Origin of the sequence: Paenibacillus sp. yr247 (assembly GCF_900103825.1) — a bacterium.
Classification (GTDB): Bacteria; Bacillota; Bacilli; order Paenibacillales; family NBRC-103111; genus Paenibacillus_E.
On sequence record NZ_FNIF01000015.1, the window covers coordinates 27014 to 84684 of the forward strand.

Here is a 57671-nt window from a genome sequence, read left to right on the forward strand (position 1 = left end):
TGGCAATAAGTATTTCACCTTTGAGATCTTGCTCCGAAGATTCATTTACTTTTTGCTGAACCGTTTGGATCACATTCTGCAGCCCTTTTACTTCTACAGAAACACCCTCAAATTGTTTGTGTAGTAATTCTATTGTCGCAGCAACTTCATTTCTGATGTCCTGTTCGAACAGCTCAGCTACCTTTTTGATGAGAATCTGGATTACGCTGCGCAGTTCCGTTAATTCTTCAGAAATGGCGTCATATCGTTTGACTAGTGATCCTGCTGTGGCATTCATTTCACTTCGGATTTCTTGTTCCAACACTTCGGTTACCTTTTCCGTGTGAAGATGAATCACATTACCTAGTTCCTTTATATCCTCAGAAACGCCTTCATAACGTTGGTTCAGTAACTCCGTTGTGGCAGTAAGTATTTCACCTTTGAGATCTTGCTCTGAAACTTCAATTACCTTTTGCTGAACAGTTTGGATCACATTCTGCAGCTTTGTTACTTCTACAAAAACACCCTCTATTTGGCTGTTCAGTAATTCTATTGGGGCAGCAACTTCACTTCTGATGTCTTGTTCGAACTCCTCAGCTTCCTTTTGGGTGAGTATCTGAATCACGTTACGCAGTTCCGCTACTTCTTCAGAAATGGCGTCATATCGTTTGATCAGTGATATTGCAGTGGCATTCATTTCACTTCGGATTTCTTTTTCCAACTCTCTGGTTACTTTTTGCGTGTGGAGTTGAATCACATTGCATAGTTCCTTTACATCCTCCGAAATGCCTTCATAACGTTGGTTCAGTAACTCCGTTGTGGCAGTAAGTATTTCACTTTTGAGATCTTGCTCCGAAACCTCAGCTTCCTTTCGGGTGAGAAACTGGATCACGTTACGCAGTTCCGTTACTTCTTCCAAAACACCGTTATAACGGTTGTTCAGTGTTTCAACAATGGCTGTAATCCTTTCACCTTTAATTGCTTGTTCCGAAATTTCGAAAACCTTTTGCGTAAGAGTATGGATTATTTTAGAAAGTTCCGTGACTTCATTAGTTAACTGAACGAACTGAGAGTTGGAGTGATCCACACTAGGTGATACCAGCCTAGCACCTACTGTTGACGATATACCAACCATTTGATTCAGGTCGTTTATATGCTCCTTTACCTCCCTTGGAGCTCTATTCTCTTCTATTTTTTGCTTGAGGAGCTGTACCATGTTGCGTAATTCCATTGTTTCTTTACTTAACTGCAAGTTGGAGCTGTTTACAGCTGAAGGTAAGGGTGATTTGTTTACGGCAAGAGGTAAATTCGAGTCAGGAACAATAGTAGGTGTAGGAGGTAAAGGCTTTTCTTCCTTATTTAGTGCGATAATTGCCTTCTCGCGCATTTCCTGTAAGTGTTCTTTTATTAACTTAAGTGGTTTATTGGCATCTTTCATATTGGAAATGATCTGAAAAATTTCGATGGCTTCTTCGGTGTACCTGAGGTATCCACCAACAGCTATGGTCGGAAGAAATTCGCGAAAATGATTTGACCATTCAACCACAGTTGTTCGCGATTTTCCAATTTTACCGGCGATCTCGACGATCTTATATGACCTTTTCATTGTTATCTATCGTCATCCTTTCTTCTTATTTCCATTAGGCTTAGGCATTAGCTACATCATATTATTCAGGACATTAAACAATTGACAATGAATGAGGGGAAATAGTTATCACACAAAAAAGAGGAACCCACCCTAAGCAGTTTCCTCTGTACATGTCTTTTTGAACATCCATAATGTTCCGCTTTTGCTTTTTATATCAATGGATCATGTGCTCGAATGAGAGCTTTTAGGTTCCTCTCACTTATCCCGTTTTGCATGAAGTTAAATGATTTTTGGCTGCACATATACGGCGGCATTATGACCGAGACATGAAAATAACAAACAGGCATGCTCCTCGGCAGCATGCCTGTTTGTTATTTTCGTGTAATTTTAAGCTTCTATTGTAACTGGTTGACTGCTACAACGTACTTCTCATGCCATTTTTCCCATTCACCTTTTGGAAAGTCCATAAAATGGCCATCCAATAAAGCAGAAAAAACATCGAGGCATACATGCCATCCTGATAAATCTTTTGATGTATGATCGGTTAACGTGCTAATAAACTCTTTTAATATTAGTAAACAGCCTTCAGGTTTTGGATATAATTCGAAGCGAACCCGATCGTTACCCCACTTGAATTCTAGGACGGAGTATGGTTCGAAATCGGTAATCTCGATATCAAAAAATGTTCCTGTGCCATCCTTCATATCAAATTTTATAGTTCCACCTATCCGAAGTTCCTCAACTTGGAGATTTGGCATCCATTTTCCGAGCTTATCATTTTCTGTTAAAGCTGCCCAAACTTTCTCTACTGAATGTTTTAATGGACGATCAAATCTAGCGACATAGCCACCCTCAACTTTTTCTATTGATGCTAACATTTTTTTATTCCTCCTCATCTAAAAACTGTTCAAGTGCATCGAGCTTGTTCGACCAGAATCGACGATAAGGCTCTAGCCAATTATCAATTTCTACTAGCGGTTCCGCACGTAAATGGTAAATGTGCTTCTGTGAATCCTTGCTAATTGTCACTAATCCAGCTTCACGCAATATTCGAAGATGCTTAGATACGCCTGGTTGACTCAATTGAGAACGTTCGACAAGCTCCCCAACAGATCTTGGTCGAGTTCTTAGAAGGTCTATTATGTTTCTGCGGTTTGTTTCGGCTATTATCTCGAATAGGTTCGTGGTTCCCTTTTGATTTAGCATGATAATAACCGTCCTGTTTATTTAATTGAGGTTATATTACCATACGGTTATATAATGTTCAAGTATGTCCGATTTAAAAAGTCTTCTTAAAACAGACGGGCAGCATTGGGCGATTGGTGGAGCTGTTGTTTATGCGAAGATGCTGAAAACCATAGGTCTATATACTCCCTATTATTCAGCTATTTTATGTCTGCAACTTTGGCAAAATTTCGAATCTACTTCATTCTCAGTCTGGCAGCTGCTGCAGGTTATTTTATTGGTTTCAGAGATAGATGCCTCTCCTACTCGCTGCTTCGGATGCTCCCTGTTTTACTTTTCCAAAAAAAGACATGGATAAAAACAGCCCCACTCCAATAGAGTAAGGGCTGTGTCCATTATTCAAATAGATATGCTATACCGAGAAAGCATTATCCTCATTCGCAACAGGGAGATTTTTACTTTTCGAGTTATCGAACTGATTCTCGCTCTTTGAAATCACAACCGTTGCGACGGCGTTGCCGATCATGTTGGTGATCGCCCGTGCTTCAGACATAAAGCGATCGACACCGAGGAGCAGGGCCATGCCTTCGATTGGAATAATATGACCCGGAAGGGCAGTTAATAAAGATGCCGTGGCAACGAAAGCAGTACCAGAGACACCAGCCGCTCCCTTAGAGATAACCATCGCTACACCAAGCATTGTCAGCAACTGAGCCCAGTTGAGATCTACACCGAAAGCTTGAGCGATGAACAAGGGAGCCATAACCATATAGAGCGAGCTTCCATCAGGGTTAAAGGAGTATCCCGTTGGAACGACGAGGCCAACAACGGATTTAGCGCAGCCATATTGTTCAAGTCGTTCCATTAAACTTGGCAATGCTGATTCAGAAGAAGATGTTCCTAAGACAAGCAATATTTCTCCTTTAATGAATTTAAGCAGGTTAAAAATGTTAAACCCGAAGTATCGCGCGATCAGCCCAAGAACGATTACGATAAATAAGAACATAGTGATATAGACACAAGCCATCATCTTTCCTAAGGAGAAGAGAGAACCGATTCCGAACTTGCCGATTGTGAATGCCATTGCGCCGCCTGCTGCTAAAGGCGATACGCGCATGATGATGCCAACAATTTTAAAGAAGACATCATTGAGCCTTTCGAGGAGATCAGTTAACGGTTTTGACCTTTCCTTCAATGGCAGAAGGGCAAAAGCGAACAAAAGTGCGAAAAATAATACAGGAAGCATGTCGCCTTTTGCAAACGCGCCGATAACATTGTCAGGAACAATATTCACGAGGAAATCAATCCAACCTTGCGAGGCATCATTTGCTTGTTTCGTAATCTTGGCTACATCCGCAGCAGCCTTGCCTAACTGGCTGGTATCCATACCTTTGCCAGGCTGAACGAAGTACATGACGGAGACGCCAATAATCATGGCAAGTGTTGTTACAAGTTCAAAATAAAGCAGCGCCTTTCCACCGATGCGGCCGACCTTTTTTAAGCTGCCCATGTTGTTTATGCCTATGACAATAGTGAGGAATACAATGGGGACGATAACCATTTTAATTAATTTAATGAACACATCGGCAAGCACTTTCAGTTGTACACCAAATGCAGGGAAAATCTGTCCAATAAAAACACCGATAATGATAGCAATAATTACTTGTACCGTTAAGTTTTTAAGATTGACCCTCATGCTAATCCCTCTTTTCTTATTTTGTAAGTGTTTCACGCCAAAATGAATCCGCTTACATTACTATTTCATAAAAAAGAGGGCATTATGTTCACTCTAAAGTAAAACGATGCCCCCTCATGCTGCTCCTCAGGTTGATCCTAGTCTAATCCAGCGTCCGATTCGAGTGATTTAATTAGGGCTGCCCATTCCAGATCACCCCAACCGCGTGAAATCCCCTCCAAAAAGTGGTTTCGTACTAAATCAGCAATTGGCAGTGGCGTAGACACAGCCTCCGCTGCTTGCAGCATAAGCTTTACGTCCTTCAGACCTAGCTTCATTTTGAAACCAGCCGGTTCAAAGAGACGTTCATTGATGATTCTTCCGTAATTTTGATAAATCGGGGAACGGAAAAATGAATTGGCAACCTCTAAGAACTGTCCAGGATCTACGCCATGCTTACGTACGAGCACCAAAGCTTCTGATAGTGCCTCAAGCATGGCGATAATGAGGAAGTTATTCGCGAGCTTGACGACATTGGCCATTTGAACCTCATCTCCGACTACGAAGATATTTTTTCCTAACGCCTCCAAAACCGGCCAAACTTTCTCACGCGCTTTTGCCGGACCGGCTACCATAACGCGAAGTTCAGCCGCTTCCGCTGCATCCGGACGGCCCAAAACGTTAGCGGAAACGCACTGTTGACCGTGAGCTTGATGAGCTTCGGCCATCCGCTTCGCTAGATCAATGCTGATCGTGCTTGTAGATACATGAATCCCTCCTTCTGGCAAGCCCTCCAATAGCCCATTTGCGCCAAAAACAACTTCTTCTGCAGCGGTATCGTCCGCTAGCATACTAAGAACAATCCCTGCTTCACGAGCCACTTCAGCAGGCGTCGCGCAAAACTTAGCGCCTTGCAGGATCAAAGGATCAGCCTTGGACGCTGTGCGATTATAAACCACCAGTTCGTGTCCTGCTTTAAGAATGTTTTGAGCCATGGGAAACCCCATGTTACCTAGACCTACGAATCCTACTTTCATTTTCATCTCTCCTTCAAAAAATTTAGATTAGAAATATTAAATAACTGTACTAATCAACCTGCACATAACCAGCTTTCTTTAAAGAAGGAGCACCGCCATAAAGCCATACGGTTTCCATTTCTTCTGTCGGATGTGTATTTTTGAAATAATGTCTTTCACCTTTTGGAACAAACAGCAAATCTCCTGGACCAATTTCAAATTGCTCGTCACCGCTGATCGCGATTCCATGTCCGCGGATAACATACAGAATCTCTTCCGCATTCGGATGCGCATGGAGCTCATGAGCACCTCCTCCAGGACCGAATATGGTGTGTCCGAAAGTGGTATATTGAGATCCCATCGTATCTTCGGTACATACCCACTTAACTTCCATCCGGACCCAACCCTCTTCGGTCTTAAGTGATTTGTCTGGGGTAACCTCGCTGATATTGATTTTACGAACTGTCATCCTGCTCACCCTGCCTTTCCCTAAGATATAATTAGATCATTTTTAAGAATTTCCATCCTATTTAGCACGATTTCGGAAACGGTCAATGAGAACGGCAATAATAATAATTGCGCCAATGACCACTTGCTTCCAAAAGGAAGATACATCCATTAAATTTAGGCCGTTGCTTATGATGCCGATCAGTAAGGCACCATATAAGGTACCCCATACCCCACCGACACCCCCCATTAAACTGGCCCCACCGATCACGGCAGCTGCAATAGCATTTAACTCGTAACCTTCAGCTGCAGTTGGTAGAGCGGTAAATAATTTGGATGTCAGTAAAATGGCTGTTAGACCTGCTAAAGCACCGGCTGCTGTATAAACAACCCACTGAACCCGATCCACTCGAATTCCAGACAATCGCGAAGTTTCCTCACCCCCCCCAATGGCGTATAAATATCTGCCCATCCAAGTTTTCTTAAGAATGAAATGAACGATGATAAACAATACCATGATGATTGAAACTGGCGTTGGAATACCTAAAACATTTCCGCTCCCTATAAATTGATAGGAAGTATTACTAATCGCAATCGAATTTCCAGATGTGATAACCAAGGCTAACCCTTTGGCAATACCCATCATTCCTAACGTTGCGATAAATGGAGACAATCTAGTCTTAGCGACCAACAAGCCATTCACCGCGCCGCAAACAGCGCCAGTCGCAATTCCTACTAGAATGGCAATAAAAATATTTCCGCCATGTAAGAGATAGAGTGCAGTGACAATACCTGCTAATCCTACAACAGAGCCCGCCGATAGATCGATCCCCCCAGTAATGATTACCAATAACGCTGCCAGTGCTAAAATAAAGTTCTCCGAAATTTGTTGGGCAACGTTTAATAAATTGGAAATCGTTAAAAAGTTAGGTGTCATCAAGCTGATAACCGTACAAAACAACACTAAAGCAACAAATACAGAGTACTTCCGCAAAATTTGCAGTAAAAGGCTGGACTTAAGCCACCGCCGATTTGCTACTTTTTGAAAATGGGGCTTAGAAATGTTCAATTCTTTTACCTCCCCATCATGAAGCTTAAAACTTTTTCAGAATCTGCCTCATCCTTCTCAATAATTGCTGTCACTTTCCCCTGGTGCATAACAAGAATCCTATCGCTCATTCCCATAATCTCAGGCAATTCGGAAGAAATCATAATAACAGAAGCCCCTTGTTTCGCTAATTCTATTATGCAGTCGTACACTTCGGCTTTGGCGCCAACATCTATGCCACGCGTGGGTTCGTCGAAAATGAACACTTTAGCTCTCGCACATAACCATTTAGCCAAAACCACTTTTTGTTGATTCCCACCACTTAGATTTATCGTCTTAAAGTGCACATCGGGTGTTTTAATTTGCAGTCTTGTCTTAAATTCTTCCGCCAATCGCTTTTCCTTTGTTTTATCAACAACTCCAATTGAGGATATGTATTTTAAGATAGGCAACGTAATATTTTCCTTGATGCCCATTCCAAGTAGAAGCCCCTGCCCTTTTCTATCCTCCGGGATCAACGCAATGCCATGGTGTATGGCCTCGCTAGGATGACGAATCCTGGTTTTTTTTCCGTTCAAGTAAATCTCTCCGGAATCAATCGGATCCGCTCCATAAATAGCCCTCACAAGCTCCGTTCTCCCCGCTCCAACTAAGCCTGCGATGCCGAGTATTTCTCCTTTCTTCAAGGAAAAAGTGATATCATGAAGCTTTCCTTGGCGAGAAAGATTTCGGACATAAAGCACCTCTTGCCCCTTTTCACTAGAGTTGCCTGGGAATCTTTCTTTGATTTCTTTACCAACCATTGCTTTAATCAGCATATTTTCATCCACATTTTGCAATGCGTTTTCGAGAACTACCCGGCCTCCTCGGAGGATCGTAATCCGATCCCCGATCTTCCAAAGCTCTTCGATCCGATGCGAAATAAAAATAATTCCTTTACCCTTACTCTTTAAATTCCGTATGACAGAAAACAATCTTTCGACTTCTTGTTTGGATAACGAAGATGTTGGCTCATCCATCACTAGGATGTCCGGATCTGCTAATAATGCCTTCGCAATTTCAATCATTTGCCGGTCTGCGAGAGGCAAATCCTGTACTTTAGCATCGGGACTCACATGAATCCCCAGGTCTTCTAAAATTCTTTTGGTTTTCAGAACCATTTCCCTGAATCGAACAGTTCCCAAAAACCGATTAGCCAGAGGCATTTTCCCCAAGAATACGTTCTCTGTCACAGTTAAGTTTGGTAGTAAATTTAGCTCCTGATAGATCGTGAAAATACCTAGTTTTCCTGCTTTGATGGGATTTAACCCAGTGACTTCCCCACCTTTAACCCATATTTTTCCGCTGGTGCACTGGTATGCCCCCGAGAGGATTTTTAATAACGTGGATTTGCCGGCTCCATTTTCCCCCATCAACACATGCACTTCACCAGCGCGGACAGTAAAGTTGACATCCTCCAACGCTTTTACTCCGGGGAATTCCTTCGAAATGCCTGCCATACGCAGAAGGACTGAAGACATCGAACCACCTCTGTGTGAAAATGTTTAGTCCCGGTGATTATTTCAAAAATTCATCTACATTTTTAGCTGTTACAATTTCCGTGGTCACCATTTGAGTCGCTTCCACCACGTTTCCCTTCAATGCTTCAAGAGCTGTTTTGACACTGAGATAGCCTTCTTTATCAGGATGATTGCTGATGGTAGCCAGCATTTCGCCCTTTTTAACGGCTTGCAGGGCGAGTGGCGTAGCATTAAACCCGACTACCCGAATTTTCCCTGACTTTCCGGCGTTCTGTATGGCTCGTATAGCCCCTAAAGCCATTTCATCATTAGATCCAATAATAAAGTCAATGTCAGGGTGCGCCTGAATCATATTTTGGGTCACGGTAAATCCTTGATCCTGAGAATAGTTGGCGGTCTGGGATGCTACCACCTTAATGCCTGGTTCTTTATCGAGAGCCTTGTGATATCCCTGAAGTCTTTCTTCTGTGGTTGACTGCCCACGTGATCCTTCAAGAATACCGACTTCTCCTTTGCCATGAAGAGCATCTACTACAAATTTGCCCATTTCAGCAGCTGTACTCAGATTCTCATAGCCGATAAAAGAAACGATCTTACCTCCGTTCGCTCGCGTATCGACGATCACAACCGGAATTCCATTTGCATTGGCTTTATCAATCGCGGGTACAATGGCTTCCGGTCCGATCGGTGCGATAACAATTGCGCTCACATGCTGCTGGTTCAAGTCCTGTACGATGTTGAGCTGAGCCGCAACATCCGTAGAATTTTGTCCCGCCTTCCAAACAAGCTTCACGCCCAGTTCATCTGCCGCTTTTTGAGCCCCTTTATTCATGAGCTGGAAGTAAGGATTATCCATCGTTTTTACCACAAAACCGATCGTAATCTCTTTGGATGCCGCTTTGGGTGATTCTTTAGCTTGACTTATTACAGGAGTCGCTTGATGGTTCCCACATCCTGCAAAAATCAATGTACTTGTTAGAACAAGAAGTAAAGCTGCGTATTTATTGCGGTTCAAAGCATTTTTTTTCAATTGCCATCCCCCCGCTCACTATTTACAAGCCAATTGAAACATACTTGGTCTCTAAAAATGCTTCCAAGCCTTCGATCCCGCCTTCACGTCCTAAACCACTCTCCTTCATCCCGCCAAAAGGTGCTTGAGCTGCCGAAGGAAGTCCGTCATTCCAACCGATAATACCAAAATCCAACTGATGAATGACTTTCATACCCAGACTATGGCTCTCGGTAAAAACATAGGCAGCTAAACCGTACGGAGTTAGATTTGCATATGCTATGGCCTCTTCGACAGTTGAAACTTTTTGGATTGGAAGTACGGGACCGAAAGTTTCTTCATTCATGATCAGCATTTCCTGTGTCACATCAGACAAGACGGTAGGCGCATAGTAGTACGCATCTTCTTGTACTTCTATCCTTCTCCCGCCAACCCAACATTTAGCACCTAATCTTGTTGCATTATGTACATGCTCATCGACCTTCAGGAAGCCATTCTTATCGATAAGCGGGCCAATATCTACCCCTTCGTCCATGCCGTTTCCAACCTTAAGCTGCTGCGTTTCATTGATCAGTTTCTCAAGAAATTGAATATAAATGCCTTCCTGCACATAGACACGGTTTCCGCAAATACAAGTTTGACCGCCGTTACGGAATTTGGAAGCGATTACACTCTTCACCGCTTTATCAACATCCGCATCGTCGAGGATCAGAATCGGGGCGTGGCCACCGAGTTCCAAAGAAAGATTTTTTACATGCTGTGCCGCTTGGATCATCAATTCCTTCCCGATCTCGGTAGAGCCGGTAAATGTGACTTTACGAACTTTGGGATTGCTTAAAAATTCCCCGCCAATTTCAGCAGCATTTCCGGTTACGAGATTGACAACCCCCTTCGGAATCCCTGCCTGTTCCGCCAACTTAACCAGCATTATCGCAGTAAGCGGTGTTTGCTTAGCCGGTTTCAAAACAATTGTGCATCCAGCTGCAAGCGCAGGACCCATTTTCCGCGTAATCATAGCTGCTGGGAAATTCCATGGAGTGATTGCAGCAACTACACCTACGGGTGCTTTTAATACAAGCATTTCTTTGCCATCAACATGAGAGGGAATCGTTCTGCCGTAAACGCGCTTGCCTTCTTCAGCGAACCATTTAATGAAGGAAGCGGCATACCGGACTTCTCCCTTCGCTTCCGCCAAAGGTTTCCCCATTTCCAACGTCAAAATACTGGCAATTTCATTCACATTGTCAATAATTAGATGATAGTATTTCTCTAAGTATTCTGAGCGTTCATAGGCTGTCAAGCGGGACCAGGAAGTAAAGGCTGAATGAGCAGCATCAATAGCGTCACGCGTCTCCTTTTTCCCAGCTTTCGGAACCGTCCCTATGATTTGGCTTGTAGCCGGATTATGGACTGGGATTTTATCCAAGCTGGCCCCTGTCCACTGTCCATTGATATAGATAAGCTGGTCCAAGTTCAATTCCTCCATTCAGTAGTAGTTGAAAATGCGAAACGCAGCCTTACATATGAATCCCCACACCTAAGTGAGCATTGGCTCCCTCAAATAATCCCTCTGAGATGGTAGGATGAGGATGAATCATCTTGGCCAGTTCATCTACTGTGCCCTCCAAATAAATAAAGGCGGATGCTTCAGAAATCATTTCCGTCGCGTGAGCGCCTACAATGACGACCCCTAGGAGCTGACCGTAAGTTTTGTCGGCAATTATCTTCATAAAACCATCCGATTCACCTGAAGCCATCGCTTTCCCCGAGTGATTTAACGGGTAGATCGTTTTTTGTACGGAGTAGCCTAATCTCTCCGCTTCACTCTCACTGAGCCCGACACTTGCTATTTCGGGAAATGTGTAGATGCAGCGAGGAACGACCTGATAATTGACAGCTTCCCCAGCATTCAAAATGGCATTGGAGGCAGCTACCAAGCCTTCTGCACTGGCAACATGTGCCAGCTGCAAGCCCCCAATGACATCGCCCACCGCGTAAACATTAGGAATATTCGTCTCCATACGTTCATTTACAGATAAGAATGGACCATTCAGCTTTAACCCCAAATCCGAGATCCCGCTCATGTTGGGTTTTCTTCCGGCCGCCATAAGCACTTCATCAAAGAGATGTTTTTCAATCTTTCCTTCCGGCGTACGAATGGTGATTTCTTTTTTCCCTTGATTGGGCCCAAAGGATTCCACTTGATGACTTGTCAGCAGTCGAACACCTTTCTGTTTCAATGATTTGTGAAGAGCTGCCGCTGCATCTGGATCCTCGCTGGATATAATTCGATCGGCCATTTCAATAATGGTAACTTCCGTTTGAAGATTAGCAAAGATACAAGCCAACTCCACACCGATCACTCCACCGCCAATAATAGCCAGTGACTTGGGGATCTCCGCAATGTCAAATATGGTGTCTGTTGTGTGAATAAAGATTTGATCTGTTCCAGGTATATTCGGAAGAAACGTTTTGGACCCTGTCGCTAAAATGACTTTATCGGCTTGAATCCACTCTTGATGTTCTCCAGATTGTATAAGAATGGATAAGTTCGGATTTACACTACCCATGCCTCGAAAAAGCTGAATATGATTTTCTTTCAACAAATAGGAAATACCATTGCGGAGCTTTTGGATGATTTGTGTTTTTCTCGCTAACATTTTGTTCAAAGAAAATGTCAGGCTGCCTGTCTCGATGCCCCAATCCTTCGCCTTTTTGATATGTTCAATAATTTCAGAATGACGAAGCAGCGTCTTTGAGGGGATGCAGCCTCGGTTTAAACAAGTGCCGCCAAGTTCATCGGCTTCAATTAAGGCTACAGATGCACCTGCCTTTGCTGCACGAATGGCCGCAACATAACCTCCAGGTCCGCCTCCGAGGATAGCTATATCAAATTGCTTCATGCTCTTCATCCCCTTAAAGTAGCAATTCTAAGGGGTTTTCCAAAATCCCCTTAATTTCGGTAAGAAAAGCTGCCGCCGGTGCGCCATCGATAACCCGATGGTCAAAGGACAGACTAAGGGTCATCATCGGACGCAATTCTATAGAACCGTCAACCCCTACCGCTTTATCATGAATTCGTCCCACGCCTAAAATCGCCGATTCAGGCTGGTTAATAATAGGCGTGAAGGAGTCTACGGCATACATGCCCAAATTACTGATTGTAAACGTTCCGCCCGTCATCTGATCTAGACCCAGCTTTTGATCACGAGCAAGTTTCCCTAATGTTTTGGACTCTTCCGTCAAAGCAGCCAGCCCTTTTTTATCCACATCGCGTATGACGGGTACCAGCAAACCATTCGGAACAGCAACTGCGAGTCCAATATGGACATCTCGGTTCAGCATGATATAGTCACCCTGCAAGGAGGCATTAACCATAGGATGGTTGCGCAGCGAATGGGCGACTGCCTTCATGATCATCTCCGTATAAGAAAGCCTGAATCCTGTCCGTTTTTCAATGGAAGGAAGCAGTTGTTCCCGAAGCTTCATCGCTTGCGACATATCCGCCTCAGAAACGAGTGTAACGTGTGGCGCCACGAAAGCGCTTTCCGCCATTCTTCGGCCAACGACCTTACGAATGCCCTCAACACGGACCCTCTCTGCCGATTCACCGATAGGTTTCGCTTCAATGGACTTCGATGTTTCCGGCGATTTCTGCTGCAGGTGAGACTGCACATCTTGGCTCGTAATCTTGCCGTGGATGCCTGTTCCTTTGATCTCATCTACTACCAGCTGCTGGTCTTCTGCCATTTTTCGCGCCAATGGAGTAACTACGATCTTATCCGCCTTGCGGGAGATAAATTTCTCCACATCAGATCGATGAATCCGGCCTAGTGGTCCAGAACCGGTAACTTGCCTTAGGTCCACGTTTCGGTCACTAGCCAATTTTCTTGCCGCTGGCGTCCTGCGTAATTTTCCGGCAGCAGATGGGACCTGTTCCTTGGCTTCCATAATCGATTGTGCTGCGGTTCCCGGAATCCCCTCGCCTTCGTTCCCAATGTATGCAATGACTTGCATGACAGGAACATCCTCATCCTGCTGAAATAGGGTTTTCAGTAGGATGCCGGACACTTCCGCTTCCACTTCAATATTTACTTTATCTGTCATAACTTCGAGGAGTATTTCTCCGTTAATTATCGAATCACCTTCTTTTTTGTGCCACATCAAAATCTTGCCATTTTCCATAGTTGCGCCTAATTTAGGCATCAAAACTTCTGTAGCCACGTTATTCCCTTCCTTCTTACACTCTCAATAAAGTGGATTTTACAGCATGGATAATATCCCCTACTTGAGGCACAGCAAGCTTTTCAAGCTCAACATTGTAAGGTATAGGAATCGGAAGTCCAGCAACGCGCTGAATAGGCGCATCTAGATAATCGAAGGCTTCGCTTTCCTGAATCATGCTGACAATCTCGGCACCATAGCCGCCTCTTTTTACCGCTTCGTGTACGACAACAGCACGCCCTGTCTTTTTCACAGATTCAATAATGGTTTCTTCATCCAAAGGCACTAAAGTACGAGGATCCACAACCTCAACACTGATTCCTTCCAGCTCCAGCAGCTTCGCCGCCTCCAACGCTTTGTGCACCATTATGGAAGTGGCGATAATCGTAACGTCTGTACCTTCACGCTTGATATCAGCTTTACCTAATGGAATTGTGTAAGGCTCTTCTGGAACATCACCTTTCATCCCATACAACAGTTTGTGTTCATAAAAAATGACAGGATTATCATCGTCCATAGCCGCTTTCAACAAGCCTTTAGCATCATACGGAGTTGACGGTTGAATAACCTTTAAACCGGGGATATGGGTCATCCATGCCTCCAGGCTCTGTGAATGCTGAGCAGCTAGTCCCGCTCCGGAACCCCCCGGGGTTCTAACAACGATCGGTACATTTCCTTTTCCACCGAACATATAGCGCAGCTTTGCAGCTTGGTTGACAATCTGATCTGTAGCAATCGTAATAAAATCGGAGAATTGAATTTCCAAAATTGGACGCATACCTGTCATTGCGGCCCCAATGGCACAGCCTGTAATGGCAGATTCCGAAATCGGAGTAACACGGACACGTTCGCTTCCAAATTCTTCAATCATCCCATTGGTTACACCGAAGGCTCCACCATAAACGCCGATGTCCTCACCCAAAATAAAAACAAGTTCATTCGAGCGCATTTCCTGGCTCATAGCTTCCCTAATTGCTTCTTGATATGTCGCTTGTCTCATCCAAATTCCCTTCGCTTTCCAATAAAGATTAGGTTAAGCGTATACATCTTCTTTAAGCGTATCGATATCGGGTGACGGGCTGCTTTCCGCGAAATCAACAGCTGCATCTACTTCAGCTAGCACACTTGCCCGCATGGCTAAATCCTGTTCTTCAGTTAAAAAGCCCTCCTCAATCAACTGCTTCTTGAATAGTAAAATAGGGTCTCTCTGGTTGATCCATTCCTGTTCTTCTTCCCGGGCTCTATATTTCCGTGCATCGCTTTTGGAATGCCCTTTCCAACGGTACGTCTTTGCTTCGATCAAAGTAGGACCAAGCCCACTACGAGCCCTCTTCACAGCTTCATTCGTGACATCCATAATTTCTATTACATTGGAACCGTCCACAACTACGCCAGGGATACCGTAAGATACAGCACGATCGGCAAGATTCTCGATGTTGACCATTTCCTTGATTGGACCGGACATCGCATATCCATTATTTTCACAGAAAAAGATAACCGGTAGTTTCCAAATGGACGCTAGATTCAACGACTCGTGAAAATTCCCTTCGTTAGTTGCTCCATCTCCAAAGAAGCATAGAACCACATAGCCCAGTTCCCTCATCTGAGAAGTAAGTGCTGCTCCTACAGCTAAGGAGTGTCCGCCGGCAACAATCCCATTCGCCCCTAAATTGCCAGTCTCCAAGTCAGCGATATGCATGGAACCTCCTTTCCCTTTGCAATACCCTGTAGACTTACCTAATATTTCTGCCATCATCCGGTTGATATCGGTTCCTTTAGCAATACAATGTCCATGTCCCCGATGTGTGCTGGTAATTTTATCAGCAGGCTCCAACATCGCGCATGCGCCTGCAGCGGTTCCCTCCTGCCCAATGCATAAATGCATCGTCCCGTGGATTTTGCCCCGCATAAACAATTGTTCGACCTTTTCTTCGAAAATACGTATGGTATACATCTTGTATAAAATATCCAGCAGCAATTCTTTTTCGTAAGCTAGAAGCTTTTGTTTCGTTGTCCCTGGCAGCATGAGTTGAACCTCCTTGTTAAGGGATAATCAATAATCGATTATTTTATGGCGAAAGAATGATCTAATAAGGAAACGATTTCATCTCCAACTTCTGTCGTAGTAGCCGTTCCTCCCATATCCTGTGTGAGAACCTCACCACGAACAATCAGTTCTTCCATGGTCTTAATTAATTTATTGCCCCAATCCGAATGACCGAGGAAATCCAGCATTTGGCTTGCGGACCAGACCGATGCGAGTGGATTGGCCGTTTGTTTCCCTGCATGGCGCGGAGCTGATCCATGGATTGGCTCGAACATGGAAGGATATTTCCGCTCAGGATTAATGTTAGCGCCTGCAGCCAGACCCAATCCCCCTGCGATAGCCGCTCCCAAATCGGTTAAAATATCGCCGAATAAATTAGAAGCTACAACAACTTCAAATCTCTTCGGATCTTTTATGAAATACATACTAGCCGCATCAACGAGGTAGGAACTAGTTTTTACATCGGGATATTCCTTGCCCACTTCGTCAAACACCTGATCCCAAAATACCATGGAATAATTCAAGGCATTGCCTTTACTAATGCTGGTTAACGTTTTTCCATGCTTGCGTGCTAGTTCATAAGCATAACGAATGATTCTTTCCGTACCTTTTCGCGAGAAGACACCGGTCTGCAGGACGACCTCTTGCGGGGAATCTTTCATTAACCATTCACCGGCTCCCGCATACTCCCCTTCGCTATTTTCACGGATGACTAACATATCTACCTGCTCCGATTGGACATTATTCAGAGGGCACCGCACACCGTCAAGCAATTTAATAGGTCGTAAATTGACATATTGATCAAAGCCTTTTCTTATTTTGAGCAGCAGCCCCCAAAGAGAAATGTGGTCTGGAACCCCCGGATAACCAACCGCCCCTAAATAAATCGCGTCAAAATCTTTCAGCTGCTCAAGACCGTCGTCATCCATCATTTTCCCATGACCCAGATAATACTCGCATCCCCATGGAAAATAGGTAAAATCAAACTGAAAACTCCCATCCAGTTCGGCTGCTTTATTCAAGACCTTTACACCCTCAGCGATAACTTCCGGACCTATTCCATCACCTGGAATCACTGCGATTCTATACGTTTTTTTCATATCATTCCCTCCCTCTTTAACTAGTAATTCCAAGTAGATAGCAGTTCATTTGCAGGGAAGGTAGTAATCACTTTACAGCCATCCTTGGTAATAACAACCTGCTCTTCGATACGAGCAGCATCGCCTTCTTCACCGTAATAGGTTTCAAGAGCAATGTGCATACCTTCTTGAAGCACTTCAGGCATATCAATTGAATTTTGATGGCTGATAATAGGTTTTGCCCAGTGAGAAACACCTACGCCATGACCGATAAATAAGGCCAATGTTTCGTATTCATTATCATAACCCAGTTGTTTATAATCCGGCCAAAGTTTGGCGATTTCATCCGTGCGGACGCCTGGTTTAATCATTTTGATTGCATCGTATAACCAATCGTATGCTTTCTTATAAACGCGTTTTTGTCTTTCGGTAGGACGACCGCATACGAATGTGCGATAGTAGCACGTTTTGTAGCCGTTAAAATCATTCACAACATCCAAGAAGACCATGTCGCCCGGACGAATGATTCGATCAGAGAAATCGTGCGGATGCGGATTAGCACGATCACCACTGATGACGTTAACGTTGTGAACATTCTCTGCTCCAAGCTCGTATAAACGCTTTCTCATCATAGCATAAACTTCGTTTTCACGAATTCCCGGCTTAATCATATTGAAAACATCCCAGTAAGCACCATCAACCATTGCCGCGGAAATTTCCAGACACTGGATTTCTTCTTTCGTTTTAATGGTTTGGGCATTCAACATCGTTTGCTGACCGTCTACTAAAACCAAACCATTTTTCTGAAGAGCCTGAACGATTGGCACAGTCAAGACATCTACGCCAATAGGCTCTTTTTCCAAGCCATACTCTTTTAGAATGGAAGCGATTTCATTTATGCTGTATTCAATAGTGCCAAGCTCAGGCGGCATCGTGCCTCTCATATCCGTTTTAGCAGGACGAATATCTTTTAACCAAGGGCATAGCGCTTTTCTCGAAGGAACAGCACTGCCGATTTCAAATAAAATCGGATCTTTCCCCTTTGGTAATAAAGCATATCGGCCTAACTTATTATTGGACCATTCGCCTAGTTTCGTACTTGTGATATAACGAATATTATCTGGATCATAGACCAGCAAAGCTCCAAGACCATCCTTTTCCATTTGATCCCTTGTTTTTTGCAATCTGTCTTTGCGAAGCTTATCGTAATCAATTCTCATTTCGTGATCTACTGCCATAGTCCCATATGTCATTGGAAAATCCTCCTTTTATATGTGTTTAACATAGTAAGCTTTTTTGTCCCATTTGTTTTCATTTTCGGGCTACATATAACATCCCCCCTTTCAAAAACCTTCAGTGTATGACCTGACCCCTTGTTCATTTAGATTTCCAAAATCTCAATTAACTCTGTAAAATGGGCATGCATGACCGCTGAAGCCTCTTCCTCATTTCTTTTGCGCAGCGCTTCCAGAATCGGGAGGTGCCGTTCAACAAGCTCCCGTCCGCTCAAAGATTTTAAAACCCGTCCACCAAAATACGTCCATTCCGCTACACTCGCTGCTTTCCACGCTTTCACAAGGATAGTGTTACCTGAAGACTCGATAATAAAGGAATGAAATTCATTATCTAATAGACTTCTCGCTCTGATATCTCCTGATTCTTCCGAGGCTATCATCTTACGATACAGGTCTTCCAATACTTCTAAATTACTGTCAGTCAACCGTTTAATGGCCCCTCGAATCCCATATGATTCTAACTCAGCACGTACCAGATAGGCGTTCTTTAATTCCTCTAGAGTAAAGCTGCGGATGAACGTCCCACGATAAGGGATGGTTTCCAATAAGCCTAACTGCTCAAGATCCCGAATTGCCTCACGCACAGGAGCTTGGCTGACACCTAAGTCTTTGGCAATTTGCGTCTCCACAAGACGTTCGCCAGTTTTGAAATGTCCATTTATGATTAAATCCGTTAAATAATTTTTAATATCCTCGCGTAGAACCTGCCTTTTGAGCAGTGGATTTTGAACTGATTTTTGCAATGTATTAACCCCCACAAGATGAATAGTAAATAATCGATTATCGTTTATGAGTTGATTTTATCTTCTTTAACCAAAATTTGCAATACTTTTCCTTAAAATTTTATATAGATTTTTCAATGCTTGTCCACGTGTGCCATTTATGTACAAAAAGGAAAAAATCAACTTTTAAAGATAAAAACAGATTTTAGCTAAAATAATGGAATAACCATAAAGCAATTGAGTTAAAATACCAAAGATTGATAAAAAATAAGGAGGAATGACAATAACAATGAAAACAGTAAGAGATATTATGACCAAAGATGTGAAAGTGTGTGCACCCCATGATTCCGTAGTAGCTGCAGCAAAACTCATGCGTGATATCAATTGTGGATCTATTCCAGTTTGTGAAGGCAAGAAAGTCGTAGGCATGATCACAGATCGTGATATTGTAATAAGTTGTGTGGCAGCTGGTAAAGATTGCAATACCACTCATTGTCACGATTGTATGACTACGAATGTTATCACTTGCTCACCGGATATGGATGCCCACGAATGTGCTCGTTTAATGTCTGATCATCAAATTCGTCGTATTCCTGTCGTACAAAATGGGGAAATTGTTGGCATTTGTGCTATAGGTGATCTTGCAACGGTACATATTTTTGTTAATGAAGCCGGTGACGCGCTAAGTCGGATATCTCAATAACTTTAAGCGTCTAGATTAATAAAAGATTCAAGAATTAAAAATAGCCCCCCTTGAAAAAAGGTGGGGTTTTCATGTATTCCTTACTTCATTATGCTCAATTTTCTTCTTCGGACGACGAATCCTGACATTTTTTTTGTAACAACGCACCTAAAACGGACATCTTTATCGAACGGTGTAGAAGCGCCATTTTAGAGGGGAGAAGGTATCTTGACTTTTTATTGTATAGGTTGTTGTTGCTTCCATGAGGATGGAGATACTGTCACGACATTTCGGACCGCTTTTCACTTCCTCCCTAACGGGGAGAAAGTTCCGGCAGGTCTTTGCATAGAACATCGGCAGACGATCGTAGTAAATGCCCCCTCTATCGGCCCGGATTCCTTGTTGATTCAAAAACTAGCTGGATAGCGATCCCAGAAAAAGTAAACTCATGTTGATTCGTCATCAGAATTTCAGTTCATCAATTGCTTTCTTATATTTATCAATTCTTACATAGTCTTTATCTGTTAGACTAGTCATTCGACTAATGTCACAGTTATCTTCTAAATCCAAAAGCTTCACATTAGTTGCTATTGGATTTAATTTGATCCTCTTAATAAAACCTTCGTACGTTTCATCAGCTCTCCTTGTAAGACAGTCTAGGGCCTCGATAATATTCAAGCTAAATCCTTCATTTTTCAAGTCAAACAATGTCACATCCGAATCCTCTAAAACGTCATGTAATACTGCTACTATTGACTCCTCTGTTGTTTTCGCTTTACTGGCTATTCTTATCGGATGTAATATGTATGGATTTCCTCCCTTATCTGTTTGACCCTCATGTGCTTTCGCGGCTATAAGAATGGCTTTAGTTAATGTACTCATATCTACACCTTCTCATCAAACTTATAAATGTTTTCTATATATTATACATGACATTAATGTACTAAGGCTGCACGCGGCAGCCTCAATGTTAGTTTTTACATCAGCCATAGGCGGTTAAATAGGGATAATGGCCAGCCCGGAGGCTGCATTTCCTACTGTTATTGTGTCTATGACCTTATTATCCTTGATTCTTATAACAGAAACTGTATTTTCTCCAAAGTTAGCTACATACGCATTTTTGCCATTTTGTGTAATGGCTACGATACCGGGTTTATTCCCCACCGGAATGGTAGCTATTACCTTGTTATTTTTAAGTTTAATGACTGAAACTGTGTTATCTCCTTCATTACCTACGTAGGCAAATTTATTGTTAGGGGTTATGGCTATGCCAACCGGCGTTCGACCAACTTGTATCTTTTTAATGATCCTTCTGCTATGAGTACCGATGACCAGAACATTGGTATCCGTGGTGACATAAGCAAATTTGCGATTCGTCGTGAAAGCAATTTGATCCGGACCGACTCCGGCGGCGATCGTATCAATAACCTTATTGCGTTTCACATCAAAAATAGAAATCGTATTGCTGTCGTTATTGCTTACAAATCCTAAAGTTCTTTTGCCTGACTTCTTAGGTGTAATGGTTACGCCTACCGGGTTTTCGCCGACCTTTATCGTATCAACGACCTTTTTTTTCTTTATACTTATAACTGAAACTGTATCGTCGGCCGCATTTGTAACATAGACGAACTTTTGCGATGTCCCTACATCCGATGGACGGTTCCCGACCTGGATGGTGCGGATAACTTTTTTCGTTTTTCTTTTGATTACTTGAGTGGTGTTATCGGATTTATTAACAACATAAGCAAACTTCCCATCAGGTGTTACAGCGATTTCAAAAGGTCCTCTACCAGTCTTGATTGTAGCCTTGATCTTTCTTGTTCGGGTATCAATCACCGAAACGGTATCGTCGTCGAAATTCGTCACATACGCGGAATGAAAAGACGGTGTTTGTTTACATGTGGTCACTAGAAAGCTCCTCCTTATTTTTTCTGGCTTAATCTAAGCTATTACTTTGCTAAAAGGAGTGGAACGGCCATTTCATGATTTTTGACCTAGAACAAAACAAAAGAGATCCTCACGAATACACGGAGCACCTCTACTTTTTAATAGTTGTATTTAACACACACTTATTCTATTGGACGGACATATACTAGATTAGTAAAGCTAGAAAGGAGGTCTTCATTTTGAAACGTGCTGATTCATATTTGATTTGTAAAAAGTACCTCAATCGAGAAGTCATGATAAAAACGGCACATGGCGATTACAGAGGAACCATTGTGAAAGTGGACAGGAATAAGGTCTATCTAAAAACGACGAAAAATGGAAAGAATGCGCAAATCTCGTTTCTGCCTTTTATCATACCACTAGTTCTCTTTGATTTATTAGCTATCTTGCTTTTGGATACAAGGCCTTTTTTCCCATTCAGACCATTCTGATAAAGTGCAAAAACCCCATCCATTCCTGTGATGAGGTTTTATTTCTACTAGTAGGAAAACCCCGGATACTTGACGACTGGCCATTCCTCCTTGCGCAGCGCATCCAATAATTCTGGCCCAACATGCAAATTGTCTCTAACCAGATCGCGAGGGGTAAGCGCCATCCATTGGTTTAACGACACATCAACAAATCGGTCGCTCTTGAACATTTCCAAAAACCATAAAGTTTGGTTACCGGTATTCTGAATATAATGCCCAGCAGCAAATGGTACATAGCCGACATCACCAGCTCTATAATCAAATGTCCGGGCTATGCCATTGCCAGCAAATACCGTCATGCGGCCCTGTCCGGTAAGGTAATACTGCCACTCATCGTTATTCGGATGCCAATGTAGTTCTCTCATTGCGCCTGGTTCAATTTCAACAAGCGCCGCAGCAATTGTTTTAGATATAGGAAAATTAGATGAGTCTACGATTCGTACACTTCCACCAGGTGTTTTAATTGGTGTTTGCGCTAGCAGCTGATGCTTAAAGCTTTGGGGAATGGTTCCGTAAGGGGATTGTACCTTCTCACTTTCCAGCGGTCCGGGAACCTTGTCTTGATAGATGTAGACCTGTCCTGAAGGAATGTTGTTAAAGGCACTCACTGGTACTCCGAAATTAGCAGACAACACATCTTTTGGAGTATGTGCAAACCAATCGGAGATGGATAAGGTGCTAAGGTCAGAAAAGTTACCATCATCGAAGACGAGCAGGAATTCACAATGTTCCAACCCCTGAATGGAATGTGGGAGTCCAGGGGGAAAGTACCAAAGGTCGCCCGGGCCTACGTCAGCAATGAAATTTCGCCCCATATGGTCGATTGACGTAATTCGCGCCCGACCTAATATCATGTAGGCCCATTCCGCCTGTTGATGCCAATGCAATTCCCGAACACCGCCGGGTGTCAAGCTCATATTTACACCTGCAAGCGTTGTCGCAATGGGTAGTTCCCTGACGGTGATTTCCCGTGACCACCCCCCGTGATTTAATGTCATAGAAGTATCTGAGAATGAAAATTTCATGTTAGGGAGCAAGCCAGAATCCGTTACTGGTGGAACTAGCATGTCGGGGTTTTCAATATCCCGCATAATATTCCGGGGACCGGTATCAATCCCACCGGCGCCGTCATTTCGGATGGGCTGTGGCACATTTCCGTACATACCTTGATTCCGTTTCGGATTTTCCATTTCATAGACTCCTTTCAATAGATGGCATATCTTTTTTGCTCATTCTAAATGATATATGATACAGAATCTGTGTAAATGACTGTCGTGCTCAAACAAAAACTTTGTCAGCAAATAGAGCAGTTGGGATAATTGAGTTAACTTGAACTTCCGCATTTTGGTATAATTAATGCTCGGACATGTTTTGGATAAGCAGTACAGGGAGGAAATTAGGAATGCTTATAATGATGATGCTTTTATGGTTGTCGGGAGGCTTTACATCTTCATCGACGGACTCCCTGCCGCCCTATAAGCCGAAGGCAACGTGGCTGTGGAATACTTCGCTCATCGGCACGAGTGCAGGACGAACCGACATTTTGCAATTTGCAAAAAATCAGCAGATCGGATGCATCTTCTTGCAGGTTAACCCGGAAGTTGCCCAAAGCACTTACCGGAGCTTCATCAAAGCTGCTGCGGACTACGATATTCAGGTCCACGCGTTGGACGGTGCTCCGAAGTGGGCGCTTCCGGAAAACCGGCAAAAAATAACGGATCTAGTCAATTGGGTGAAGTCCTACAATGCGTCCGTGCTTGATAACGAGCGATTTGGAGGCATTCAAGTGGATATCGAACCTTATCTGCTGCCAGAATGGACCGCTGACCAAAATAAGGTTGCCGTGGATTGGCAGCAATCCCTTTCTTATTTTCATGAGCTGGTGAAAAAGGATTCCACTTTAACGACAGCCGCAGCCGTGCCTTTCTGGCTCGACAACATTCAGCTTCCGGACGGAAGCGGCTCTCTCAGCGAAGCCATTATGGCCAAGCTGGATGAAACAGCCTTGATGTCCTATCGCGATCAAGCGCTAGATGTGGTTACTCTGGCGGCGTCGGAAATTGCCACGGGCAACCGTCTAGGTAAAAAGGTATGGATCAGCGTAGAAACAAAATCGGCACCAGATACCCCGTACATCACATTCTATGGGAAGGGCAAAACAGAAATGGAGAGCCAGCTGGCTCTCATTGACGGCGTGCTGAAAGCACAACCGTCTTTTACGGGTATTGCCGTTCATGATTACACCAGCTGGCGTGCTTTAGGCAACTAAGGTTTTGTGGCGGCACTGGCGGCCGGAGGGGCCCCTTTAGGCGGCTGTTTCGCAAGCTCGCCGAATGCATCCTTCAGGATCGAATAGCTTATCTTAAGACGCTCATGTGATGCCGGCTTGTTCCAGTTATCCCACTTGTAGGTAGCAGGCTCCACCGGGTTCGGATTGCCGGAGAGGTGAGGTTCAACACGGACCGCTTTGCTTTCTTCCATCTTGAACGCACCTGCTTCATAAGGGTAACGCCATACCTTATGCATGCTGGGATCGGTAAATCCGAGCAGCATCCAAGGCACGCGAACCTCAATCACAGAACCGGAAGAGGACCAGTCGGTCAAATTGTTGAACTCGGCGCTCTTCGGGTCTGTTGTACCTAGATGCAGCTGACCAATCTCGACATCCTCGAACGGCACCTTTTTCTTGCTTTGCGGCAGCAACAACGGTTTGCTGACCGGCAGCTTCCATGGCAGGAAGAGGCCATTCTCCGCATGTGACCAGGCTTCCTGCCATGGCATCATTTTGTTAATGAAGCCGTACTGCCAGGTATGGTAATCATATGCGCTTTCCACGTAGATGCCCGAATCTTTCTCCCCGCTCAGCTTCATGACAAACTCCTGCCCTCCGCTGAAGCTCACTCCAGGCGCTTTATCCGCTTTCTTGCTCCCTCCATCCACCGTGTCAAAACCGATATAAAGCGGCTGTTCCCCCGGCTTCCAATCGCCAGTCTTATTTTTCAGCAAAAGGTACATGTAAGCTTCATCATGCGAAACCGTCAGGCTGTACCCCGGATATTCCCGGCTTACGGTGTTTTTACGACGGTCCCAGTCATCCGATTTCCCGTCAAGCACAATCGTATCCTCAGGGGATTTGCCAGGTTCAACCGCAAGTAAGCCAAAATGCTCCTCGTTCGTCAGCATGTTACGCCACATCGGACGACGGGCGGCGGGTGAATCCAACTCCATGGTATTCCAAGTGATTTTGAACCATTCATCCTGCCAGGAGAACAGCAGTGCTCCGTCAAAGTTCTCGTTGTATATGCTTCGATACAAATCGGAGTCGATCTGACCCTGTTCCTTTTCCGTATGCATGCCTTGATTGCGGTTTAAAGGACCGTAGTGGGCCATACCGCGCGAGCTCGGCACGCCATACTCTGCTACGATCAGCGGAATGCCTTTGTGATGCTCCCGCAAATCGTGCAGATACCCGGAGTATGGATTGATTTTTCCTTCGCTGTCTATGTAAGTTTGATACTTGTCCTCAAATCGAAGCAGATCTGGATAATAGGGATAAATGTGATACGAAGCGAAGTACCCTGCCTTCCAGCCCTCTAGTGGACTAACATGCATCGGATCTACCGAGACCAAGTCCTCGTTTTCCGCAGGTTCGTTCGAGTGGGTCAGCGGGTCTGTGGTCACCCAGTTGGTGAACGAAACCGGATGCTGCCAGCCGAATTTCATATCCTCCTGTGCCAAGGCGTCCATCATTTGGGTCAGCCAGCTTTCAAACGGGGAAGCGCCCGAAACCGCTTGAAAATAGGTGCCTTGGAAAGGCTTCAAACCGGGATGCGCATCGTTGGTCGCTTTCACGGAATAAGGGTCCCACTCTGTACCGATCACCCAACCCAGAACGTAAGGCGATACGTCCGCATCGAATTTCCCCGAAGCATGACCGGGATCAGTCTTCCTTTTCAATTGTCCGTGGATGACTTGGACGGCATCCCGGATTTCTTTCTCGAACAGGTCGATCGTACCTTGCTGCAGCGCATCCATTCCCTGACCGTCCGCACCGACGAGCTGCTCATCAGGCGCCCAGATGCCTTGCAGGATATAGAGCGGGTCCTTTCTGCCGGCATTAAATTCCGCCAGCGCTTCATAGAAATAGGGCGGCAAAATTGTATAAATTCGGACGACATCTGCATGCATATCCTTGATTTGTCCGAACCAACGCAGATAATCCTCCTTGGTTGGACTGAGCTCTCCGGGCGCATGCCCCGGAGTCGTAGCCCCCAGGTTCACACCAGACCAAAACTGCGGCTTCCAAGACGTCCCGTCGTAAACCTCCAGATGCCCATCCTTGGCGGCGGAGGTTTGTTTCACGCCTCCAACTTCGAACACCGGCAGGGCTGAGGCTGGAATATTCTTGCTACCCATAGTAAATAGGTTTCGAGCCAATCCACCCCAGTACAACAGCACGGTGCAAAGCACCAGCAAGGCAAGAATGACCACTCCGAACAGGATTCTTCTATTAACCGAAATGACTTGCATAATACCCTCCTTGATCTTTACTGCGCATTAGCCTGCATGTCCTGATTATCTATGCAGAGGGTGGTACCTGATTTAATCAGTGTCACTTTCTCGCTGCTGCAGGAAAGTGGCGTTTCCTCCTTAAATTCGATGCCGTACGCTTTGAGCCGTTCCCGATTGGACCAGCTGTACGTAAATTCAGCTTTCACTGGCTGTGACACTGATTTCAACTGCGCCAACTGGCCTCGAAGCTCCTCGCTCATGGCCCATTGCTTGGTCGTGAATGAGCCGCTGACCAACAGCGTATTCGTGGCAAGCACGAAAGCCAGCGCGATGCCGACGCCGTTCAAGAGCCGGTACTCTTTCAAGCAGAGGGCAAGAAAAACGCAAATTAACGGCACGGCCCAGAGCTGAGGCACATAACGCGCCCACCAAGCTGCCGGGTTAATGAAGGAGGATCCTGCCAACACCGCAATGACCCCGATTGCGGCCAAGGTGATACCGGGACACCTTCGGAAGGAAAGCACCAGTACAATTAGGGCAAGAACCAGCGCACCACTGAACAGAGGCCCGAATCCGGCCACCGCCACATCCGTTTCGGCAAATGCCGGAAGTTCTTTGGCGCTAATGATAAACGGCCATTGGAACTGCGTCGGTTTCTTATCCGTGCTGTTGCCCATGGGTTCGGCGAAATAAGAGGCTGCGACCTGCTCGAAGCGGTTCATCCGTTCCAGATTACGCGGTGTAAAGTTCTTCACAACATCGATAGCATTTTCCCCGGCAAGCGGATAAAAAGGATGCCCGTCATGGAGCGTATTGGTTACGTATGGATTGTATCCGACAATAAGCACGCCGATCATTCCTCCAAGAGCTGCAAGGCGAAACAATTGCTTCAATCTAGTAAACTGCTCACTCATGTAAAGAACAATAAGCAAACCTATGGTCAGCACACCCGCATAACCAATCGCTGTGAATTTGATATTCATCATCATGATCATCGTTAGTGTATACATCGAAAGCAGAAGCCACCCTGAACGGGTATAAACCAAACACCCGAGGGCAATCAGACAAAGCAGCAGCGAACCCAGCAGTCCATCGACATAAAAAGTGAACGACTGGTAAATGCTGACTGGGTTAAGCGCGAGCAGCAACGCCACCACCCAAGCAGTGACCCGGTTCTTAGGCCTCAAGGTAAGCAGCGCTGCCAAGCTAATCAGGAAGGAAGCCGCCATCACCAACAAGTTGATAACTTTGCTTTGCTCGAGTAAACCCGTTGCCTTATAGATGGAAGCCGCTGCTATTTCGGCCGCCTTCGCGTAATGGTTAATCCACATGCTATTTCCCGTCGGCTGAGAGATTTCCTTATCGTAGATGGGATTCCATCCTTCAGCCAAATGAATGATCGCCTCTTGGTGATAAGCCTGCCCGTCATAGGACAAATCGTAGAAGTACCCGCATAAAATAAAGCCGCAAATAAACAGCAAAGCGCTCAGTCCCACAGAAATGGCGAAAACCTTCACTTGCAGCTGCTCCACCAGCTTCTTCGACGCGATCCAAGAGAGCAAGACGGCCAATGCCGCTGCGAGCCAAAAATCTGCCTTTAACATCGGCACCCCGGCAAGAAACAACAGCGACGGTACCATAAAGGCGGCGACGATGAGCGTCAGGAGCGTGATTCCGGTGACCAAACTAATAGATACCATTCGGTTTTTCATAGAGCAACTCCCCATATCCGATAAATTCTGTATAGGAGACGCAGATAATCACGTCTCTAAAACAAACCTGATTTAACCAAGCAGCTGTGAAGCGGTCCAGCCGAGCAGCGTACCGACTGCAAGTCCGCCAAACACCTCCAATCGGGTATGCCCCTGCCTTTCTCTCAGCCCTGCCTCATTAGTAGCGGCGATTTCGATCATCAACGCATTAATCCGTTTGGCGTTCTCCCCGACGGCACGTCGGATGCCCATCGCATCAATCATGACGATGTAGGTCACGGCGACGGCCAGACCGAACAGCGGAGTCCCCCAACCCTGATCGAAGCCGATCAGCATCGAGACCGAGGATACAATTGACGTATGTGTGCTCGGAAAACCGCCATTGCCAATCAGCTTCCGTGCCTCACTGCCGTGGCGCGCTCTGTTCACCACATACTTGAGCGTCCCTGACACGAGCCAGGCGATAAAAGGCAGAGCCGGATACAACAAGCCTGCACCTATTTGCACATTCACTCCCCCTTTCCCTTATGCTCGCGCAATGAGCAGCACGCCGAAAGAGATGAAGGCGGCGCCGAACCATTTTTGCATCGATAAAGATTCCTGGAACAAATAAAATCCGAGCAGCATGACGAGAATATAGCCCATGCTGACCATTGGATATGCGGTGCTGAGCGGGAATTTCTTGAGAGCAAACAACCAGAACACCGAACTTAAACCATAGCACGCCAGCCCTGCCGCAATGGGCCACGAAGCTGCCATATTGGACCAGGACAGCAATCCGGCACCCGCCGGTTTAGGTAAACTGACGCCCCACTTCATTAGTACCTGCCCCGCAGCGCCAAGCAGTACGGAAACGATTAGCCATAAATAATGGATCACGCAGGTTCTCCCTCCTTAAAGCTTTCCGGAGGAAAGCTATCTTCGTAAGCATAAGCTGGTCTATCTTCTTTATTTATCTAAAAACAGTAGAATACAGACGACGGAACACCCGTACAACACTACCGTCATCAAAATATGCTTATCCTCAAGCAGCAGCTTTTCCGGGCGGCCGCCCTTTCCTTCCATATGAATCAGATACAAGTATCGGAACACGCCGTACAGCACGAAGATCAGCGTCCACATCAGTTGGATCGTGTGCCCCGAGGTAAAGGTGAACAGCGCATAGCTCATAATCGTCGCCGTCGTCACAATCCCCGACATTTGGTTCAGCATCTCCATCGAATACGACTCCAGCACTTTGCGGTGCGAACCCGAGCCACTCTGCATCAGGGCCAGCTCGTGCCTACGTTTGCCGATCGCTAGGAACAAGGCCAGCAGCATCGTACAAAACAGGAACCATGGCGTTAGCGGCACACCAATTACAAGACCTCCGCCCACCGCGCGAAGCACAAATCCAGAGGCCACGATGAGCAGGTCGATAATAACGACATGCTTCAGCCGTAAGGAATACAGCACATTCAAGCAAAAATAAGTGGATAGCACAAAACCGAAAGCAAACTGGAAGCGGAACGCCAGCACCAGGCAGGACGTCAGCAGAACGAAGCCGAAAAGCAGCGCCGTCTGCGGATGAATCGCGCCGGAGGCAAGCGGCCGGTTCTTTTTATCCGGATGCATCCGATCTCTTTCACGGTCTACGTAATCGTTCAGCACATACACGGAGCTGGAGACGAGACAGAACAAGACAAAGCCGACCAAGGCTTGACCAAGCATGTTCATATCCGCTTGTTGAATGGAAAAGATCAAGGCAGCAAATACGAGCAAATTTTTCGTCCACTGCCGGGGCCGCATCAAGGCTAAATAGCGGATAGGAACCGAACGGCTTCCCCAGCCTTCCAGCTTGAGGTGCGCTTTGGTTTGGGACATGACCAAACCTCCTTATTCATGATTTAGGAGCGCTTAAAGTCTGGAAATTACAAGACTCCACCGCTTCTCGATCCATTATAACGAACGTTATATTCTTAATAAAGAACTACATTCGGTTGAATTTTGGCGCATAAGGGCGTAAATTCACGTATTTTGTTCTTTAAAACGAAATAATCCGACTTACCCGATTTTTATTTTGGCGTTTTTTGCGTTATACTTCAATTATCCGTTCGTTATAATGAACAATCTGTCGAACGGCACAACTAGGCTCTACGCGAGAAAATGACAACAAAGGACCGATGGATCATGTTGGGAAAGCGAGTGAGGAAGCTTCGCATGGAACGGGGGTTATCACTCTCAGAGCTGGCGGAGGCCGCTGGTGTTGCCAAGTCTTACTTGAGCACCATCGAACGGGACATTCATTCGAATCCGTCCGTCCACGTGTTGGACAAAATTGCGGTCGCGCTGAATGTTTCTCTGAATCAGCTGGTTCAACCGGATACGTCGGAACTGAAGCCGGATCCCTCGGTGGTACAGGAGTGGTATAACCTGTTCCAAGATGCGCTCAGCTGCGGCATCAGCCTGAAAGAATTGAAAAGCATCATTGAATTTAGAAAATGGCAAGTCGGCCAAAGTGAAAATGAGGAGGAGTAAGTATGTGCGGAATTGTCGGCTATATCGGCAAACGAGATTCACAGAACATTTTATTGGAAGGCTTGAAAAAACTGGAGTACCGCGGATACGATTCCGCTGGGGTGGCAATTCACACAAACGCAGGGCTTGAACTCCGCAAATCGAAAGGCAGGATTAGTGAACTGGAAACTCGACTAGAGGCGCAGCCGCTTGCGGGGTTCGCCGGCATCGGTCATACCCGTTGGGCAACCCACGGGAAGCCTTCGGATGCCAATTCCCATCCACATGCGGATAATGACATGAAAATCTCGGTTGTACATAACGGTATTATAGAGAATCACTTGCAGTTAAAGGAAGAGCTTGAACAGCTCGGTTACCAGTTCTTATCCGAAACCGACACCGAAGTTATCTCTCATCTGATTTCTCATCATTATGAAGGAAATATAACCGACGCCGTTCGGATGGCAGTCAGCCAGGTGCGGGGCGCCTACGCCATCGCGGTGCTGTCCGAGCACGAACCGGACAAGCTGGTAGCGGTCCGCTCAGCAAGCCCGCTCATTATCGGGGTCGGTGAAGGTGAAAATTTCATCGGTTCTGATATTCCTGCCATTTTGGAACACACGCGCGATGTCTATATTTTGAATGATGGCGAGATGGCTGTGCTGACCAAAGACGGGGTTGAATTAATGACGCTCGAAGGTAATTTCATCGCCAGGGAGATGTTCCGGATCGATTGGGATCTCATGACGGCGGAGAAGAACGGGTACGACACCTTCATGCTCAAAGAAATTCACGAACAGCCGCGTGCTTACCTAGATACGATGCGCGGAAGGATCGACGAGGGGAAAAGCATCCTTCTTACCGGCGTCGGTCTCTCTGCAGTGGAAATCCGCGGACTGACGCAGATTCATATGGTCGCCTGCGGAACGGCTTACCATGCGGCTCTCATCGGTAAAACCGTCATCGAACGCCTGACCCGCATTCCGGTCGAAGTCGATCTTGCTTCCGAGTACCGATACCGGATGCCTGTGATCCATAAAAACACACTCGTCATCGTCGTCAGCCAATCGGGAGAAACCGCTGATACCCTAGCCGCCCTGCGCGAAGCCAAACAATGGGGCGCACACGTCATGGCCATCACGAATGTGATTGGCAGCTCAGTGGCCCGCGAAGCAGACGATGTCCTGTTCACGCAGGCAGGCCCCGAGATCGCGGTCGCTTCAACCAAAGCTTATAGTTCACAGCTGATAGCCTTCTATTTACTCGGTATGTTCATGGCCCAGTCTTTGGAGACTTTGGACCAAAAGGCTCTTAGTGAGCTGATTGCTAATTTGGAACGGTTGCCATCTCAACTGGAAGACATGCTGAAAGACTTGGATCAGATCCAACTCCTCGCCGAGCTGATTTCCAATCAGAATCACTTGTTCTTTATCGGCCGCGGACTTGACTACAGCTTGGCGATGGAAGCATCACTTAAACTGAAGGAAATCTCCTATATTCATTCTGAGGCCTATGCCGCTGGCGAACTGAAGCACGGTTCTTTAGCGCTGATAGAAGAAGGTACCCCTGTCATTGCACTCGCAACTCAGGAGCTGCTGATGGACAAGACTGTAAGCAATATCAAGGAAGTCAAAGCAAGAGGTGCTTACGTGATCGCGCTGGCTATGGAAGGCAATACAGAACTGGAAAAGACCGCAGACCAAGTAATCTACGTGCCGCGTACCATTTCTCTGTTTACGCCCGCCCTTGCTGTTGCTCCGCTGCAGCTGCTTGCTTACTACACAGCTTCAATTCGGGGTAATGACGTTGACAAACCGCGAAACTTGGCCAAAAGCGTAACCGTCGAGTAGCCAAACAAGCACAGATAGAGAGTAAGTAAGGTTAGGAGGAGAAACCGAATGTGGATGGAGCCTTTGGACCAGGCCGCCTCTGTGTTGAGCGCTTTGAGCTTAACGATCGCCAGCGGTTTTACCGCGCTATTCCTATTGCGAGCTCGACACGGGGCCATCGAAAAACAAACGAAGCAAAGCCTGGAGAAGCATCAAGATTACTTTACCTACCTCAGTACTAACATTGACAGTGCAGATGCGCTGCTCCCGCCGCCTGGCCTTTTGAACCCCATAGAGCTAAAAGCGATTCAATCGAAGCTGCTAGAGTGGATCGAAACAATCGGCGGAGAGTATCGAGGCAAGCTAACAGCCCTCTGCCGGGATTTGGGACTTGTGGAGCTGGAAACTCAGCGGCTTCGCAGCCGTAGACACGGGGTTCGCTTGGAAGCTGCCTATCATCTGGGGATTATGCGGGCAGCCGAATGTACAAGTGACCTGCTGAAGCTTCTGGAACGAGAAGGCAGCGAATCGACCGCGTTCGTCATCGGACGCGCCGCTGCCAAGTGTGCTGAAACGCGCGAGGATTTACACCGCTTGATTCAGCTGCTTACTGAATATCATCCCGAGGCTCATCAGCTTATTGCTGATACCATCGCTTCTTCTTCTTTGGATCCAGCTCCGCTCTTTGCCGAGCTGCTCCACGAAGAAAATAATGAAGCTCTGCTCACAGTGGCTTTGATCAGCCTTTCCGGACGAAACGAACCGGAAGTTTATAGCCTACTTGACCGTTTAATCTTGTCCGATCATAAAGAAATCCGAATCAAAGCAGCAAAAATTTTACTGCAGTACACCCACCTGCTGCCGCTTGAGCGGATCGGCGAGCTAATTCGCCATCCGGATTGGGAAATCCGCTCGGTTGCGGTCAAAGCCGTCGGTGAGCAGCAGCTGGACTTTTATCTTGAAGCTCTGACCAAATGTATGGCAGATGAGGAATGGTGGGTTCGCTATTACAGTGCCAAAGGCTTATCGCAGCTCGGATTTGCCGGTTTTGAGGCGCTATGCGAGGCAGCATGCAGTTCCGATAACAACGCTTCCCGCGAGTCCGCCTGGGAGGCTGTGCAAGAGGAGCTGGACCGAGCTGAGATATCTGCTTCGCAGGGATTGCAGCAAATTCCTCACTACAATGGACTGAATGTCATTTTCCGGCGCATATTGGGTGAACCCGGCACAGATCGGCATACCAATAAGACCCGGATCAGCTTGTAGAAAGGGGAACCGGATGAGAGCATTTTTACTGAACTACGGAATCGTTGCCACTTATCTGATTATCGGATCAAGTCTACTGTATCTATTCATTCTGGCAGTATCCCATCAAAGGATGCTGTCCATTGTCAAAAGCACTATGAACTCGCGCTTCCGGGAATTAGCGGGCTCTGAATATGTTCCGCCCGTTTCGATTCTGGTCCCCTCCTATAATGAGGAGTTGACCATCATTGAAAGTGTGCATTCCTTAATGACGCTTGAATTTCCGGGATATGAAGTCGTCGTCATCAATGACGGATCGGCCGATCGGACGCTTCAAGTGCTGCTGGAAACATTTGACCTGAAGCCGTGCCGTCTGAGCGGATTCCGTCCTTTGGTGAAGTCAAAAGCAATCCGTAACGTATATAAAAACCCCCTCTATCCCCGACTGGTCGTTATCGATAAGGCGAATGGCGGTAAAGCGGATGCTTTGAATGCCGGAATCAACGCGGCCAAATATCCACTGGTTGCCACAATCGATGCCGACAGCCTTCTGGAAAAGGACGCTTTAATCCGTTTGGTCAACGTCTATATGGAAAATCCCGAACAGCATATTGCCATAGGAGGCAATGTACGCATCGCGAACGGAAGTTCCATCGAAGACGGCCGCGTGCTGTCGGTCCGGTTATCGAAGAAATGGCTTCCCGCCATGCAATATGTCGAGTATGTGAAAGCCTTCCTCGGCGGCCGCATCGGTTGGAGCGCCATGAACGGACTCCTTATCGTGTCCGGGGCTTTCGGCCTGTTCCGTAAGGATTACTTGGTCAAGGTGGGAGGCTACGAAGAAGAATGTCCTGGTGAGGACATGAACATTGTAATGAAGCTCCACAAATATATGCTTGACCGCAATTTGCCCTATCGGATCGTGTTTTGCCCGGATGCTGTCTGCTGGACGCAGGCGCCCGATACGCTTCAAGTTCTCGGCGCCCAGCGCCGCCGCTGGATTCGCGGCAGTTTGTGGAATGTAAGCCGGTTTCGCGCGATGCTGTTCATTCCGAAGTATAAAGTGATCGGCTGGCTGGCCCTTCCCTACACCATTTTATACGAAATTTTAAGTCCTTTTGTCCGGCTTTCCGGTTTGGCGACATTGGTCGGATATGTTCTGTTGGATATGACACAGCTGCCGATTCTGCTAATCTTCCTACTGGTCAATCTGCTCATTGGCATGGTCTTTACGTGCGGGTCACTGTTGATTGAAGCAATTGCTTTCCGTCGCCCCACTCGTACGTACGACCTACTGCGCATTATCGGCTTATCGGTAGTGATGACGGTCGGCTACGATCAGATCAATGCACTCTGGAAGCTGCTTGGGCAGTGGGATTACCTCCGCCGCAACAATGCTTGGGGCAACATGGTGCGCCGCAGCTGGCAGGACGAAGCGGCGAATCCAGGTAAATCCCCTTCCTCGCATACGAAGAGTACCAAAGCAGCACAGGCCATCTAAAAGACGGCCACAACCCTATATGAAATAGAAATGGAGTGAAAGAACCATGAACACTGCCTTATTAAAAAAGTCCGGCTTGTCTAATCGTCTGTACGTCCATATGAACAATGCGCTTCAAGCAACCGTCCCTTGGACGGAATGCGGTGTGATTATGGCAGCAACCCAAGGCATTAGCTCGATACTGCTTCAAGATTTGGAGACGCGTCTCAGCATGGAGGGCGAAAGTCTGGTCGTTGCGGCTGCCTATGAAGTTGAGGAAAAGTCCGTGATCATCCTGCTTCCGGGGCAATCACTGGCTTTCACCCATTTCATAGCCCTATCGGCCAAAGCGTTCCTCCAGGATGCAGGACTGCTGGACGGCGGTATGGCGGTGGCCAGTTTCCCCAAGAGCGCAACCGCTTCGGAAGAAGCATTAATCGACTTCGTCTCTTTCTTTAACGAAAGCGACCCAGCAGAAATTGCCGTTTATCGCGGACATCCTCAATCCTCGGAAGCACCGAGGGTCGTCATGATCGATCCGAATGCCGATTTACTTGATTTCCTAAACGTCCGTCTCGGCCTGCAAGGCTATGACGTCAGTCCGGCGCAGGACGGCATGGAAGGGCTCCGGCTCGTAGAATCGGTCCAGCCAAAACTTGTCATTACAGAGCTGGCACTGCCTGCTCTCGACGGTTACCAACTGATTCAACGTATCCGGAAATCCCAGAGTCGAGCATGTAAAATCGTTGTGCTGACCGACCTTACGGTCGAGCAGGACATTTGCAAATGCTTTGAGCTTGGAGCAGCAGATGTGATCAAGAAGCCGTTTTCTCCCATGGAGCTTGAAGCACGTCTTAGGAGGCTGCTTGCTTAACCTACCTTGAGAATTAAAGGAGTTCGTGCTCATGAAGGGTAACACTTCACCGATCGCCTGGCTGCTGCGCATTGCCGTACTGGCCGCCGCATTTTTCTTGATATGGCATTACTGGCCCGCCCAAAAAGTAGAGAGCACCCAAAGCGCGGACGGATCGCAAATCAAATTCCGTACCCAGGGTGATCGCATCGAGATTTACGATAAACAACAGTGGAAGCCATTTTTTGTAAAAGGGGTCAATATGGGCGCTGCACTTCCTGGGCACGACCCGGGCGAGCTGCCGATCAGCAAAGAGACGTATTTGAAATGGTTCCAACAGATTCAAGCTCTCGGCGCCAATACGATTCGGATATATACAATTCTATCACCGGTTTTTTATCAAGCGCTTGTGGAATACAATCAGCAGCATGCGGAACAGCCGCTCTATTTCATTCAAGGTGTATGGACGCCCGAAGAGGCGCTGATCGATAAAAAAGATGCCTACCTCGATACCATTTACACGGAGTTTCAAAGCGAGATCGCTTTGGCCGTAGGAGCGGTATACGGAGCTACCGATATTCCAGAGCGGTTCGGCAAAGCGAGCGGCACCTACCGTTATAATGCCGGTCCTTATTTGCTGGCCTGGCATATCGGGACGGAGTGGGATCCAAAAATGGTTCAGAATACCAACGAAAAGCATAAAGACAAGACCGGCTTCCAAGGCACCCACGTTTCCGTTAAAATGAACGGCTCCCCCTTTGAAAACTGGCTCGCGGAAATGCTCGACCATGTGGCGGTACTGGAGTCGCAGAACGGATGGAAGCATCCGCTGACTTTTACAAACTGGGTAACAACCGATCCGCTTCAGCATCCAGGCGAGGTTCTCATTCAAGAGGATATGGTAAGTGTTGATGCGACCCATCTGGAAACGCACGACTGGCCTGCCGGATATTTTGCTTCTTTTCATGCTTATCCTTACTATCCCGACTTTTTTCACTTGGACCAAACGCTGATGGATATGAAGGACAAGGATGGAACAGCCAACACGTACCTCAGCTACCTGACCAAGCTGAAAGCCTACCACAAGGACATACCTGTCATGATTACGGAATTTGGTGTTCCTTCCTCATTGGGGATTGGACATCTGGCTAATAAAGACCGGAATCAGGGTGGGCATAACGAGACGGAGCAGGGCCAGATCAATGCTTCACTCCTGCAGGATATCGCGAATACCGGCATGGCGGGAGGCATCGTCTTCTCCTGGCAGGACGAGTGGTTTAAACGCACCTGGAACACGATGAATTTCGAAATTCCACAAAGCCGCCGCAAGTTCTGGACCAACGTATTGACGAACGAGCAGCACTTTGGGCTAGTGGCCGAGCTGTCCAGCAAGGATGGTCTGCTCAAAATCGATGGAGACCCGAGTGACTGGCAATCGCTCAAAGAAGGCGATAAGCAAAAGCTCACTGGCACCCATCCAGGATGGAAATCCATTTGGATGACTCATGATGAGGGATATGTCTACATCATGGGTGAACTGGAGCAGCCGTTTGATCCGGAGCGTGAGCAGCTCTACTTTGGCATCGATACGATACCAGGCGGTAACCGCCACGCAAAGGAGTTGAGTGCAGTTAAACTAGACGAAGGGCTGGAAACGCTTGTTGAGCTTGGAAAAGACGGTGAAAGCCAAGTGAAAATCGCTTCCAACTATGATTTTCACACCCGATTATACGGCAAGCAGTATGGCATGCTGAAGGTGAAACCCGAGGACATGAAGGACGATTCCGGTATATTTGACCCGTGGAAGCTAGCGGTCGGTCTGGAGCAAAGTCCGCCAGATTCCACCAAGTACAATCCTTTTCAAGATGTACCTGCCGGCCTACTGAAGCGCGGATCGACGGATCCGGCATCGCCGGATTTCAATTCCTTGGCCATGTGGCAAGCCAAAGGCAACGTTGTAGAGATACGCATCCCGTGGATGCTGCTTGGTTTCACTGACCCCAGTTCGCTGCAGGTCATGAGTTACGGCGAGAAGGAAGGCAAACTGATAGCCACGACAACCAAAGGGATTCGCTTGCTTCCTTGGATCGTTCAGCGTTCAAAAGGTAACGTTCTTGGATTGGACAATGCTGACGGCATCTATCCTGTCTCCAAGCTGCCAATATACACGTGGCCTACTTGGAATAAAGTTCAGTACACCCAGCGGCTCAAGAAAAGCTACGACCTAATGAAGGATGCTTTTCAAAAGATCGATGGAATCTCTCCCGGGCGATAGCCACACTTAATAAATAGCCCCTATAGCTAATGAGCAGAACTCATTGGTTATAGGGGCTTCTACCTTATCTTCATCATTCTTCGGAGCGCTTTTGTTTGTTGCGCCATTTGTTGTATTCCACAAATTCCACAAATTGTTCTTTGCTGATGCCGGAATCCATGGCCTCTCTTACCAAACCAATCCATTCCTCATCCAACTGCTCCTGAGTCTGGTTTTGATTATGAATAATCGTTTCCAACTGAACACCTAAAACCGCACTAATCTTTTCAAGAAAGTGGATTGAAGGATTTGACTGGACCTCGCGTTCGATCGAGCTCAGATAGGATTTGGCTACCCCGGCTTTCTCTGCCAGTTCTGTAAGGGTAAAACCTTGTTCCAAACGCAGTTGCTTGACTTTCTTGCCAATCATGGTAGCGACCCCTTTAACTTCCAACAATATTACAATACAGTATTACAATTATTTTAACAAAAAATGTTCGATTTGTGGATGTTTATTTTATATTATAAAAAATGGAAGCGCTAACAAAAAAGCTTAAAAAATTTAGTTATCTTGCGCTTTTTTTTTATCTCTTAGAATTAATTTTTTGGCTCATCTTCGTTTTCTTTGCACTCGCGGAAAAATTGCCTTACTTCCTCCTTGGAAAGCCCCGAATCGCGAGCTACGATCATCAGGTTAACCCAGTTCTCGTCCAGGTTCTTGTTGGGTACAAGCATTTGTTTTACGGACATAGCCCGATCCCTCCAGATTTCTGGTAATTGGTTCGCACTATACAATTCGTGCCCAAGCTCTCTTTTATGTGGGTAGATCATAAATTTGGGTATATTTTACATACCATGCGTCGACATATGTGTACGGCATAAGAAAAAAGGGGGGCCTTTACGTCCTCCCCTGAAAACTACCTTTATTAAACTGTGACAATATCATTGTGCAATACGTTTATTTCCAAAGAAATGGCATCAGCAATTAACTTTACATATGCCTTCAGCAGGGCTGCATCAGGCCCCTCAACCATGACACGGATGAACGGCTCTGTTCCAGAGGGACGTACGAGCACACGTCCTTCATCCCCAAGGCTTGCCTGAACGGCCTCAATCGTCCGCCTAATGTTCAAGTTAGAATCCCAACCTTGCTTGCTTACTACCGGCACATTCACAAGGAGCTGCGGGTAAGAACGCATGATTTTGCGCAATTCGCTCAAGGGTTGTCCCGTTTTAACTATCACACTTGCCAATTGTACACCAGTAAGTATACCGTCTCCAGTCGTATTGTGATGCAGCATAATCATATGGCCCGACTGTTCACCACCGAGTACATAGCCTCCTTTACGCATGGCCTCCATCACATAACGATCTCCAACAGCTGTCTGAACCAAGTTAATGTTTAAGGCTTTCATAGCTTTAACTAAGCCCACATTTGACATTACAGTGGTTACTACCGTATTGTGGTCAAGCTCTCCCGCATCAAGTAAACTACGTGCCAAAATGGCTGCAATATAGTCGCCATCCACAAGCTCCCCTGTCTCATCCACTGCGATCAAACGATCTGCGTCACCGTCAAAGGCAAGGCCTAATTGCGCCCTTTCCCGAACGACTGCATCCTGCAAAGCTCTCGGATGCGTAGATCCACAATCTGCATTTATATTAGTCCCATTCGGCTCTACAGCTAGCGGGATGACATTTGCTCCAATGGCTCGAAACACTGCTGGTGCAAGCAAAGACGCTGCACCATTCGCACAGTCCAAAACAACTTTTATTCCAGTCAAACGTTCGCGGGTTGTCTTCTCCAGAAATTTTACATACAATTCAGATGCATCTTTACGGACCAATACACGCCCTATATCAGCTCCAACTGGTCGCGGCAGTTGATCATCAGGCTGATCCATCCACTCCTCAATCTGTTCTTCCATCTCATCGACTAGCTTAAAACCATCACTACCAAAAAATTTAATGCCATTATCAGCTACAGGATTATGAGAAGCGGAAATCATCACACCGGCATCCGCTAGTAATGTACGCGTTAAGTAGGCAACACCTGGCGTTGAAATCACGCCCACACGAATTGCATTGGCCCCAACCGAAAGAATTCCGGCAATCAAAGCAGACTCTAACAAATCACCCGAAATACGAGTATCTTTGCCAACTACAATCGATGCCCGAGCTTTCTTTTTAGTTAATAGATAAGCCCCTGTACGCCCTAATTTATACGCTAATTCCGGGGTTAACTCCTGATTGGCGACACCTCTAACACCATCTGTACCAAAATAACGTCCCATTTATGAATTCTCCTTCCCTTTTTATCGATTAATTGTCAACTCTCGTTTGCCTGCGTTAAGTAGGCGCCCACGTAAATGTTTGACATAATTCGCTTTGGTGACTTGACGTTCGCGGGCAATGGCAAACGCCCCATCTGGGACATCATTCGTGATCGTAGACCCAGTGGCTATGTAAACTTCTTTCCCAATCGTTACAGGTGCTATCAAATTGGTGTTGCTTCCTACAAAACTATCATCCCCAACGGTGGTTCGATGTTTATTTACTCCATCGAAATTAACAGTAATCACTCCGCAACCAATGTTCGTGTTTTGACCAATGTCTGAATCGCCGACATAAGCTAAGTGGGGAATTTTAGAACCCTCTCCAATCGTGGAGTTTTTCACTTCAACAAAATCGCCGACTTTTACGCCTTTCCCAATTACAGAACCTGGCCTAATAAAAGCAAACGGACCGATCGAGGCTTCCTCCGCAATGACCGAGTCCCTTATGATTGAACTGTGAATAGTGATCTGTTCTCCGAGGGTGCTCGACTCAATCTGGCTGCCTGAACCGATATAGCATCCTTTTCCAATAGACGTTGAACCCGAGAGCGTCACACCGGGTCCGATCACCGTATCCTCTCCGATAGAAACTTTACTATCAATATAAGTTGTATGAGGATCTATAAGGGTGACACCATTTCTCATATGCGATTCGTTGATCGTATCACGCAGCATTTTATTTAATTGAGCGAGCTGGATCCGATCATTGATCCCCAATACCTCATGCGCATTAGAAACAGCAAGAGATTTGACGGTGTGTCCCATCTTCTTAATAATTTGAATGCAATCTGTAAGGTAGTACTCCCCTTGAGCGTTATGATTTTGCACTTGATCCAATGCTCTAAATAAGACAGAGTTTGTAAAACAGTAAAGTCCCGGATTGATCTCACGGATGCGCTTTTCATCCGTAGACGCATCTTTCTCCTCAACAATCCGAAGTACTTCACCTGCTTCATTACGTACAATGCGTCCTAATCCAGTCGGATTCTCAACAACTGCAGTAAGCATAGTCACTGCCGAACCGGATTCTTGGTGTACAGATAATAACAATTTATAAGTATCTGAAGTCACTAGTGGCGTGTCTCCGTAACAAACAAGGGTGTAACCCTCTAGGTTTCCGATTACCTCGCGAGCTTGCATGACCGCATGTCCTGTTCCAAGTTGCTGATCTTGCCTAACATATTCGACTTCAGATTCAAGTTCTTGCTCGATTTGTTCGGCGTAAGTGCCAACTACCACAAGTAAACGTCCTACTCCAGTAGTCCTAAGGGAATCTGTTACGTGACGAATCATCGGTTTACCACAAAGCGGATGTAAGACTTTATGAATTTTAGATTTCATTCGGGTTCCTAATCCAGCTGCAAGTACGATTGCAAATGTCTCGTTCACTACCAATCTCTCCTTTTGCATGATCATTTGTTGTACATGGCCGTTTATAGCTTTGACCTACTCCTTTAAATGGCTCCAGCCGTCATAATCATGAATGGCATATCCGGCAAAAGAAGCGCTGCTTCTGAGTGTTTCACCCACTGTGCTGAGCTCGCGCATCATTTGCGATCTACCTTTATCATAAAAGGTGATGTGGTCCTCGAAACTCTGCAAAGTTTCCACCGCAACGATGATGGGCTTGCCGTTTTTATCCGCTTCACCCAGCTCATTCGTTATGCTGCTGATGATGTCTGAAGCATTGTCACGATAGGCCATTAGGGTAGTTTGATCAAGCTTGCGTATCATCCAATTAGACAGGGTTGTCCGACCACCCTGCTCGTCAGGCACATTGAACTTCTCTAGCCAGACCGGCAAATCCGCACCAGCAATCAATTGAGGGGTTTCTATTTTCATTTCTTCGACAAACCCACTCACCGTATCCCGCCAAAGCCCAAGCATAGTATCCATATCTGCATACCATGCCTGCAGCACAAACGGCTCAACATCAAGATGGATGCCTTTAAACTGTTCATCAGCGGAAACGCTGTTGTTGTAAGTTTTCACCCAATCGATCAGCTTGTACACCTTAATCTGTCTGTCCCGAAGTATCCAATCGGGGGCTCCTCCCAAAGCATGAACCTCAATACCGCAAGTGGAAGCCTCTCTGATAAAGCTGATGTATTCACTCGCCTGAACATCAGGGTCGACTTGCAAAAATACAAGATTGACTCCGTTCTGCTGAAGAAATTGGAACGTTCCGTTCTTGTTCTGAAGCAGCGAACTTGTATTCCACAGCCAAGTGGCTTTATAAAACGGACGATCTACGGAAGCGGCATACACCTGATTGGTGATATCAGCATGCGCCGGAAGTGAGACAAGGGCTTGGGTAAAAGTTAGACAGAGAACCATTACTTTCCCAACTAGGCGGAACTTTGACCGTGTACTTTGTCTTTTCACCTATTAACTCCTTCGAAAACGTGTTTTCGTTTAGATACATCTCTGATGAACGGACTTTGGTCACAGCGACAGTCGGACTCTCCCCAAACGAAGGTACCCAATCGGCCATGTACATGCTCGATTATATCACATTTGTTCGTTATAAAGAATATTTTATTTGTAATTGTAAAATAAAGGCGAATTATTGCAAAGGATTTGATCTGTAATTCATAATAATGTTCTTTAAAACGAATAATTGTCGGTAGGGCTGCTGCTTTGGTGTTGGGTGACGATTAGGTTTTTAAGCGCAAAAAACCAGCAAACTCAATGCTGGTTTGCTGGTTTTTCTTGTGAAAGTGATTTACATATAAAGTTTTGAATTGGAATTTCATATACTTCTGAGGCTGCCGATCCTAGGTTCCTTCAAAAAGCTCCACTTCTTGCCGAGTTGGCAGCGAGGTTTGAGCGCCGAAACGTGATACGGTCAGTGCGCCTACTTTCGCCGCGAATTCGATAGATTGCTCGAGCGGCAGACCTTCTCCATGCCATACAGCCAAGGCTGCATTGAAGGAATCTCCGGCTGCCGTCGTATCCATCACATGAACCCGATAGGCAGGAAATGACCCGGAGCTCCCGTTAATATGATAGGAAACTCCTTTTTCCCCTTGCGTAATGATAACATCTGTCTTCGTCAAGCTTCTCAGCTCGTTCAAAATATCCGATTGATCTGACGTAATGGCTTGTCCAGCCGTCAAAATCGCTGCTTCTGTCTCATTGGGTGTTACCAAATCAACAAACGGCCAAATCTCAGCAGGGAGATCAGCGGCTGGCGCAGGATTCAAGATGACTTTCAGACCGTGCCTTTTCGCGAGTTGAACCGCCCGCATAACGGTCTCTTGTGGAATTTCCAGTTGAACAAGCAGGATATCCGCTCCCTTGAAAACCTCTCTCGCATTCTCAACATGCTCGGGCGTCACACTGGCATTCGCTCCAGGCACAACTGTAATTCGATTTTCTCCATCTTGCACTTGAATTAGCGCCACACCGGTAGTTTGCTGCGATTCTGTGATGACGTAAGAAGTACCTACGCCTTCATTAGACAATTGCTCCAGCATCTGCTTCCCGAACGAGTCGCCGCCCACGCAGCCAACCATCTCAACTTGTGCCCCTAGCCGTGCGGCCGCAACCGCTTGGTTCGCTCCTTTGCCACCGGGGATCATAACGAACTCCTGTCCAGTAACAGTCTCCCCCGCGATCGGAATGTGTTCAGACTTCACGACAAGATCCATATTAATGCTGCCAACAACGACGATTTTTGCTGTTTTTTTCTGCATCAACGCTATCCCTCGATTTCACTGTTTGTGGCTTGTTCCGACGTTGACTTTAATGTAATAACGCAGTCGAGCGCTTTTACACCTTGGCCTTTCGGTAAAACGGCAAGCGGATTAATCTCTACACTTTCAACTAGATCCTGCTGCTCATACACCCAGTGTGAGAATGTTTCCAGCGTTTGGAGCAAAGCTTCTATATCGGTCTCGGGCATATTGCGGTAGCCCTGCAGATAAGTCAATAATCCTTTAATTTCTCCGAGCATCCGCTTGGCTTCCTCTTTATCAATTGGAGCCACGCGCCAAGTGACTAGCTGGAACAGCTCAGTAAGTACGCCGCCAAGTCCGATCAGAATGACAGGCCCGAATTGTGGATCATTGGTGGAGCCCAGGATCAGTTCAACCTTCTCCCCTACCATTTCTTCCAAAAGCATACCATCAACGGCGGCTGCATCTGTACTTTGCAAAATGCGATTCTCAAAAAACTCCTTTACCTGATCTGGCTGCTTCAGGTTCAAAGCCACGCCTCCGCTGTCACTTTTGTGTGTGATCGTACGTGAAACTAGCTTGGCCACATAACGTTTATCTTTGAAAGAAATGGTTTGTAGAAAGGAGGAAAGATCCCCGTTAACTGGCAGATAGTAATGATCTGGAACGGATATACCAACCGATTGAAGAACCTGCTTGCCTTCGAGCTCGGTTAGCGTTAGTGAGCCTGTCTGCTTTATAAATTCCTGTAATTGAGCTGCTCCGTCCAGCGCTTTACTGCTAATGATTGAGTTTCCGCTCGAGGCATCACGGGAACGTTCGTAGAATTCAAGCAATCTAGAAAGCGTGGATGCTAATTGCTTCGGATTAAAGAAGAGCGGCACAGGGAGTCTTTTTACTTCCTGCAGTTCAGGGTCTTCTAAGCTTCCTGTCCATAACCAATATAACGGCTTATTCGAAGAACGATCGAGTGCGCCGAGTCGCTCCGTAAGTGGCGCTTTACCGTGAGTTGCGTAGACGATACCTTCCAATTCAGCCTCACCTTCTAGAGCGGCGTGAATCTCGATGATTTGTTCCGTTTGCATGGTTCCGGACAAATCAAGCGGATTGTTCGCCGTTCCGAAGCCCGTTAAATGCGTATCAATTCGTGCCACCGTTTCCGCCTGTAAATGAGGCACACTGAGACCAGCGGCACCCATTTTGTCGCCAACGAACCCGCCGATACCGCCCGAATGTGACAACACAGCGAATCGACATCCCTTGAGCGGTTTGCTATATTCACAGCATTTGACCAGAGCAATGAACTCTTCGTAATCTTTTGCTGCCAAAATTCCTTTTTGACGGCAGAAAGCTTCAAATACTTGCTGATCTCCCGTCATCGATGCGGTGTGACTCGCAGCAGCTTTTTGCCCGACAGCGGATTCGCCGATCTTCAGAGTAATAATCGGTTTCCCCAATCTTAGAGCTTTATCAGCCAGCTTGGCGAATGCCTTCCCGTCTTTGATGCCTTCAATAAAAAGTCCGACCGCTTTCACGTCTGGATCGTCCAGCATGAAATCGGCAAACTGTGTCATCGATACACTGGCTTCGTTACCGGTCGATACAATGTAGCGGTAGCCAACCCCATAATCTTTGGCGCGATTGAGCAGGGGACCAAATGCCGTTGCCCCGCTGTGGGAAATAAGTCCGACGGAGCCGCCGGACAACTTGCTTTCTCCTATAGATGAAGCAGAGTTAGCCCACATATGAGCAGCGCTGCTGCCAATACCCAAACAGTTGGGTCCGCAGATGGGTATGCCTGTACGTTGCGACCATGCGGTCAGCATAAGCTCGCGCCGTTCGCCTTCTTCCGTGCCTTGCTCCCTAAATCCTGCACTGATGATCAGCACGGAGCCAACCTTCTTAGTTTCGCATTGTTCCAGCAATGACTCGATTGCCTCAGCCTTCACGATAAGAACAGCCAAATCGATATCTGCAGCAATATCGTCTAGAGATGGATAGCTCGGTATACCGAATATTTCTTTGCTTGACGGGTTAACGGGAAAAAGTTGTCCCTCATAGCCTTGTTGAAGCAAATTCTTCATCAACCGGCCACCGTAATTCATTTTCTCGCTGGCACCGACGACGGCGATCGATATCGGATTCAACATACGATGAAGTGCTTTGTTCATCCTCGGTTCACCCCTTGCTCATCATAGTTGTGTTGCGTTTTAGTAATAATTGCGCCCTCAGATAAACAGGAGGATCAATCATTTTACCCATATAGGAACAGGAAGATCTGCCTTCCTGTTGTGCTTGTTCAAATGCTTGTACAATTCCCAAAGCCCTCTCCAATTCATCAGGCCGCGGGGTATACACCTCATTCAGAATGGCCACTTGGTCAGGATGAATACAGGAGCTGCCCATAAATCCAAGCTGTTTGCTCTTTTCCGCTAAGCGTCGGAAGTTATCTAAATTTCTAAAATCCGCAATTGAAGAAACGAAACCTAGCGGCATTACTTGATGAATACGAGCTTGAAGTACGACTTGAGCATAGTAGGGGTAAAGCTCTTCCCCTGTGGATGAGGCTTCAATACCCAAATCGAGACAAAAATCTTCATTTCCCAGGGTCACTGTACTGATCCGATCGCTCGCTCCAAGCAGTTCGTCTAACCGAGACAGTCCTAACGCCGATTCGATGAGGATTGAGATCTGGGTATGACCTTCCAGCAATCCGCGCTCCCTTTCCAAATCAGCCAGCTTGGCTTCAACCTCACGAATGATGGTTGTATCTTCGCATTTGGGGATCGTAACGCTGTGCAGCCGCGGAGCTACACAACAAGTTAAATCCTTCAACCACATATCAGGTTCATTGTTAATTCGGACATTGATTTCTGTAGGTGATAACGGCAGCGTATTCAGCGTTTCTAACACCATTTGACGTCCAATATCTTTCTGTTCGTAAGGAACGCTATCTTCCAAATCAAGCTGTATGGCATCTGCACCGCGCGTCATCGCTTTCTGAATGAACCGTTCCACATTACCAGGAACAATCAGCGTAGAACGTCTTACTTTTTCAACTCGGTTTCGCACAAATTTCGTTTCCATAGGGTTAGCTGCTCCTTCTGACAATGAGCTCTGGCGTCTCGATAATTTCTTGTTTGTGACGCTGCATGCCATGCTCAATCATGGACAATACCATTTCAGCTGTTTTCATGCCGATTTCCTTCTTAGGAACCCGGACAGTTGTCAGCTTAGGTGTACACTGCTTAGCCATACGAATATCATCATAGCCCACTATCGCAATATCTTCGGGAATCCGGAAACCGCTATCTTGAAGCTTTTCCATAATAGTAATGGCCGTATAATCGGTGGATACGAAAATTGCCGTTACTTGATGCTCTTGAACCCATTTACTGAGCGGATTTTCGGCTGAGAACATATCCGAGCTGACCGAGAGCTTTGGATCAATTGGCAGATCAGCTTCTTGATGCGCCCTTTCATATCCGATTTTTTTATTAATGGAGTCATTTGTATTTTTCACATATCGATTTGTATAAAAGGCAATGCGTTGGTGGCCTTTTTCAATTAAATGCTGTACGGCTAAGCGCCCCCCAAGCACATCGTCACAAAGTACACGATTATAATCGGAATTACCATCAATGGGATAACGAGTATAGAAAACGAAAGGAACCTTCTCCTGTTGAAGCTGTCTATACATTCTCTCTTCGCTATCGACAACGGGAGAAGGATGAATGATCAGACCGGCGCTGTTCAGCTGTAAAAATTCCTCGATGATGCTGTCTTCCGCATCCCCTTCATTGTTCGTGAGCCCTACTAAGATTTTATAACCGCGTTCTTTGGCATAGTTTTCGATGCCCAAAAACACCTCATGACTAAAGTCGTCATGAAAGGATGGGATAACCATGCCGATCAGCTTCATATGCTGCCGAGCCAATCCTTGAGCAATGACATTCGGACGGTAATCAAGCTCATCCGCGATTCGTTTCACTTTCTCTCGCTGCTCTTGACTGACCCTTCCCGTATTGTTCAGCACCATCGAAACCGTCGCTTTGGTCACACCCGCCAGTTCGGCAATTTCTTTTAAGGTAGGTTTTTTTTCACGAACCATGTTCTCATCTCATCCCCAATTATCTATATCTCTGTTAACCTCATATTGCTAAAAGATGTCCTTGCCGCAGCAATTGTACTTACACCAAACATACCATAACTAAAAGTATCATCAGTATGCTTTAAAATTTCTTCTTCATTAATAGAAAGTGTAATTGTACTGCCTTGTACAGTCACCTTGAAAACATAATCTTTGTTAAGCTGCCACTTATAAGGACATCCCGCTAACTTTTTATATCCAAAATCATTCATAAATAACGAAACTTGATTTTCACCGTCGAATCCTACATGATAACCGCGCATTGCACCTTGTACACGAACAGCCGCCAAGTGCGAGTAACCATAATGCGGCTTCACATTTAAGGAGAAGGTGTAGTCCTTCGAAAAGTAGTTACCCGTATAAGCTTCGGCTGCTTCTGCGGTCATTAAGTACATGGCTCCATCTTCAATACTCCATGCCCCTAGGTTGTGAGCAAAAGGAGTTACGCAACCAAAATCTATCGCTTGTTTATTAAAATCTATGTTGTAGTCCGATTTGCCGTTAATTCTGAACTCATCTATGAAAATACGTCCTAAACTTTTCGGCTTACGCGTCGAATAGGCTTCCAATACGATGCCTACTTCGTCGATGAGCTCACCTTCAGAATCAGGAATCTGAAATTCGACATGGAGCCATTCATTGTTAACAAGTTTTACGTACCCTTGCACTAATTCTTTTTTACTGTTTGCCAGTCTCACGTAGGGGGCAACACCCATCGATTCATTCCCGCCCCATTGGTCTAGATATATTTCCATGGAGACAGTTTGGCCTGAATAAGCTTTAGGAGAGAACGTTGGCGAATACCTTTCATCACTAAAATCATCTCTTGTATAAAAAGGTTTATAGAAAATTTTTGATTTCTCGCCACGAGTCATCCGGTCAAACACCACTTCAAGTGAGCCAGTTCCTTTGTAGGCTTGTTCGGTAGAGTGTTTCATTTGGCAGAAAAACGAATCCGAAACACGCAAATTATGCGTCGAACCTGGCAGCTCGAAATCAAAGTAGATTTCACCGTCAACTAGACTGGCTAAAATGTCCTGCGGACAAGGTTCATTCGCTAGACGATAGCCAAGAACCGTCAGTTCCTTCGCATACGTTGGAATATCCAGGATGTTCAGGTAACCGGAAATCCCCGACATAACAATGGAATCATTGATAGGCTTACGATATTTATCAGCGATTCCAGATATCCCGCAAGCAACCCCTAGAACTGTACCGACGTTACCTGCATTACAGTCCGTATCCCAGCCGCACATAGTTGCAATTTCAACAGTCCTATTAAAATCACCTTGACCATAAATGAGTGCCAATATACAAACGCCCGCATTCGGAATCATGTGACAAACGCCTTTATATTTGTCGTATCCCCAATCCCGCTCCAGCATATCTCGGCATGCTCTGAAATCGCCAGGCTGCCCGGCATGGAAACTCAGTACCGCTCTTGCCACTTTTGCATAGGTAGACTGCTCTGGAATTTGAGCCAATCCCGCTTCGATAATCGCATTGATGTCGCTTGTTTCAAAAGCTGCGGCAATTGCCGCACAGAAAAATCTAGCGCCATATACACCTTCTCCGTCATGGGATACTCTAGCGGCAGCCTCGCCGAAATCAGCGGCTTTCTTAGGGTTGCCAGGATTCACCAAGCCCCACGTATCAATAAATATTTGACCGCCAATTTGCTCAGCCATAATCTGTCCGTTTTGCTCTATCGAACCGGACTGAGGAGCCGGCACCCCTTTTTTCAAATTGATATAGGCCGTGTGCTCCGTACTGATACCGTAACCGCCCCACCAGAACATTCCGATGCCTTCACGCGTATAGTTCAGCCAAGCACGAGCAACGTCATTCGGGGTAATGTCCCGATCCGTCGCATCATCATAGAGCGCCCTTAAAAAATAGTACGGACCGTTCGCATCATCGTCTGCTGCGAAATTTTTGAACTCTTTTACATAGTCGGTGATTTCACCATACGTATTTTTTATTCTTTCATACGTCCAAATCGTCGGCTCAACTGGCGCACCTAGTCTGATGCCAATGTTCATGCCCAAGTAGCCGGCATACACTTTTTCCAAATAATTCGATGGGATCAAACCAAACACCGCCTTTACTTATTAAAACGAAGTTGTTTTTGTCTAAGATTGTTCATTTCTAAATCTTCCATAATAATGGATGCTGCTGCCTCGGCAAATAGATTGCAATGCTTCTCAATCTCTTGCTTATTAGCTGCTTCCAAAACTTCAATCTCAGCTTCAGGAATCGCTGTGACCCCCTGCATCCCGCCGAGTATGGCACCGATCATAACGCCAATCGAGTCTGTATCGCGGCCGGAACTGACGCCGTCCTTAACGGCTTCCAAGAGATTGCCATCATGCAATACCATGTAAGCTAGAGCCATCGGTAGTTCTTCAATCGAGAACAAACGGCTAGGCGTATAATGATTAGATGGAATGCCGACTTTGTGAATACTCCGGGTCACATCGTCTCCCATAGGTGAATAATTGCCAATAACGGCATGAAAACGAGTCACGACTTCATCTTTGTCTTCTTTATTATTCTTAAGCGCTATAGCCGCTTCACAAATGTCATGAATGGCCCTTTTGGTTCCATCTTTGGCGTATACTAATGCCGTGTTTACGACATCTTCAACTGTAGCACCTGGTTCAAATGCTTTGGCGACACAGCAAGCCATAACACCCGCAGCTTCCAAGCCATAACTGACTTGATGCCCGGAAGCAAAGAGAATCGCTTCATCGTAAGCTCCCTTAGGATTGCATGCGTTCACGATACCGACCGGAGCAATGTACATGGCCGCGCCACAATTGACCATATTGCCATAGCCTCCTTCACGAGGCTCGCAATTTGCTAATACATGGCGATTGAAAATGTGTTTCTCGGGATAAAAAAGTCTATCCATGATTAACGCTTCTTTACCGAACTCCGGAATATATCTAGGTCGGAAGGAGATTTCCTTCACGAATTCATTGGCAAGATCATAAGCGTCCAAATGACGCCGTTCCGTGCAATAAACGTTCATTAGAGCAAGCGTCATTAATGTATCGTCGGTAACAATACCTTCGCCCCTCATTCTTCCAAGCCTCGCCGTTTCCGGCCAATCCGCTTTCCACCACTTGGTCATCGTTGTATCAACTCGGCCATATCTACTTTTAATCTCACGATAAGTCAACTTTTCGACTACTGCGCCCATGGCATCGCCATACGCTGTTCCAAAAACAACACCTTTTACTCTTTCAGCAAAAGAAACCATTTATTCCACTCCCCCTACAGGGAGTGTGGGGCATGACGCCCCACACTTTGCAGTTCTATTTACTTGATTGTTTTGTTTGCGTAATCGGTCACATCTTTACCGCCTGCGGCGTTCCATGCTTCCACAAATTTATCGAAATCAGCTGTTGTTTTCTTGCCTGTAACAACGTCTGCAGCAAATCCTTTGTACAGCGCGACGGATGCATCCCATTTGGCTGCCAAATCAGCAGGCATGATAAACGCATTGTCTTTTGTAGACATGGAAGAGAACATTTGCAGAGATTTAGCTGCTGGAGCCGTCAAGTAAGGCGTCGCAGGGTCAAACTCTTTTTCCGGCTTAAAATTAAGGGTAGTCTCAACAAAATGAGGGAACCAGGAAGCAAATTTGTCCGTAAGTTTAATTTTATTATCGACGATTTGGTACTCTTGACCTTCCACACCAAGCTTGTCGAGCATTTGACCTTTTTGACTAGCCATAAACTCTAATACAGCAAAAGCTGCATCTTTGTTCTTGGATGTGGAAGAAATGGCAAAACCGCGGCTTTCCTTGCTGATATCCACCGGTGTGTAACCATGAGCTTTCCCTTTTGCTGGTGCCAGAGGCGTTAGTTTAGCATTCGCGCCATTTTGTGATGTCATTTTTGTGTTATAGATATCAATAACTTTACCTTGTGTACCTGCAATGATGGCAGCCTGGCCGTCATAGAAAGCTTTTTCTTTGGTGTCAAACTTTTTGGTCAGGTACTCAGGATCAAGTAATCCTTCCTTGTACAGCTTCGCATAGAACTCCAATTTTTCTTTCTCGAATGGTGTTGTTCTGCTGTAAACATACTTACCATCGGCACCTTTGATCCATGTGGATGTCAATCCGAAAGCTTGTGCAAACATGACGTCTAATTCATCTAGGTTACCAGCCGTTGTATATGCGTATTTCGCGCCATTCTTTTCTTTCACTTCTTTAAAGAACGTATAATAATTGTCGATCGTTGGATTTGCCAACACTTCTTTGCCTGATGTTGTTTTATCTAGCCATTCTTGACGTACAACTGGAACTGCACTATTAATCGGCGATAGCCATAATAAATACGGATAATTCTTCATTCTTTCTTTGTTAAAATCGCTCATCGAAGCTTTAACATTCGTAGACTTTTCGATGTAAGGCGTCAAGTTTTCTAGAATTTTTTGCGTAACAGCAAATTGATAGTCTCCACCTTGGAAATAAATCAAGTCAGGAATATTTCCGCTTTGCAACAAGAGACCTAATTTTTCCGAGTACGTACCGCTTTGCACGGGCACGATTTGCAGTTTAATGTTTTTGCCTTCTGCTTTCATACCTTCTTCGATACCTTTAACCAGTTTTTGAGCGTTAGGATCATCTACCGCTAAATCTTTGGCAACGATATTAAGCGTTACGGGATCTTGACTACCTTTATTTGTTGCTGCAGGAGTCGATGTATCGCTAGCCTTTTTCCCCCCGGAACTGCAAGCTGTTGTTACCATCAATAAGATCGCAACCAACAAGAGAAGCATCTTTCTCATTTTATTTCCTCCTTGGATCTGTTTTTGTTTTTATTCTTTAATGCCGCCTTCCATTACACCCTTCGCGAAATGCTTCAGAATAATGGGATATAGCATAAGAATCGGAATCATGGCGATAACAATTGTAGCCGCCTTTAATGCGGTGAAATCAAGCTGAGCAATGTTATTATTTTTCAATAGATTGGCCGAGCCAACCAGAGCAGAAGTATCTCCTTCTACGATGAACTGTCTAAGCAGCACTTGCAGAACCGTATTGTTGCGACTTGACAAGAAAATACTTGATTTAAAGAATTCGTTCCATCTCGCTACAATGTAAAACATGCCAATTGTAAGCAGAGGTACGCGGGAAAGGGGCAAAACAATCTGGGAAAACGTTCTCATATGTCCGGCCCCGTCAATCCTGGCTGCTTCAATCAATGATTCAGGAATCTCCTCAATAAATCGCATCATAATGATGAGATAAAACACGTTAATCGTGCGATATATAACCATTGACCAAAGACTATCCAGTAAATGAAGGTCTTTGATGACCATATATTCTTGAACGATCCCAGGTTCGAAGATCATGATAATAATAAGAAAAATCATGAGTGGAGTTTTGCCAACCAAATTTTTGCGAGTCAACACATATGCTGTGATCGTGGTAAAGAAAATGCTTAAGCATGTCCCCACGATGGTAATGAACAACGAATTCAATAGAGCTCGACCAATCAATTGATTACTGAGTACAACTTCAAAATGAATGAGCGAGAAACCCTTAGGCCAAATATCATAGCCGTGTAACAAATGTACTTTATCTGGGTTCGAGAACGCTTTCGCAAATAAGTTCATAATCGGTACGAACATCGTCAATGTAAGGACGGAAAGTATGGCCCCGATCATCAATTTGGGAACGGTAAATTTTCTACCTACCATGAAACTGCCTCCTTACCAGGCACCTTTAGAGGTGAGTTTTTTAGAAATGAAATGTGTCGATAGTACGAGCACTACACCAATTGCACTTTTAAACAAATTAGCCGCTGTGGCAAACGAGTATTGACCGTTAATCAAACCTACACGATAAACGTAAGTATCTATAATATCGATTTTGCTATTTACAGAGTCGTTGGTGAAGTTTAGCACCTGATCAAGTCCAGCATTCATAATAAAACCAACGTTTAGAATGAAGATAGTCACCATAGGGACATATAGATGCGGGATCACGATTCGGGTGACCACGTGCCAGCGATTCGCTCCATCGACATGCGCTGCTTCATACAGATTTTGATTAATGCCTAGGATCGCAGCAAGAAAAATGATGGAATCCCAACCTATATTCCGCCATGCTTCACTTGCTACAAGCACCCATCTGATCGCATCTTTATCCGTCAAAAAGTCGTGAGCCGGAAAGCCGAAGGCCTGAATGATTTCATTGACTGCCCCCGATGACTTTGACAGGAATTCGAACCAGATGCCCGCGATCACGACCCATGACAGAAAGTGAGGCAAATACGAGATGACCTGGACCGCTTTGCGGAATTTGCCATTAATAAATTCATTGAGCATCAGAGCGAAAATAATTGGAATCGGAAAAATAATGATCATTTTCATCGCGCTGATGATTAACGTGTTTTCCAGTACCTGTGTAAAAATCGGTGTGCTGAATAACTCCCGGAAATATTTGAATCCTACATAGACGTTTTTGCCAATAATGCGATATTCGTAGAAGGCTAGTTTCATCCCGATAATGGGCCATACATGAAAGATGATAAAATAGGCCAAGCCCGGCAGCAGCATGAAGTAAAGTGTTTTATCGGCCCACATTTGTTTTAGTTTAGAATTATTGCTAATTTGATTCATCCCCTCTCTATTCCGAAATGGATTCCCAATTCAACGAACGAAGCATATTTTAGCTTAACCGGTTAATCTTTCTTGCTAAATAAGGATATCTTAACGTGGAAGCGTTGTCAATCTGCATTTATTCCCTATTCGAAAAAAACTTCAGGCTCCATCGTCATTCGCGACATCCGGATGTGGCACCGTGGTACTCCGAATCGTTCGAACTATCGCAGAACGAACATCGCACTAATTTACAACCGTGATTGGTATGGCAGCGGGTATTCGATTCAAATTCCGCAGGAAGTGTATGATCAGCTCCCGAAACGCTCCCGTCAGCTGCTTCGCAGCGAGAAAATCGGCTATCCAGTAAAGATGCCTTGGGAATGGTAAAAACGGGGTGATTCCAATCCCGACTGTCAGACCGAAGGGGCTCGCATTGATAAGCAAGAAGCCTTCAGAATCGTTGATAAATCGCGATTCTGAAGGCTTTTTTCCGTTTTATGGAGGACAGCTTCAAAGGCTGACGATGACGCTGGATTTTATCGATGCAGTTCAACTTAAATAGGATTATAATGAATTAAAAAGAGAGAAAAGAGAAAAATACATGTTTAAAAACAAGAACAAGCAACTTTGGTTAATCACAACCATAGGTCTAGGAGTTCTCTTAAATCCGCTGAATACGTCGATGATTTCAGTTGCATTCTCACGGCTGCAGACCGAGTTCCATGTCACTTATAGTGCCATCTCTTGGCTGATCGCTACTTATTATGTCGCAAGTGCGATTGCTCAACCAATTATGGGTAAGATAAGCGATATGTTCGGTCGCAAGCGGATCTTCCTATTTGGACTTACTCTCGTTACAGTATCATCTATGCTAGCTCCGCTGGCCCCAAGCATTGGCTGGCTTATTGGCTTTCGCGTAATTCAAGCAATAGGAACATCTTCGCTATACCCTGCAGGAATGGGGATTATTCGCAGTAGCATCACAGATAATCAAGCAAGAGCATTAAGCGTGATGTCTATTTTTTCTTCTACGTCGGCGGCCCTTGGTCCTTCTATTGGAGGTTTTTTGATCCAATATGGGGATTGGCCAGCGATTTTCATTGTTAACTTTCCAGTTATCCTCATTGCTTTTTTGCTTTCCATCAAAATTCTTCCGAAAGATGGCCCGCGCAAGTCACTCGCTAAAGGCGGACTGGACTTGTGGGGAATTGCCTTTTTTGCATCACTTATAATCAGTTGGCTATTTTTCTTTCTTTCCTTCGAAAAGAGGGTCAACCTCTGGTTTCTTTTAACCAGCTTAATCCTGAGTTATTTATTCTATAAATTTGAGTTAAAGCGCACCCAGCCGTTTATTGATATGATCTTTTTGAAAAAAAATCTCAACGTTTGTTTGGTTTATGTCCAGTTTATTTGTGTTAACATCGTGTTCTACTCGATCATGTTCAGCATTCCTTCTTATTTACAGCAAGTCCGGCAATTCGATGCGCAGCAGGTTGGCATGATGATGCTGGCACTATCAGGATTAGGGATTTTCACTACGCCATTGGTTGGCAGATGGATTGACAATTCCGGCTCCAAAACACCACTAATCATGGGTTCGCTTATCGTTCTAGTGGGTTCAATGCTCATATTACTTATTCATGAACATTCAGCTTCCTTGGCGATATTTGCTGTCCTATCCGTATTCGGCTTGAGCAGCGGGTTCCAAAATCTCGGATTGCAGACGGCTTTATATTCATATGTATCTGCAGCAGAGACAGGGATAGCTTCGGGCTTGTTCATGACCTCCAGATTTATGGGGACAATCCTCTCATCCAGTTTGCTTGGAGCCATTTTTAGCCATGAAATCACCACACCGCGATTGCATGGTATGGCGATTGTGTGCGCAGTAATCAGCGTGGCAACATTCGCATTATCTATACTAATGCCAAGTACTTCCATCCGCACAAAAGCAGTTCAAGGCAAATGATCACCTATCAAGAAAAAGCATATCAAAGGGGCTGAGCATGTATGAAGGGTTTGCTCGATGCTGCATTACTGCTATTAAACATAGATAAGAATGATATCGAAATTTTAGGTGAGGGATTTGGGAGTATCGTTATTGAACAGAACGACGGATCTATCTTTAGGATTGCTAAAACCATGGAAACCGCACAACAATACACAAAAGAGTTTCAGATGCTGCCTCAGATTCGTACTTTCCTAGATATTGAGATACCGCTGCCTATTTCATATATGTTTGATCCGTCTATCAATCCTTCGGGAATCATGAGATATAAAAAATTGAAGGGAACCCCACTTAATCCGGATTTGCTCATCTCCAAAAATCTAACGATTATTGCTAAACAACTAGCGGAATTTATTATTAAGTTACATCAAATACCAATCAGTACGTTAGATAGCAGTTGTCCGCAAGAATCAAACAACAAAAGCCTTATACAGATTTTACGTAAAGATACAAAAGAATTATTAACCCAGGTTTTAACCGTAAAAGAGCAACAGAAATTGGCTAAATGGTGGGAGGAAACCTTGGAAGATAGTACGTTTTTTTCTCATCGCTTTGTATT

The 57671-nt window shown here is 45.7% G+C and carries 52 protein-coding genes (1 of these 52 cut by a window edge); 13 read left to right on the forward strand and 39 right to left on the reverse strand.

The features are described from left to right. From BLT91_RS20625 to BLT91_RS20635, 3 genes are all read right to left on the reverse strand, one after another. The coding region (locus tag BLT91_RS20625; RefSeq protein ID WP_254777044.1) for a hypothetical protein at nt 1-1525 on the reverse strand (1525 nt) is incomplete at its 3' end. Nucleotides 1526-1962: 437 nt separating this feature from the next. After that, entirely contained in the window at nt 1963-2445 is a 483-nt protein-coding gene (locus tag BLT91_RS20630) for an SRPBCC family protein (protein WP_090824403.1), read from the reverse strand. Nucleotides 2446-2449: 4 nt separating this feature from the next. Further along, nucleotides 2450-2773 carry an ArsR/SmtB family transcription factor gene (locus BLT91_RS20635; RefSeq protein ID WP_090824405.1) on the reverse strand — a complete coding sequence of 108 codons (324 nt, stop codon included), beginning with the start codon at nt 2771-2773 and terminating at the stop codon, nt 2450-2452. 64 nt (nt 2774-2837) lie between these two features. Here BLT91_RS20635 and BLT91_RS31795 point away from each other — a divergent pair, with 64 nt between their 5' ends. After that, entirely contained in the window at nt 2838-3110 is a 273-nt protein-coding gene (locus BLT91_RS31795) for a hypothetical protein (protein WP_090824407.1), read from the forward strand. Between the two features lie 54 nt (nt 3111-3164). Here BLT91_RS31795 and dctA read toward each other — a convergent pair whose 3' ends face one another. From dctA to BLT91_RS20710, 14 genes are all read right to left on the reverse strand, one after another. Further along, entirely contained in the window at nt 3165-4448 is a 1284-nt protein-coding gene (dctA, locus tag BLT91_RS20645) for a C4-dicarboxylate transporter DctA (RefSeq protein WP_090824410.1), read from the reverse strand. 137 nt (nt 4449-4585) lie between these two features. Then, the gene (locus BLT91_RS20650; protein WP_090824412.1) at nt 4586-5464 is read right to left on the reverse strand and encodes an NAD(P)-dependent oxidoreductase; all 879 of its coding nucleotides are present in this window, start codon (nt 5462-5464) and stop codon (nt 4586-4588) included. 49 nt (nt 5465-5513) lie between these two features. After that, complete coding sequence (locus BLT91_RS20655; protein ID WP_090824414.1) at nt 5514-5912, reverse strand: cupin domain-containing protein; 399 nt, start codon at nt 5910-5912, stop codon at nt 5514-5516. Nucleotides 5913-5969: 57 nt separating this feature from the next. Then, nucleotides 5970-6959 (reverse strand): ABC transporter permease, encoded by a 990-nt coding sequence (locus BLT91_RS20660; protein WP_254777046.1) that lies wholly within the window; start codon nt 6957-6959, stop codon nt 5970-5972. A 5-nt stretch (nt 6960-6964) separates the two neighbouring features. Continuing rightward, the gene (locus tag BLT91_RS20665) at nt 6965-8458 is read right to left on the reverse strand and encodes a sugar ABC transporter ATP-binding protein (protein WP_175532436.1); all 1494 of its coding nucleotides are present in this window, start codon (nt 8456-8458) and stop codon (nt 6965-6967) included. Between the two features lie 37 nt (nt 8459-8495). Further along, on the reverse strand, nt 8496-9488 hold the full coding sequence (locus tag BLT91_RS20670) for a sugar ABC transporter substrate-binding protein (RefSeq protein WP_090824416.1): 993 nt from the start codon (nt 9486-9488) through the stop codon (nt 8496-8498). 22 nt (nt 9489-9510) lie between these two features. Continuing rightward, complete coding sequence (locus tag BLT91_RS20675; RefSeq protein ID WP_090824418.1) at nt 9511-10938, reverse strand: NAD-dependent succinate-semialdehyde dehydrogenase; 1428 nt, start codon at nt 10936-10938, stop codon at nt 9511-9513. 46 nt (nt 10939-10984) lie between these two features. Then, nucleotides 10985-12370 carry a dihydrolipoyl dehydrogenase gene (gene lpdA / locus BLT91_RS20680; RefSeq protein ID WP_090824420.1) on the reverse strand — a complete coding sequence of 462 codons (1386 nt, stop codon included), beginning with the start codon at nt 12368-12370 and terminating at the stop codon, nt 10985-10987. 13 nt (nt 12371-12383) lie between these two features. Next, nucleotides 12384-13691: a 2-oxo acid dehydrogenase subunit E2 gene (locus tag BLT91_RS20685; protein ID WP_090824422.1), complete on the reverse strand. Its 1308-nt coding sequence runs from the start codon at nt 13689-13691 to the stop codon at nt 12384-12386. A gap of 16 nt (nt 13692-13707) precedes the next feature. Continuing rightward, nucleotides 13708-14691: an alpha-ketoacid dehydrogenase subunit beta gene (locus BLT91_RS20690; protein WP_090824424.1), complete on the reverse strand. Its 984-nt coding sequence runs from the start codon at nt 14689-14691 to the stop codon at nt 13708-13710. 33 nt (nt 14692-14724) lie between these two features. Then, nucleotides 14725-15717 carry a thiamine pyrophosphate-dependent dehydrogenase E1 component subunit alpha gene (locus BLT91_RS20695; RefSeq protein WP_090824426.1) on the reverse strand — a complete coding sequence of 331 codons (993 nt, stop codon included), beginning with the start codon at nt 15715-15717 and terminating at the stop codon, nt 14725-14727. Between the two features lie 38 nt (nt 15718-15755). Beyond that, the gene (locus BLT91_RS20700; RefSeq protein WP_090824428.1) at nt 15756-16838 is read right to left on the reverse strand and encodes a tartrate dehydrogenase; all 1083 of its coding nucleotides are present in this window, start codon (nt 16836-16838) and stop codon (nt 15756-15758) included. A 20-nt stretch (nt 16839-16858) separates the two neighbouring features. After that, the gene (locus BLT91_RS20705; RefSeq protein ID WP_090824430.1) at nt 16859-18070 is read right to left on the reverse strand and encodes a M24 family metallopeptidase; all 1212 of its coding nucleotides are present in this window, start codon (nt 18068-18070) and stop codon (nt 16859-16861) included. Between the two features lie 128 nt (nt 18071-18198). After that, complete coding sequence (locus BLT91_RS20710; protein WP_141225045.1) at nt 18199-18855, reverse strand: GntR family transcriptional regulator; 657 nt, start codon at nt 18853-18855, stop codon at nt 18199-18201. A gap of 268 nt (nt 18856-19123) precedes the next feature. Here BLT91_RS20710 and BLT91_RS20715 point away from each other — a divergent pair, with 268 nt between their 5' ends. After that, nucleotides 19124-19537 (forward strand): CBS domain-containing protein, encoded by a 414-nt coding sequence (locus tag BLT91_RS20715; RefSeq protein ID WP_090824433.1) that lies wholly within the window; start codon nt 19124-19126, stop codon nt 19535-19537. Nucleotides 19538-19978: 441 nt separating this feature from the next. Here BLT91_RS20715 and BLT91_RS20720 read toward each other — a convergent pair whose 3' ends face one another. Together BLT91_RS20720 and BLT91_RS20725 are read right to left on the reverse strand one after the other, a co-directional pair. Next, nucleotides 19979-20398: a GTP pyrophosphokinase gene (locus BLT91_RS20720; RefSeq protein WP_090824435.1), complete on the reverse strand. Its 420-nt coding sequence runs from the start codon at nt 20396-20398 to the stop codon at nt 19979-19981. A gap of 114 nt (nt 20399-20512) precedes the next feature. Continuing rightward, complete coding sequence (locus BLT91_RS20725) at nt 20513-21424, reverse strand: YVTN family beta-propeller repeat protein (RefSeq protein WP_090824437.1); 912 nt, start codon at nt 21422-21424, stop codon at nt 20513-20515. A gap of 218 nt (nt 21425-21642) precedes the next feature. Here BLT91_RS20725 and BLT91_RS20730 point away from each other — a divergent pair, with 218 nt between their 5' ends. Continuing rightward, complete coding sequence (locus tag BLT91_RS20730; RefSeq protein ID WP_368086837.1) at nt 21643-21894, forward strand: hypothetical protein; 252 nt, start codon at nt 21643-21645, stop codon at nt 21892-21894. A 47-nt stretch (nt 21895-21941) separates the two neighbouring features. Here BLT91_RS20730 and BLT91_RS20735 read toward each other — a convergent pair whose 3' ends face one another. Further along, nucleotides 21942-23123, reverse strand: a complete 1182-nt coding sequence (locus BLT91_RS20735) for an oxalate decarboxylase family bicupin (protein WP_090824439.1) — start codon at nt 23121-23123, stop codon at nt 21942-21944. A 212-nt stretch (nt 23124-23335) separates the two neighbouring features. Here BLT91_RS20735 and BLT91_RS20740 point away from each other — a divergent pair, with 212 nt between their 5' ends. Next, nucleotides 23336-24202 (forward strand): hypothetical protein, encoded by an 867-nt coding sequence (locus tag BLT91_RS20740; protein ID WP_090824442.1) that lies wholly within the window; start codon nt 23336-23338, stop codon nt 24200-24202. On the opposite strand, the gene BLT91_RS20745 is transcribed toward BLT91_RS20740, so the two are convergent. From BLT91_RS20745 to BLT91_RS20765, 5 genes are all read right to left on the reverse strand, one after another. Beyond that, nucleotides 24199-26463 carry a hypothetical protein gene (locus BLT91_RS20745; RefSeq protein WP_090824444.1) on the reverse strand — a complete coding sequence of 755 codons (2265 nt, stop codon included), beginning with the start codon at nt 26461-26463 and terminating at the stop codon, nt 24199-24201. The genes BLT91_RS20740 and BLT91_RS20745 overlap by 4 nt on opposite strands. Nucleotides 26464-26480: 17 nt before the next feature. Further along, nucleotides 26481-28157 (reverse strand): hypothetical protein, encoded by a 1677-nt coding sequence (locus tag BLT91_RS20750; RefSeq protein ID WP_090824447.1) that lies wholly within the window; start codon nt 28155-28157, stop codon nt 26481-26483. A gap of 72 nt (nt 28158-28229) precedes the next feature. After that, complete coding sequence (locus BLT91_RS20755; protein WP_090824449.1) at nt 28230-28664, reverse strand: divergent PAP2 family protein; 435 nt, start codon at nt 28662-28664, stop codon at nt 28230-28232. Between the two features lie 18 nt (nt 28665-28682). Then, entirely contained in the window at nt 28683-29036 is a 354-nt protein-coding gene (locus BLT91_RS20760) for an SMR family transporter (protein WP_090824451.1), read from the reverse strand. Nucleotides 29037-29105: 69 nt separating this feature from the next. Next, a complete protein-coding gene (locus BLT91_RS20765; protein ID WP_090824453.1) occupies nt 29106-30020 on the reverse strand; it encodes a decaprenyl-phosphate phosphoribosyltransferase in 915 nt (304 codons plus the stop codon). Nucleotides 30021-30326: 306 nt separating this feature from the next. On the opposite strand from BLT91_RS20765, the gene BLT91_RS20770 reads away from it, so the two are divergent. Genes BLT91_RS20770 through BLT91_RS20795 form a run of 6 tightly spaced genes read left to right on the forward strand, consistent with a single transcriptional unit; the run spans nt 30327 to nt 38335 of the window. Continuing rightward, nucleotides 30327-30674, forward strand: a complete 348-nt coding sequence (locus BLT91_RS20770; RefSeq protein ID WP_090824455.1) for a helix-turn-helix domain-containing protein — start codon at nt 30327-30329, stop codon at nt 30672-30674. Nucleotides 30675-30676: 2 nt separating this feature from the next. Beyond that, a complete protein-coding gene (gene glmS / locus BLT91_RS20775; RefSeq protein ID WP_090824457.1) occupies nt 30677-32503 on the forward strand; it encodes a glutamine--fructose-6-phosphate transaminase (isomerizing) in 1827 nt (608 codons plus the stop codon). 48 nt (nt 32504-32551) lie between these two features. Next, complete coding sequence (locus BLT91_RS20780; protein WP_090824459.1) at nt 32552-33748, forward strand: HEAT repeat domain-containing protein; 1197 nt, start codon at nt 32552-32554, stop codon at nt 33746-33748. 13 nt (nt 33749-33761) lie between these two features. After that, nucleotides 33762-35228, forward strand: coding sequence for a glycosyltransferase family 2 protein (locus BLT91_RS20785; protein ID WP_090824461.1), 1467 nt, complete (start codon nt 33762-33764; stop codon nt 35226-35228). 46 nt (nt 35229-35274) lie between these two features. Beyond that, the gene (locus BLT91_RS20790; RefSeq protein WP_090824463.1) at nt 35275-36081 is read left to right on the forward strand and encodes a response regulator transcription factor; all 807 of its coding nucleotides are present in this window, start codon (nt 35275-35277) and stop codon (nt 36079-36081) included. 31 nt (nt 36082-36112) lie between these two features. Then, nucleotides 36113-38335: a hypothetical protein gene (locus BLT91_RS20795; protein WP_090824465.1), complete on the forward strand. Its 2223-nt coding sequence runs from the start codon at nt 36113-36115 to the stop codon at nt 38333-38335. A gap of 73 nt (nt 38336-38408) precedes the next feature. Here the strand turns inward: BLT91_RS20795 and BLT91_RS20800 are convergent, their stop codons facing one another. The 14 genes from BLT91_RS20800 to BLT91_RS20865 all read right to left on the reverse strand — a co-directional run bounded on the left by BLT91_RS20800 (nt 38409) and on the right by BLT91_RS20865 (nt 55122). Next, complete coding sequence (locus BLT91_RS20800) at nt 38409-38744, reverse strand: helix-turn-helix domain-containing protein (protein WP_090824467.1); 336 nt, start codon at nt 38742-38744, stop codon at nt 38409-38411. Between the two features lie 167 nt (nt 38745-38911). Beyond that, complete coding sequence (locus tag BLT91_RS30850) at nt 38912-39064, reverse strand: anti-repressor SinI family protein (protein ID WP_254777048.1); 153 nt, start codon at nt 39062-39064, stop codon at nt 38912-38914. A gap of 176 nt (nt 39065-39240) precedes the next feature. Further along, complete coding sequence (gene glmM, locus BLT91_RS20810; protein WP_090824472.1) at nt 39241-40608, reverse strand: phosphoglucosamine mutase; 1368 nt, start codon at nt 40606-40608, stop codon at nt 39241-39243. Nucleotides 40609-40629: 21 nt separating this feature from the next. Then, on the reverse strand, nt 40630-42039 hold the full coding sequence (glmU, locus tag BLT91_RS20815) for a bifunctional UDP-N-acetylglucosamine diphosphorylase/glucosamine-1-phosphate N-acetyltransferase GlmU (RefSeq protein WP_090824552.1): 1410 nt from the start codon (nt 42037-42039) through the stop codon (nt 40630-40632). A 57-nt stretch (nt 42040-42096) separates the two neighbouring features. Continuing rightward, nucleotides 42097-43035, reverse strand: coding sequence for a hypothetical protein (locus tag BLT91_RS20820; RefSeq protein ID WP_090824474.1), 939 nt, complete (start codon nt 43033-43035; stop codon nt 42097-42099). Nucleotides 43036-43427: 392 nt separating this feature from the next. After that, on the reverse strand, nt 43428-44348 hold the full coding sequence (gene rbsK / locus BLT91_RS20825; RefSeq protein ID WP_090824553.1) for a ribokinase: 921 nt from the start codon (nt 44346-44348) through the stop codon (nt 43428-43430). A 5-nt stretch (nt 44349-44353) separates the two neighbouring features. Continuing rightward, nucleotides 44354-46501: an acetate--CoA ligase family protein gene (locus tag BLT91_RS20830; RefSeq protein ID WP_090824476.1), complete on the reverse strand. Its 2148-nt coding sequence runs from the start codon at nt 46499-46501 to the stop codon at nt 44354-44356. A 7-nt stretch (nt 46502-46508) separates the two neighbouring features. Then, nucleotides 46509-47417 carry an HpcH/HpaI aldolase/citrate lyase family protein gene (locus BLT91_RS20835; protein WP_175532437.1) on the reverse strand — a complete coding sequence of 303 codons (909 nt, stop codon included), beginning with the start codon at nt 47415-47417 and terminating at the stop codon, nt 46509-46511. A gap of 4 nt (nt 47418-47421) precedes the next feature. After that, nucleotides 47422-48441 (reverse strand): LacI family DNA-binding transcriptional regulator, encoded by a 1020-nt coding sequence (locus BLT91_RS20840; protein WP_090824480.1) that lies wholly within the window; start codon nt 48439-48441, stop codon nt 47422-47424. Between the two features lie 23 nt (nt 48442-48464). After that, nucleotides 48465-50570: an ADP-ribosylglycohydrolase family protein gene (locus BLT91_RS20845; protein WP_217635259.1), complete on the reverse strand. Its 2106-nt coding sequence runs from the start codon at nt 50568-50570 to the stop codon at nt 48465-48467. Between the two features lie 14 nt (nt 50571-50584). Continuing rightward, a complete protein-coding gene (locus tag BLT91_RS20850; RefSeq protein ID WP_090824482.1) occupies nt 50585-51745 on the reverse strand; it encodes an ADP-ribosylglycohydrolase family protein in 1161 nt (386 codons plus the stop codon). A 59-nt stretch (nt 51746-51804) separates the two neighbouring features. Next, nucleotides 51805-53283: an extracellular solute-binding protein gene (locus BLT91_RS20855; RefSeq protein ID WP_090824485.1), complete on the reverse strand. Its 1479-nt coding sequence runs from the start codon at nt 53281-53283 to the stop codon at nt 51805-51807. 30 nt (nt 53284-53313) lie between these two features. Next, nucleotides 53314-54198: a carbohydrate ABC transporter permease gene (locus BLT91_RS20860; RefSeq protein ID WP_090824487.1), complete on the reverse strand. Its 885-nt coding sequence runs from the start codon at nt 54196-54198 to the stop codon at nt 53314-53316. Between the two features lie 12 nt (nt 54199-54210). Further along, nucleotides 54211-55122: an ABC transporter permease gene (locus tag BLT91_RS20865; protein WP_090824489.1), complete on the reverse strand. Its 912-nt coding sequence runs from the start codon at nt 55120-55122 to the stop codon at nt 54211-54213. Nucleotides 55123-55194: 72 nt separating this feature from the next. On the opposite strand from BLT91_RS20865, the gene BLT91_RS20870 reads away from it, so the two are divergent. The 3 genes from BLT91_RS20870 to BLT91_RS20880 all read left to right on the forward strand — a co-directional run. Then, complete coding sequence (locus tag BLT91_RS20870; protein ID WP_090824492.1) at nt 55195-55491, forward strand: hypothetical protein; 297 nt, start codon at nt 55195-55197, stop codon at nt 55489-55491. Nucleotides 55492-55705: 214 nt separating this feature from the next. Next, nucleotides 55706-57073 (forward strand): MFS transporter, encoded by a 1368-nt coding sequence (locus BLT91_RS20875; RefSeq protein WP_090824494.1) that lies wholly within the window; start codon nt 55706-55708, stop codon nt 57071-57073. 41 nt (nt 57074-57114) lie between these two features. After that, nucleotides 57115-57671, forward strand: partial view of a phosphotransferase family protein gene (locus tag BLT91_RS20880; protein WP_090824496.1) — the 5' portion only. The gene runs 316 nt beyond the window's last position; 557 of the gene's 873 nt are visible here — the first part of the coding sequence; the start codon lies at nt 57115-57117; the stop codon falls past the right edge of the window.

What these genes read in the sequence shown, in the direction of transcription:
- BLT91_RS20770 (WP_090824455.1), top strand. Translation starts at nt 30,327, where the DNA reads ATGTTGGGAAAGCGAGTGAGGAAGCTTCGCATGGAACGGGGGTTATCA.
- BLT91_RS20785 (WP_090824461.1), top strand. Translation starts at nt 33,762, where the DNA reads ATGAGAGCATTTTTACTGAACTACGGAATCGTTGCCACTTATCTGATT.
- BLT91_RS20630 (WP_090824403.1), bottom strand. Translation starts at nt 2,445, where the DNA reads ATGTTAGCATCAATAGAAAAAGTTGAGGGTGGCTATGTCGCTAGATTT.
- BLT91_RS20790 (WP_090824463.1), top strand. Translation starts at nt 35,275, where the DNA reads ATGAACACTGCCTTATTAAAAAAGTCCGGCTTGTCTAATCGTCTGTAC.
- rbsK (WP_090824553.1), bottom strand. Translation starts at nt 44,348, where the DNA reads ATGCAGAAAAAAACAGCAAAAATCGTCGTTGTTGGCAGCATTAATATG.
- BLT91_RS20700 (WP_090824428.1), bottom strand. Translation starts at nt 16,838, where the DNA reads ATGAAAAAAACGTATAGAATCGCAGTGATTCCAGGTGATGGAATAGGT.
- BLT91_RS20705 (WP_090824430.1), bottom strand. Translation starts at nt 18,070, where the DNA reads ATGACATATGGGACTATGGCAGTAGATCACGAAATGAGAATTGATTAC.
- BLT91_RS20735 (WP_090824439.1), bottom strand. Translation starts at nt 23,123, where the DNA reads ATGGAAAATCCGAAACGGAATCAAGGTATGTACGGAAATGTGCCACAG.
- BLT91_RS20720 (WP_090824435.1), bottom strand. Translation starts at nt 20,398, where the DNA reads ATGAGTACATTAACTAAAGCCATTCTTATAGCCGCGAAAGCACATGAG.
- BLT91_RS20850 (WP_090824482.1), bottom strand. Translation starts at nt 51,745, where the DNA reads ATGGTTTCTTTTGCTGAAAGAGTAAAAGGTGTTGTTTTTGGAACAGCG.
- BLT91_RS20780 (WP_090824459.1), top strand. Translation starts at nt 32,552, where the DNA reads ATGTGGATGGAGCCTTTGGACCAGGCCGCCTCTGTGTTGAGCGCTTTG.
- BLT91_RS20695 (WP_090824426.1), bottom strand. Translation starts at nt 15,717, where the DNA reads ATGCTGCCAGGGACAACGAAACAAAAGCTTCTAGCTTACGAAAAAGAA.
- BLT91_RS20835 (WP_175532437.1), bottom strand. Translation starts at nt 47,417, where the DNA reads ATGGAAACGAAATTTGTGCGAAACCGAGTTGAAAAAGTAAGACGTTCT.
- BLT91_RS20875 (WP_090824494.1), top strand. Translation starts at nt 55,706, where the DNA reads ATGTTTAAAAACAAGAACAAGCAACTTTGGTTAATCACAACCATAGGT.
- BLT91_RS20860 (WP_090824487.1), bottom strand. Translation starts at nt 54,198, where the DNA reads ATGGTAGGTAGAAAATTTACCGTTCCCAAATTGATGATCGGGGCCATA.
- BLT91_RS20865 (WP_090824489.1), bottom strand. Translation starts at nt 55,122, where the DNA reads ATGAATCAAATTAGCAATAATTCTAAACTAAAACAAATGTGGGCCGAT.
- BLT91_RS20800 (WP_090824467.1), bottom strand. Translation starts at nt 38,744, where the DNA reads ATGATTGGCAAGAAAGTCAAGCAACTGCGTTTGGAACAAGGTTTTACC.
- lpdA (WP_090824420.1), bottom strand. Translation starts at nt 12,370, where the DNA reads ATGAAGCAATTTGATATAGCTATCCTCGGAGGCGGACCTGGAGGTTAT.
- BLT91_RS30850 (WP_254777048.1), bottom strand. Translation starts at nt 39,064, where the DNA reads ATGTCCGTAAAACAAATGCTTGTACCCAACAAGAACCTGGACGAGAAC.
- BLT91_RS20740 (WP_090824442.1), top strand. Translation starts at nt 23,336, where the DNA reads ATGCTTATAATGATGATGCTTTTATGGTTGTCGGGAGGCTTTACATCT.
- BLT91_RS20830 (WP_090824476.1), bottom strand. Translation starts at nt 46,501, where the DNA reads ATGAACAAAGCACTTCATCGTATGTTGAATCCGATATCGATCGCCGTC.
- glmS (WP_090824457.1), top strand. Translation starts at nt 30,677, where the DNA reads ATGTGCGGAATTGTCGGCTATATCGGCAAACGAGATTCACAGAACATT.
- dctA (WP_090824410.1), bottom strand. Translation starts at nt 4,448, where the DNA reads ATGAGGGTCAATCTTAAAAACTTAACGGTACAAGTAATTATTGCTATC.
- glmM (WP_090824472.1), bottom strand. Translation starts at nt 40,608, where the DNA reads ATGGGACGTTATTTTGGTACAGATGGTGTTAGAGGTGTCGCCAATCAG.
- BLT91_RS20665 (WP_175532436.1), bottom strand. Translation starts at nt 8,458, where the DNA reads ATGTCTTCAGTCCTTCTGCGTATGGCAGGCATTTCGAAGGAATTCCCC.
- BLT91_RS20750 (WP_090824447.1), bottom strand. Translation starts at nt 28,157, where the DNA reads ATGAAAAACCGAATGGTATCTATTAGTTTGGTCACCGGAATCACGCTC.
- BLT91_RS31795 (WP_090824407.1), top strand. Translation starts at nt 2,838, where the DNA reads ATGTCCGATTTAAAAAGTCTTCTTAAAACAGACGGGCAGCATTGGGCG.
- BLT91_RS20855 (WP_090824485.1), bottom strand. Translation starts at nt 53,283, where the DNA reads ATGAGAAAGATGCTTCTCTTGTTGGTTGCGATCTTATTGATGGTAACA.
- BLT91_RS20715 (WP_090824433.1), top strand. Translation starts at nt 19,124, where the DNA reads ATGAAAACAGTAAGAGATATTATGACCAAAGATGTGAAAGTGTGTGCA.
- BLT91_RS20795 (WP_090824465.1), top strand. Translation starts at nt 36,113, where the DNA reads ATGAAGGGTAACACTTCACCGATCGCCTGGCTGCTGCGCATTGCCGTA.
- BLT91_RS20635 (WP_090824405.1), bottom strand. Translation starts at nt 2,773, where the DNA reads ATGCTAAATCAAAAGGGAACCACGAACCTATTCGAGATAATAGCCGAA.
- BLT91_RS20840 (WP_090824480.1), bottom strand. Translation starts at nt 48,441, where the DNA reads ATGGTTCGTGAAAAAAAACCTACCTTAAAAGAAATTGCCGAACTGGCG.
- BLT91_RS20765 (WP_090824453.1), bottom strand. Translation starts at nt 30,020, where the DNA reads ATGTCCCAAACCAAAGCGCACCTCAAGCTGGAAGGCTGGGGAAGCCGT.
- BLT91_RS20690 (WP_090824424.1), bottom strand. Translation starts at nt 14,691, where the DNA reads ATGAGACAAGCGACATATCAAGAAGCAATTAGGGAAGCTATGAGCCAG.
- BLT91_RS20655 (WP_090824414.1), bottom strand. Translation starts at nt 5,912, where the DNA reads ATGACAGTTCGTAAAATCAATATCAGCGAGGTTACCCCAGACAAATCA.
- BLT91_RS20650 (WP_090824412.1), bottom strand. Translation starts at nt 5,464, where the DNA reads ATGAAAGTAGGATTCGTAGGTCTAGGTAACATGGGGTTTCCCATGGCT.
- BLT91_RS20745 (WP_090824444.1), bottom strand. Translation starts at nt 26,463, where the DNA reads ATGCAAGTCATTTCGGTTAATAGAAGAATCCTGTTCGGAGTGGTCATT.